Consider the following 57,671-nt stretch of genomic DNA (forward strand, 5'->3'; position numbering starts at 1 on the left):
TAGATGAGAATAAGATTACAGGCATCCCTGCAATGAAACCATCACGAATCGCTCGCAAATATTTGTTTCGAGAAATCTTTTCAAAGAAAGGTTTCCCTTTTTCAATCAGTTCAATCAGTTTATTCATTATTTCGCTCCTCTTTTATATAGTTCAATCAGATGGTGAATCACGTCTTTTAATAGGATCGTTGTCATGAGATGGTCTTGACCATGCATCATGGTAATGCTATAGGGGATTTCTTCTCCTGCTGCTTCATGCGCTAGCATGGTCGTTTGAGATTTGTGAGCCTCAGCGATACAGGACCCTGCTTCTTCTACTAAGGATTCTGCTTTAGCAAAATCACCATTTTCAGCAGCTTTTAAGGCTTCCACTAATTTTGATCGAGCGTCACCGGCATAAGCGACAATTTCAAAGCCAAGTAATTGGACTTCTTCTTTATTCATGTTGGTTCCTCCTTATGATACCTTTTGAAAATTTTTATAATAGACGTTGAATATGAAGGGCTAAATAGACTTTTTCATTAGGAGATATTTTGGCTCCTGTCTGTTCAGCGATGGTTTGGTAGATTTGATGACTAATCTCATAAGCCTTTGGATAACTTAGCTGAATCAGTTGTTCCATCTCGCTCAAACCTTCTGGATCTTCTCTTCCCTTATCTAGCGAATCTAGGAAATAATTGAGATGGATCATAAAGCGATCATAGAAATGACTGTTTTCTTCTTTCCGTTTCAAGCCATTTTGAGCTAGTTTTTCTTCTACAGCTTTCAAAATAACTTGTCGGTCCTGGACATCTGGATCTTGCTCATGAATCATTTCCCCTTGTGCATTAATGAAATGATAAGCGATACGATTCACTTCATCGTCAGGAAGTTGATCCAAGAGCCGCTTTCGAAAGATCTCAATCGCTTCTTTTGCGATTTTATAGGGAATCGGGTGCATAGCAGACGCATCAGGAAGGTCACTGTGTTTGTATCTTCCCTGTTGAACTGCCTGGTAAGAACAAAAGATGTGATCTGTTAATGTCACATAGATATATTCTTGAACAGGATAGGCATATTTCTTAGACAAGGTATCAATCACTTCATAAGTGGTTGTAATGAAATCAAGAGGAACATCCTTTAGAAGGGCCATAAAGTTTTCTCTTGACTCATCCGTGTTTAAACGAAATACTTTTTCGACCTTATCATCAGCTACTAGATCATTTTTCTTTTTCCCAAAAGCAATCCCACTCCCAATAACAATCAACTCTTGTTGTAGTTCATTTTGAACCAAAGCAACATTATTGTTCATTGGATGGATAATACGATACATGAGGCTCTCCTTTGTAAAATTTGTTAAAAGCAAATAAAAATGACCACGAAGCAACTGAAAAAACTAGCCTACACTAATTGTTCAGTCTACTTGTGGTCACGCCTAATCTAACTTAGTAACGCTCACTGCTATTCAACTTATAAACTTATTCTATCATAAGTTTTTTGTTTTGTAAACCCTTACAGCAAAAATTTTTAAACATTTTTTTATAAAAAATAAACAAGACCTTAAAATAATGAAGAGGCTGGGATATAAGTCCTAGCCTCTCAATCATCTTTGGATTGTCGAGCAAGACGCAGTGGTTGAGGGGCTCTATTACGCTGATTTCATCAGCTTTTACAGCCATACTCAACTGTGCGGAGGCGGGACAAAGAAATCGAATTCTAACGAATGACCGATTTCTGTCCCACTCTCTAACTGTTGCTTTAGGAGGCAATCATCATTTGAATCTTATACGCGTTCTGTCCAAGGTGTTGCTACTTTAGCCAAGACTGCGTTCAATTCTTCAATATTTTGTCGACCTTCTTTACGAAGCCATTCACGAGCAGCTGCTTCTCCATCTTTGATGTAAGCTTCTACTGAACCTGCCCATGTTGCACGTCCACAAAGAACACCGTTGAAGTTTGCACCAGATGCATGAGCAAATTCCAAGGTTTCTTGGAAGAGCTTAGCTGATACACCTGCACTGAGGTAGATGTATGGAAGGTTGGTTGCTTCTTCTTGTTCTTTGAAGAAAGCAGCTGCTTCTTCACGACTATAGACAACTTCTCCTTCTCCAAATCCTTCCACGAAGTTCACATTAACTGGAACTTCCACTTTCAAGACATCGATATTGAAACGAGGATCTGAGAAGACTTTCATAGCCTCAATCACCTTACGAGGTTTCACTTTCGCATATTCAGCAGAGGTTGCATCTGCAATTCCTTCATCATAAGCCAAGATTTCAAGGAAGAATGGAATATCTTCAGCAGCGCATTCAGAACCGATGCGTTCGATATAAGCTTGTTTTTCTTGGTTGAGTTCATCTGCACTGTCTACATCATAGTAGAGCAAGAATTTCACAGCATCTGCGCCTTGTTCTTTGATGCGTTTTGCTGACCAAAGGTTCAAGCAGTCTGGCAAGCGCTTGGTGCTTGATGTATCGTAACCTGTTTTTTCATAGGCAAGTAAGAGACCAGCATCTTTGTCCAAGGCTTTTGTAGCAGGTAGACCATATTCTGGGTCCAATAACATAGATGAAGCATATTTTGTCAATTCATCAGCTACAAGGACTTTTAATTCTTCCATTTGTGCTACTGTTGGTTCTGTGTCTTGGTATTTGGCCATCAAGCGTTTCAAAGCCCCACGTTGGTCGAAAGCCAAAGCTGAAATGACACCGTCTTTTGTACTAAGACGTTCCAAATAGTTGCGTTTTTGTTCTGTTAATACCATTTTATACCTCTTTTACGATTAATTGTTGATACAAGGCATCATAGTGCCCCATGTTGACATGTCCTGTTTGTGCTTCTTGCGCATTTAACATTCCAAGAACATTTGCTTTCTTGAGCAAGTCTGCGTCACTCTCATGATGATAGAGACCAGATGCAATCCCTGCAACAGTCGAATCACCAGATCCGACTGGATTGACGACATCGATCTTAGGAATATCTACCTTATAGAAGACATCCCCATGCTTAGCGAAAGCGCCATTTGCACCAAGGGAGACAATCACCCATTCGATGCCATCAAAGAGAGAATCCTGAAGAACTTCTTTTAAATCTTCCACATTCTTACTCACTTCTTTTCCTAACAACTGTGATAATTCTTCATTGTTTGGTTTAATGACCGTAGGCTTGACAGCTGCTTGAATGGCAGCTTCTAAAGAAGCTCCCGAGCAATCAAGTACGACTGGTTTCCCAGCTTCCCTTGCAATCTTGACAAGGCTAGCATAGTAGTCCACTGGTAAACCAGCAGGAAGACTTCCAGAGATGGCAACAACCTCTACTTGTTCAACCAAGTGACGATAATGGTCGAGAAAGTCTTGGCCTTCTTTCTCAGAAATGGTTGGACCTTTTTCTAAGATTTCTGTTTGCTTGCCTTCGTGAAGGATGGCGATACAATTACGTGTATCACCAGCAATTTCAAAGAAACGTTCCTCTATCCCTTCTCCTAAATGATCGAGAATGAATTGCCCCGTCCGACCACCAAGTAGGCCAGTCGCTGCCACTGGATCCTTTATCTCAGAAAGTACACGGGTAACATTGAGACCTTTTCCACCAGCTGTCTTACTCACCTCAGCTACACGATTGACTGTATCCAACTGGAGTACATCCAAAGGATAAGAAATATCAATCGAAGGGTTCATCGTGACCGTTAATATCATACGTCACCTCTTAGTCGTGGTATTCACCACGGTCCCATTTTTCAAGGAATTCTGTAAAGAAATCAGCATCCGCTTGATGAGCATTATGGGTTTCCACATGTTGGATCTTAGCGATCAATTTTTTATTTTCTTCAGTTGGTTTGTATTCAGCGTGGATGAATGCTTCAATGATATCACACATGAGCAATTCACCCGTAATTTTACCACCAAACCCGATGACATTCGCGTTCAATTCTTCTTTTGCATAAAGAGCAGTTGTCATATCGCGTACTAAGGCAGAACGGATACCAGGTACTTTGTTAACAGCATTGTTAATCCCAACACCAGTACCACAGATACAAACACCAAGATCTGCTTGGCCACTTGCTACGGCTTCACCGACTTTCTTACCAAAGATTGGATAGTGGGTACGTGTATGGTCATAAGTCCCAAAGTCGAGCACTTCGTATCCTTTTGATTTCAAAAAATCAGAAACAGCCATTTTTTCATTTGTCACAATGTGATCACAACCAATTGCAATTCTCATTTGAATTCTCCTCTCATTAGCACATCTTATTCAACATATCAACACGGATTTGGTGACGGCCGCCGTCGTATTTACCATTGACGAAGCCTTTGGCAATGTTTTTCGCCAATTCATCCCCAACAATTTCAGCTCCCATGGTAATCATTCGAGAATTGTTGTGTCCACGTGTCATATAAGCAGAACGTTCATCTGAAACTTCTGCTGCCACCATTCCTTTGATTTTAGTCGCAACCATAAATGGACCAGCTCCATAAGCATCAATCACGATTCCAAGATTTTGATCGTTTTTGTTCACTTCGCTCGCAACTGCAAGTGTCACATCTACAAAATCTTGACCTTCAGCGGTTACATCTACAACATCGAAGTTTTCTTTTACAAGAAACTCTTTCACGAGATCTTTTAATCTTAATCCTGCAGCATCTGCACCAATTACAATAGACATGTCCTGTCCTCCTTTTGTTTGTTTCAGCAAATATTCCTGTTGTTAATTTTTCACAAAGAAACATTTTCTTACTTTTGATATTATATTACACCTATTTCGAACGAAAGTCAACATTAAATTGTTTATTTTCGAACATTTTTTAAAAATAAAAACACCATATCTAGAAAAGATATGGTGTCAGTTTTCAAACTACATGGAACGATTATTTTGCATTTGCAGCATATTCTTCGTTACGTTTGATCATTTGTTTTCTGTACCAAGCGAAGATTCCGATATAGAATGCCAAGAAGACAACTACACCAAGGATAGCTTTGATATCACCAGTTGTTGCGTTACCGATTGTCCAACCGAGCAATTTTTCAACTGGTCCTTCAAGAGTTGAGTGAGTGATCAATTGAGTAGAAGCTACCCCTTTAGGGAAGGCATCAACACTCTTAGCCAATTGAGTAGCAAATGGTGCAATCAATGTACCTGAAAGAAGGAAGAGTGGCAAGAGAAGGCTTCCGAAGATGATCATACGGATCAATTTACCGCGTGTTACAACCAACAAGGCTGGAGTTACACCCATAGCGATGATACCTGCAAGTGGCAAGATACCATTTCCGACTTTAGAAAGAAGCACTGCTTCGATCAACATGATTGGCGCAAGTACGTTGGCACAAGCCCAGATTTCAGCACGACCAGCGATAAATGGCCAGTCCAAACCGATGTTGAATTTACGTCCTTGAAGACGTTTAGTAGCAACGTTTGTAATACCTTGTGACAATGGTTCTACTGCTGCGATGAACCAAGAACCGATCAATGAGAACAATTCCAAGCAGACACCGGCAGTCAAACCAAGGCTCAACCAACCTTTAATAACCAATTCCCATTTGTCAGCATCTTGTACACCAGCAACTGGATGTGGAGTACCCATGATACCGATGACGATTCCAAGAAGGAAACCGATAAAGAATTTAGATCCCCAGAAACCGATCTTCTTGTTCAATTTAGCAGCGTCGAAGTCGTATTTATCAAGACCTGGGAAGAATTTGTCAAAGATTTTATCCAAGACCATGATGATTGGGTTCATCATGTAGTTCATGTGAGTTGAAGTCATAGGTGATGAACTTGGTGCATTCAAAAGATCATCAAATGTTGGTTTCATCAAGTCTGAGTTGATGATTTTCATAATCCCTACAAGGACAACTGCAAGAGTTGCCAAGAAGAGTGATAAACCTTGGCTGACACCGTTGTTGTCCGCATACCATTTGATCAAAAGACCAGTGATAGACAAGTGCCAGATATCGAAGATATCGACGTCAAGTGTATCTGTTTTCTTGATCGCAAGCATGATAACGTTGACAATCAACATAATCAACAAGAAGTAAAGTGTCCAGGCAGACCCCCAAGTGATGGTCGCAAGAGGTGCCCAACCAACGTCAGTGATATTCAATTGAATACCTGTGTTCTCAACGAATTTTGCAAGAGACGCTGAGAAAGCTCCATTCAACATACCGATGATGGCACCGATACCAGTAAGGGCGATGGCAAGTTTAATACCACCTTCAAGGGCTTTAGAGAATTTCACTCCAAACAAGAGAGCCAATAAAGTCAAGACGATCAACATGATGATCGGAGCACCCATATCTAGGATGGGTTTGAAAAATTTATTGGCAAAATCAATAATGCCATTCATAATAAATCCTCCCGATTTATAATTTTTTTGTAATTTACGGCATAAAGTGTTCCCAATTTTTTATTGGATAACGCTTACAAACTGTTTTAAAAAAATATTAACTTAATCCATGTTCTTTAATGGCAGCTTCAATGTTATCAAAGACTGGCGCACTCATTGCTGGAATACGGAATAAAATTGGACCAGCTTCAATTACTGGAATACCAGGATCAAATCCTAAATCAGTTGCAGCAATTGGAGTAAAGATATCATAACCTGAAATCAAGTCTTCATTCACGTCTTTGACCATGACAGCGTCACAACGCACATCATAACCGCGGTTTGACAACTCTTCTTCTACCGCACTCTTAATTTGGTGGCTAGAGTTAACACCTGCACCACAGGCAGCTAAAATTTTAATCATTTGGATGTCCTCCATTATAAATATTTACGAATGTTTTAGGAAATAGTTTCCGTTATGTATTGATAAAGCTTATCTTCACTATCTAATTTTGATAGAGCTTCGAGATTTCCATTGGATGTAAAGAAATCCATCAGCTGGGCCAAAATATTGGTTTGGCTTGCGCTTGAATTGTTGATAATGAAGAATAAAAGTGAAACTTGAACTTCCTTATCTGGAGCTATCATATTATGGAAGGTTACTGGTTGATCCAAACGAACCACGACCACATTCTCAGTGAGATTATGGACAATGTCTGTGTGCGGAATCGCCACATTTGGTAAGTCCTTACCAAGAAATTCCATGTCTAATCCAGTCGGGAAAGACTTTTCACGCTCAATCAAAGCGGAACGATAGGTTGGTGTCACAATCTGTCGCTCTTCAAGTAAGCTTGCTACCTGCTCAAAGAGATCTGTTTGATCCTTGGCATGTAGGCAAAACACAAGATCTTTGTTAAAGAGTTGATTTAATCCCATTGTTGCCACCTCCTTATCTAACTATTTATTTTATGGTTAGAGTATATCACTATATTGATTGAATGTCAATCATTTTTTGTCGTATTTTGTTTATTTTTGTTTATATTCCTCTTTAAAGCGCTTCCTAACCGTCATTTTCTAACATTATTAAAAAAGTAAAAAGAGAGTGGGACAGAAATCGGTAATTCGTTAGTATTCGATTTCGTTGTCCCACCTCCGCACAGTTGAGTAAGGCTGTAAAAGCTGATGAAATCAGCGTAGTATATCCCACTCAACCACTGCGTCTTGCTCGACAGTCCAAAAACAATCGAGAGGCTAGGACTTTTGTCCCAGCCTCTTGATCTTAAATAATTTTCGTATAAAAGCCATATTTGTCTTTGATCTTCTTTGGGATGCTATCATCGGTAATAATGGCATTTAGATCTTCCACACGATAGAAACTGTAGAAGGAATAACTATCAAACTTGCTGTTATCAGCTACCACATATTTCTCTATCGCATTGTTCAGAATAATGGCATTGCCATTTCCTTCTTCTTCATTAGCTGTGGAGACACTATGGCCATCGATTCCATTCACCCCGATGAAGGCTTTAGAAACCTTGATTTCTTTCAAGAGTTTATTGGCAAATTGACCGACAAAGGTTTGTGTCTTTACCCGGTAGCGACCACCAACTAAGATCAGATCATAATTTGGAAAATCCTTGAGCTTCTCAAAAATAGGGAGGGAGTTGGTGACGATGCTAATTTCTTTCCCTTCCAAATAATCTCCGATAAAGTCTGTTGTTGTACCAGAGCCAATAAAAACGGTATCCCCATTTTCGATCAAGTCTGCACATTTTTTGGCAATGCTTCGTTTCTCATCAATATTGATCAGATTTTTTTCACTGTGAGAAGCTTCTAATAAGCTATCTTTGACTTTTTTGTGGGCCCCACCATGTACACGAACTAAAAGACCTTGTTTTTCAAGATCGATCAGATCGCGACGAATGGTCATGTCTGTCACCCCAAAAAGTTCCTTGAGCTCTTTGACCGATACCACACTTTTTCGATCCAGTTCCTGAAGAATTTCAACATGTCTGCTATCTTTCATGGTACTACTTCCATTCCTACTATATTTGTCTCTATTATACTACATTTTTCAAAAAACACAAATTCAAACATTATATTAACAAGAGTAAACATGATATTTTTAAATAAATAAAAGAAAAAAAGCCTTCCGTTAATCCGGAAAGCTTTGATTTATGCTATTTCTAGCTTCCTCACCTTAATATTTCAAGGCTCGGGATAAAAAGGTTCACTGAACCTTTTTATTTTGCGATTGGGTAAACAGAAACTTGTTTTTTATCGCGACCTTTACGTTCGAAGCGTACTACGCCTTCAACTTTTGCGAACAAAGTATCGTCTCCACCACGTCCAACGTTCACACCTGGGTAGATGTGTGTACCGCGTTGACGGTAAAGGATAGATCCACCTGTTACAGTTTGTCCATCAGCTGCTTTAGCTCCAAGACGTTTTGCTTGTGAATCACGTCCGTTTGATGTAGAACCTCCACCTTTTTTGTGGGCGAAAAGTTGCAAGTTAGCAAGATTCAATTTCAACATAATTGTTTTCCTCCATGTTAGTTTTCTGTGATAACTCTTGTTTGGACGAACTCCGAAGAGTTCTCCGATAAGTTTGCCATCCCTAAGAAAAATGATTCAAAGAATAGTTGGGTCATTTCTCTTTGATGTGGTGGAATATCTGTCGGGATTGTCACCCGAAGGAAGCCACCTTCTTCTTCGTTTAATTCTAGATCCGGTTCGTAGCCTGCAAACTTCTCAACAGAGTTGACGAAGTTAATGGCTAGCGTAGAAACCGATGCACACACGACATCAAAGCCGTATTCACCGCTTCCAGCGTGCCCAGTGATTTCTGCACTCCTCAGCTCGCCATCTTCGGCTCGTTCAAAGACTGCTTGTATCATGTGTTCTCCTAAAAATTAAGCGTTGATTGCGTTGATGACAACTTTAGTGTAAGGTTGACGGTGACCTTGTTTACGGTGGCTACCTTTTTTAGGTTTGTACTTGTAAGTAACAACTTTCTTTTGTTTTCCTTGTTTTTCAACAGTTCCAACAACAGTAGCTCCTGAAACAAGTGGAGTTCCGACAACAGTGTTTTCACCACCAACAAGAACAACTTCGTTAAATGTAACTTCTTGACCAGCTTCAACGTTCAATTTTTCAACGTAGACTGCTTGACCAACTTCAACTTTAACTTGTTTTCCGCCAGTTTTAATGATTGCGTATGTGCTCATTATGCACCTCCTATGTATTTTTGGGTTTCCCCGTATTTTTGTGAAGACTCGCCTAGCATCGTGGGACGAACCACTTATTCTCATGAAAATGAGCAACGATGATCGAGCGGTTGCACAGGCATGTGCATAGTCAACTCTCTTAGTATATCACTTCTATCAGACAAAGACAAGTATTTTTGCGCTTTGAAAACGAATTTTCTTTTGAAAAATAAATTTTTATCTTTTATTTTAAGAACTCTTTCAAAGCTGACTCTTCATCTACTTATTCTTAAATTGAAAGTCACTGATGGTCAATTTAGCCTTAGACGAATCGTTCAAGCTCTTCATTTTTTCTTCTGTTTCCTTGGTGATTTTGATAGGAATGGCTGCAGCCATATTCGTTTTTAAAACACCCGATTCACTGATTTGATAGTCAACCGTCACATTTTCAAGAAGGGGTTCCCCATCATATTCTAAGTTCAAAACGAAGGAACCATCGCGATCAATTGTTGTAGTGGTGCGATTCACCAGATAGAGCAAGGCGAAACGGTTCTCCTCATCTCCAAAGGTATAGCCTGGTAAAAATGCAAACAATCTTCCTGGAGTTCCAATCGTTGGATGGTCTTTGATAAATTTTTCAGCAAGCTCTAGGATTTCATTGTCCTGATTTTTGTACTGATCAGCTCTGACAAATGTGAGCGGTTCTTTTTTGCTGCTGGTTGACTGGCTGGTCTTTTCTTCTTTTTTCGGGCCAGTAAATGATACTTTGACACAGCCTGTCAACAGAAACAAACTTGTCATTAAAACGATAACTTTTTTCATCTTGTCTCCTTTAAGTTGGTAAGAAAAAGAGGCTGGATACTCCCAGTCTCTCCTATAGCAAATCCTCAATCAGGTCATCGACCTCATCTTTTTCTGCTTTTGGTGTGATTTCCGTTACGACGATGCCTGACACAGCACGCTCGACCAAAGCTTCCACATCCAACCGTTGCTCATACTGCTCCGCATTTTTGAGTTTCGGATTAGTCTTTGGACGATCTGGTGCAAAGATGGTACAACAGTCTTCAAACGGTTGGATGGAGATTTCAAAGGTATCAATGGCTTGGGCAATATCGATGATTTCCAACTTGTCCATGGTTACCACTGGACGGATAACTGGCGTATTGGTTACCGCATTGATGGCCTGCATACTCTCTAAGGTTTGGCTAGCCACTTGTCCCAAGCTTTCACCATTGATAATGACCAAACCACCACGAACCTCGCGAATGCGGTCTGTAATGCGCATCATAAAGCGGCGGGTCAGGGGCATGAGGTAAGCTTCTGGCGCTTTTGCCTTGATTTCCTCTTGGATCTCTGTGAAGGGCACCTCGATAAATTGGATATTCCCCCCAAACTTGGTCAACTTCCGTGTTAAGTCATGGGCTTTTTTCAAGGCACCTGGGCTGGTATAAGGTGGGCTCGCAAAGTGGACCGCTTCGATATCCACACCACGCTTCAAGGCTAGGTAACCAGCTACTGGTGAGTCGATCCCACCAGAAAGCATGAGCATACCCTTGCCAGACGTACCAACAGGAAGGCCACCTGCTCCTTTAATGGTTTCATAAGAAATATAGGCTGCTTCTTCTCGAATTTCAACTTGCAAGTTGATATCTGGTTTTTTCATCTGAGCTTGGATGGTTGGGATCGCTTCAAAGACCGCACCTCCCAAGGTTTGGTTGAGCTCGCGACTATCGAGTTCAAAGGTATGGTCACTGCGTTTACTTGAGATTTTAAAGGTCAAGCCTTCCTTGTAAATCTCCTTCATAATCTCTTGCACTGCCGCTTTTAAGGCTGGTACTGATTTTTCAATCTTGTAAACGGGTGAAAAATTTTGGATTCCAAAAACCTGCTTGAGGGATTCGGCTACCGGTTCATAATCCGTCCCATGCAGATAAGCATGCGCTCGATCGCGGTCCGCTGTCACTTTGACAGCTGGATAGATAGATAAAACATCTTGGATATTATTGCGAAGTTTATTGATGAAACGCATGCGGTTCTTTCCTTTAGTAGAAAGCTCTCCATAGCGAATCATAATTTCTGAATAGGTTAAGGTCATGTTGATTTCCTTCTAAAATTAACGTACTTTTCGTGTTTGCTCGTAAATCAGTTTGAACTTGGTCAAGAATTGCTCGACTTGGCTCATGTCATTTTCAAGGTCTAGACTCAAGCGAACAGCTGTCTGTGCGATACTCTTGTCCACTCCCATGGCAATCAAGGTACCAGCTGGCTTACCAGCTTTGGACGAGCAGGCACTGGTTGTCGAAATGTAAATATCAAACTCTTCAAAGGCATGGACCACTACTTCACCACGAACTCCCTTGATCCCGAAAGTCAAGATGTGAGGCGCAAAATGATCCCCACCAGAAAAGACAGTGACATCTGGATAGTTGGCCAATTCTTTGCGGATCACTTCTTTCATCTGCTGGGTCTTGCTTGCAAAAGCTTCTTGGTTTTCCATAGCTAAGCGTAGGGCTTTTGCGGTTGCTGCGATACCTGCCACGTTCTCAGTTGTCGAGCGCATTTCTTTTTCTTGACCTCCACCCGTTAAGAGGGGTGTGATCTTTTTGCCTTCTTTGATGTAGACAAAGCCAACTCCACGAAGGCCATGGAATTTGTGACTAGAGAAGGTCGCAAAGTCCACGCGCTCTGGCAGATAAACTTCTGTTGCTACCTTGGCTAAAGCTTGAACAGCATCGACATGGAAACTAATCGTTGGGCGATCTTCTAGGAGAGCCACAATTTCATGGATGGGCTGGATGGAGCCAATCTCATTGTTGACGGCCATGACAGAGACCAAGGTCGTATCTGGACGGAGTAGACTAGCCAAGGCATCCACTTTGACAAAGCCACGCGCATCCACTGGAGCATAATCAACTTCGAATCCCTGCGTCTTTAACCAAGCAGCGGACTCCTTGATAGCGGGATGCTCGATGTCAGAGACAATGATATGCTTGCCATAAGGAGCTTTCTCAAAAGCGACACCCTTGAGGATCCAGTTGTCCCCTTCGGTCCCACCAGACGTGAAGTAAATTTCCTCAGCTTTCTTGCCAATTAGCTCCGCAATCTGTTTTCTAGAAGCTTCCAAAATACGAGTAGCTTGACTACCTAGATTGTGCAAACTAGAAGGGTTGCCCCAGATCCGAGTCGCTACTTCTGTATAAGTCGCAAGGGCTTCTGGATAGGGTTTAGTCGTTGCTGAATTGTCAAAATAGATCATGTCCTACGCATCCATCACTTTCTTTTTACGTAACTTCTATTTTATCATTTCTAACCGCTTGGGACAAGGATTTGATAAAGAGAGATCCAGCAAAATCACTCTATAAAATTCAGTTCTTTTTAGACATTTTTCAGAAAATGACTTATAATAGGAAAGTGTTAAAAAAACAATTTTTGATAGAAAGAGAATGAACATGTCACAATATTCAAGAAGTAACAAAAACCAAAAACCTGAGGAAAAAGTAGATTCAAGACCATCTCGCGGTGAGAAAGTCAAACAAGGTTTGTCCGTATTTCAAACGGTTGTAGCTACGATTGCCAGTCTCTTAGGGATTATCGTCACTTCCTTTACCATTATGAGCCTGCTCAATAAAGACAATCAAAAGACAGAAGATAAACCCTCTAGTAGCACCAGTGTCGTCGTGGTTCATGAAAAGGGCTCTGACTCAAGCGCTACCAATACAGATACTAACACCAATACACAAACCAATTCAAGCAATACAGAAACAAGTTCACAAAAAGAAACCGATAGCTCATCTGCTACAGAAACCAGTTCATCTGCTGCACAAGACCAAGGCTCCACAGCAACAGACAGTGGCGCAGATACAGCCACATCTGGATCCAACTAAAAAAACAGTAAGGACAACCTTACTGATTTTTTTATCTTTCGATTCCAGCTTTTTCTGATTTTTATAGAAAGCATCTATCTCACTGTCATACTCCCATTTGAGCTTTGAACGCTCTTCCTGGATTTGATCCAATTACTCAAGTATTCTACCCTCTATGTCAATGTCAGATCCTATATACATCTCATCTAGATTCAATGTATTGTCCTCATTAATTGGGATATCTACTCCCCAACCCGATTCTTCAATATTATTTATACGTCCATAAACATTCATATAATATTCGGGAGTTGTAAGCCCACCATCACTCCATTGTGTCTGATCCCAATCAATCTGAACGGATTCGACTTTTGAATTTTGTGCTTTGACTAAATCAATAACCTTCTGTTCGTGTTCTTTTAGGTAGTCCAGTTGTTCTTTTTTTATGTCTCCTTCTGGTTTTTGTACGACTTTCTTTGGAGATGAGGTCGTTATCTTCTGTTCGGGTCTTTTGGTCAGTGGCATGATTTTTCCTCCAAGAAAAACCAGTCCTAGTATCGGTAACAAAATAATCAAAAATAGTTCCATTTGTCTCTTCATTCAATTCCCACCAATCTACACACTTTTAATTGATCTATCAACTTATTTATTCGAAAATTCTTCCACCTATCCTTAAATATTGGCCCAAAGACATCGTCTTTAAATTAATTTTTCCATCTTCCACCACCACATCAACTCGCCAACTCGATTCAGGATTTTGATTAAACCCACCAAAAATGAGAATCATTTCGTCACCACCTTGTGGCGTCCCATTTCCTGCTACTCCCCACTGAGTTTCATCCCAATATATTTGAACGGATTCGATTTTCGGACTTTGGGCTTTCATAAAATCAACAATTTCTTTTTCATGTTCTTTGAGGTAAGCGAGCTGCTTTTGTTTAATGGCTTCTTTGTCTTCTTTGATTGATGAAGCAGCAATCGTTTTTCCTTGTTTTGTATCATCTTTATGCTTCACGCTACATCCTCCTATACTTAGGAGAGCTACAATTGAAGCAACCATCATGATTTTTCACCTTTTCATAAGTCCTCCTACCATTCTGTACAAATTATTCTCTAAAATTTCCACCTATCATTTCTAGATCTATTATGGACTCATAGCTCAAATTCTTTCCTCTTAATGGATAGAATGATCTGTTGATTTTATTAAGGAAAATTCGAACCAGAGATTGAATCAATTGAAATTGGATTCTCAACATTTGGTTTTGGGACAATAAAGAATGAATAGCCATTTAGTTCCTTATCATTATCTCCATAGACCTTTAAACGGATGTCAAACCCAGATTCCGTAAAAGCACCACTATCTTCTACTTTCACACTATCCCAGTCATACTTGACTCGAACAACTTCTGGATCATTCGACTTTATGTAGTTCGTAATTTCGGACTCGTGTTTTTTTAAAAAGTTTACTTGCTTTTGTTTGAGCACTTCTGTATCTCCTTTGGTGGAGGAAGAAACATTCACTTTATCTTGTTTCATCTGTTCTTTTGGTTTTACAGTGCAGCCTCCAATGCTTGTGAAAATAAGCATTAAAGCTAATAACTTAAGTGTACGTTTCATTTTAATTTTCTTGTTTCCTCATAACACTTTTACTTCTATTTACTTAAGAAAAAATTTTCCAGCCACCATTTTCCTCGATATAAATATCATTTAGCATCCCCATTTTTTTGATAGTTGGTATGCTATTTTGATCTTCTAGGTAAAAATCAACGGAGAATTTTGTGTTTTTTAATTGATTAATTTGACCAGAAATAGATAAATTGTATCCACCACCCTGAGGTGTTCCATTCCCAGACTCTTCAATTTGCATACTGTTCCAATCAATCTGAACGGATTCGACTTTCGGACTTTGAGCCTTTACAAAATCGACGATTTCTTGCTCGTGTTCCTTGAGAAAAGCGATTTGTTCTTTTTTTATTTCTTCTTCTGATTTTTGTACGACTTTCTTTGAAAAAGTGGTTGTTATCTTCTGTTCGGGTCTTTTGGTCAGGGTCATGATTTTTCCTCCAAGAAAAACCAGTCCTAGGATCGGTAACAAAATAATCAAAAATAGTTCCATTTGTCTCTTCATTTAATTCTCTCCAATCGTTCCTTTCATGACTGAATGGGCCAGTCACTTTCCTTACTATTATAGCATCTTTCATTTGAATCTCAATCTAACTCACTAGTTAGAGACTTTATGCAGCAATCATAAAAGAACTTGTGGGGTTCTGCTAGAATATAGGTAATCCTTTTTTACAAATAACAACCTAAGTGATGCTAAAAATTCAAATGTTGCATTTTTGTAGAGTATCTAAATATAAAATGAAACTTTCCGCTGTGAGAAAAGTGATAGAAACATCATTGTTTCTAGCACTCGGGAGTTTTGGAACCTTAGGTCCAAAACTAAGTCATGGAACTTCCTGGATTGCTGAAATCATCCACTGGATAATTTCACTTAACGTCCGTACTCACTTAAGGAAAGTTTCTAAGAGGAGTTTATCTTCAATCAAAGAGGAACCCGAAGGTTCCTTTTTGTTATTTTCGATACATCTTGACCTGAAGGTAAAGATCGTTATAGACTCCAAGCAACTTCTTGCCTAATTGTTGATAGACTTCCAAATGGTCCAGTGTTTCATCGCTTGGATAGAAGGATTGGTCATCTTGGATTTCTTTTGGCAACATGGCTTTGGCTTTTTTATTTGGCGTTGAGTAGCCGACATAAAGAGCATTTTTCAAAGCATTTTTAGGACGAAGCATGAAGTTAATAAAGGCATATGCTGCTTCTTTATTTTTCACGGTTTTTGGAATGACAATGTTATCAAACCAAAGGTTGCTGGCTTCAGTTGGGACGACATAGCGAAGATCCTTATTGGCTTCGAGCATTTGGCTGGCTTCTCCTGAGAAGGTAACCCCAATAGCCGCATTGTTTTGGATCATATAGCCTTTCATCTCATCAGCAACCAAAGCTTTGATGTTTGGCGTCAAGGTGTAGAGTTTATCTACTGCCTCTTGCAATTTCTTTGGATCCTTTTCATTGAGGCTATAGCCCAAGGTATTGAGACCAATTCCCATGACCTCACGCGCACCATCGTACATCATGATGTCATTTCTGTACTCTTCACGCCAGAGATCTGACCAATGTTCAGGAGCATTTTTGACCATCTTGGTATTGTAGATAATCCCCAAGGTACCCCAGAAGTAAGGGACTGAATATTGGTTGCCCGGATCAAACGATTGGTTCAAGAGTTTTGGATCGATATTTTCCATCCCTTTGATCTTGGATTGGTCCAACTTTTCAACCAGATGCTCATCCATCATCTTAGCAATCATGTATTCACTAGGTATAGCAATATCGTAGGTGGTTCCCCCTTGCTTGATCTTGGTGTACATGGCTTCGTTGGAATCAAAGGTATCATATTGCACCTGAATTCCGGTTTCTTTTGTGAATTCCTTGAGCAAGTCTGGATCGATATAATCTCCCCAGTTGTAGATGACCAACTTGTCGCTATTCTTGGTATTCATGCTCGCTTCGATCTGGTGGCTAATTCCCCAGAGGACCAGAATGACAAGGACAATCCCAGTTAGGAATGAATAAAGTTTTTTCATACTGCTTCCTCCTTTTCACGGGTAATGAAGTAATAACCGATGACCAAGAGCACACTAAAGAGAAAGACAAGGGCGGACAAGGCATTGATACTGAGGGAAATTCCTTGACGCGCACGGGAGTAGATCTCTACAGACAAGGTTGTAAAGCCATTTCCGGTTACAAAGAAGGTCACGGCAAAGTCATCAAGCGAATAGGTAAAAGCCATAAAGTAGCCCGCGATAATGGCTGGTGTCAGATACGGCAACATGATCTCTTTGAGCATTTGCACTTGAGTAGCTCCCAAGTCATAGGCAGCATTGACCATATCCCGGTTCATTTCCTTGAGTCGTGGCAAGACCATCAAGACCACAATGGGAATCGAGAAGGCCACGTGGCTAGCCAGAACAGATAGGAAACCTAGCTGGTACTTCACCGTCGTAAAGAGAATCAAGAAGCTGGCCCCGATCATAACGTCAGGCGCTACCATGAGAATGTTGTTAATGGAGAGCAAAGGCCCTTCTAACTTCTTCTTCGATTGGTAGATATAAATGGCTCCAAAGGTCCCAATCACTGTCGCAATCAAGGCTGACAAGAAGGCCAAGAGGAAGGTCTCTGATAAGATCAGCATCAGGCGACTATCTGCGAACAATTCATTGAAATGCTCAAGCGTGAAGCCTGTGAAGGCATTCATATCTCCCCCTTTATTGAAGGCATAAAAGATCAAATAGAAGATGGGAAGATAGAGGATCAGAAAGACGAAGCCTAGATAGAAATGAGATACTTTTTTCATCGTTCTCTCCTTTCTCTCGTTGCCCACATGGTAAGGAGCATAGCAAGGATCAGAACAACTCCGATGGTAGAACCCATTCCCCAGTTTTGTGTTGTCAGGAAGTGCTGTTCAATCGCAGTCCCTAAGGTAATGACTCGGTTTCCACCGATCATCCGTGTCAACATGAAGAGGCTCAGACTAGGAATAAAGACAGACTGCACACCTGAGCGGACTCCATTCATGGACAAGGGGAAGACCACATGACGGAAGGTATCCCAACGATTGGCTCCCAAATCATAGCTGGCATTGATCAAGTTTGGATCTAAGTCATCTAAGACATTAAAGATCGGCAAGATCATAAAAGGCAACTCGATGTAGCTGGCTACAAAGATAAAGGAGAAATCAGTAAAGAGGATCTGCTGGGGAGCGACTCCGAGAAAGCTTAAAAAGCTATTGATGGAGCCGTTTTGCCCAAAGATTCCGATAAATGCATAGGCCTTGAGCAAGAGATTGACCCAGGTTGGCAAGACAATCAACATCAACCACAACTGCCGGTGTTTGAGAAGCGTCAAAAAGTAAGCAGTCGGGTAGGAGATCAAGAGCGTCACCAGGGTGACAATTCCAGCATAAAGAACCGAATTAAAGCTCATCTTTAAATAGGTCAAATTTTGCGAAGTAAAGAACTCTTTGTAGTTTTCAAGTGAAAACTGCCCTTCAACGTTGAAAAACGATTGAAAGATGATCATGACTACAGGAGCTAGGACAAAGAGAAAAATCCACAAGAAATAGGGGAGGATAAATAGATTAGAGGTTGTTTTCTTCATCTCTTTCCTCCTCAATGGCATTAATCAAACCAGCTTCTTGCTCTTCCACTTCAACGTACTCTTCGATCCGCGCATCGAATTCTTCTTCGGTTTCGTTGAGACGCATAACGTGGATATCTTCTGGTTCAAAGTCTAGCCCGATAACTTCTCCCACGATGGCCTTCCGAGTGGAGTGAATCATCCACTCATTTCCCAAATCATCATAGGCGATGATCTCATAATGCACACCACGGAAGAGCTGGGTGTCCACCTTCACTTGGAGCTTGCCTTCTTCAGGAAGAGTGATTTGCAAGTCTTCAGGACGAATGACGACTTCAACTGGTTCATTTGGACGCATCCCCCCATCGACGGCTTCAAAGCGTTTGCCATTGAACTCAACCAAGTAGTCCTCGATCATGCGACCATCTAGAATGTTGGACTCTCCGATAAAGGTGGCTACAAAGTGGTTGATCGGCTCATCATAGATATCCACAGGAGTACCAGATTGGACGATCTCTCCTTCGTTCATGACAAAGATCCAGTCACTCATGGCAAGGGCTTCTTCTTGGTCATGGGTAACAAAGACAAAGGTAATCCCCAAACGTTGTTGCAATTCCCGCAACTCATACTGCATGTCTGTCCGCAACTTCAAGTCAAGTGCAGACAAGGGCTCATCTAAAAGGACCACTCGTGGTTCATTGATAATAGCCCGGGCAATAGCTACCCGCTGGCGTTGACCACCAGATAATTTTTGGATCGAGCGTTTTTCAAATCCAGCTAACTGGACCATTTTCAAGACTTCTGAAACCCGACGTTCGATCTCAGCCTTGTCCACCTTTTTCAAACGAAGGGGAAAAGCCACATTTTCAAAGACCGTCATATGTGGAAACAGGGCATAGGACTGAAAGACGGTGTGGACGTCCCGTTTGTTGGTAGGGACATCATTGATCCGTTCCCCATCAAGGTAGACATCTCCAGTCGTCGCGTCCAAAAGACCGGCAATGATATTAAGGATAGTCGATTTCCCTGATCCAGATGCACCGAGCAGGGTATAGAACTTCCCTTCTTCCAATTCAAAATTGATATCCTTTAGGACAACGGTTCCGCTATCTTCAAAGACCTTTGAAACATTTTTAAACTCAATAATTGGTTTTTTCAATTCACATAAATTCCTTCTTTACTGCGATTAGCAAACTGCTTTTCAAACGAAAATGCAGCGGCTGACAGGAAAACCTGTCAGACCACCAATACCTCTCGGGGACTTACTAGACTGCCCCACCTATTTACGGTATCGATAGGCACTCACCCCCTCTCCGACTGATGCTATCGATGGTTCAATATCAATTGTTCTTCAATACTAAATCTCTTAGGCTTGGCCGATAATACGAACTTCTGGTTCTAAACGGACGCCTGAATGAGCTTCTACTGCCTCAATGACATGGGCGATCAAATCTTCGTAGTCCTTAGCTGTTCCATTATCGACATTGACCATAAAGCCGGCATGCTTTTCAGAAACTTCCACACCACCGATTCGATAGCCTTTTAGACCTGCTTCGCTGATCAATTGACCTGCAAAATGGCCAACAGGACGCTTAAAGACGGATCCACAAGAAGGGTATTCAAGGGGTTGTTTCAACTGACGAAGATGGGTCAACCGATCCATCTCCTGTTTGATTTGCTCGTGATTGCCTGGTGACAAAGCAAATTTGGCAGAGATGACGATAGAACCTGTCTCTTGAATCTTAGAATGGCGGTAGCCAAAAGCTAGTTCACTCGCTGACAGAGTTTCGATCTCCCCATCTTTGGTCAAGACCTTACAGGATACTAGGACATGCGCGATCTCTCCTCCATAGGCTCCCGCATTCATAAAGACTGCGCCACCGACACTGCCTGGAATGCCACTAGCAAACTCGAAGCCTTTCAAACTATGATGCAAGGCCACATGGGTGGTGTCGATGAGTTTAGCTCCTGCCTCTGCTTCGATCACATAACCATCCACACTGATGTCACGCAAGCGATCAAACATAATGACAAATCCCGGAATGCCCCCATCTCGGACAATGATATTGGACGCATTGCCCAGGACCATCCATGGGATTTGCTCTTGGTTGGCAAATTGGACGATGCGTTTTAATTCGTATTGGTTGCGAGGGAAGGCTAAAAATTCAGCATTCCCACCGACCTTTGTGAAGGTATAATGTTTTAAAGGTTCTTGAAAACGGATATCAATCCCTTTAAGAATTTGATTTATTTTTTCATTCATCTTTCTGTCTGTTCTCTCTCTATAAAATACAAACTATTATACCAAATTTTTGACTATTTTTCGACCCTAAAAAACAAAAGAAGGCCTATAATATTCAGGCCTTCCTTTTAATCATTATTATGCAATTTTACGTGCGATAGCACGATTCTTTTGTCCATCCAGAGCTGATTTGACCGAAATCCAAGCACCACCAAGAGTAAAGACAGCTAAGAGTGCTAGATTCAAGTAAAATTTATCAGGGACATCCCCTGAGAATGTCGCTTCATTGAGAAGCGTCCAGGACATATCAAATGGCAAATCCAGTTCACTCATAAGCGCCAAAGTATAATCTAATTGGTTGACCAAAAAAACGGTCAAGACCATCAAAATAGCTGAAACTACCACACCTTTTTTTGTCAATTTCTTACCAAGGATCTCATATCCTTTGATAGTACAATAACCGAGGGCTGCACCTGCTAAAACAGATACATAGCCAAGACGCGCTACTAAGAGGGCAACTGCTCCACCGATGATCACACCGATCACAGCCCCTACAATCCCTAAGAGGAAGTTTTCTTCCCGCGCTTCATAAGCCTCAACTGTATCTTGCACTTCGGCTTGGTAGGCTCTAAAGGTTGCATCGTCGATTAAAAAGATCGCATCTCCAATTTGATACAGACCGATTGGTCCTTCCTCACCCGTTTCCGCATTCACTTGCACAAATTGGTGGTTGAGCAAGAAATCAACAATATCTTGGATAGCTGTCCATAAGGTTTCGACAGCCTTCCCTTTGGTCATTCCACCTTTGACAACGATCGAGGTCAAGTAACCATCAGAAGAGATAGCATTAATGGCTTTTGATTGTTCTTTTAATTCATTCCAAAGAATTTCACTATCTTCGATCAAGTCTCCTTCGGAACCTTGTTTCACACTGAGTGAAATGGTAAATACATTCTTGGTTTGAGCGCCTTCAATGACTAACAAGAAGCCTTCACGCTCTCCATACATCACACGGGCTTCGCCATCAAATTGCAGCCCAAGATCGGTAGCAATACTATATAAATATTCTGGTTTCATGTTTCCCCCTAGATTTTCGAGAAAGCTTGAGCTTTCCCCATACAATTCCCATTCTACCATAGAAGAAGCAAAAAGGACATATACATTCGTATACATCCTTCTTTCATTTGTGTTACATTGAGGTTTATTTCTCAACACGAACGCCAAATGTGTCAATTTTAAGTTGGAAAATCTGACCATCTAGCCCGAGTTTTTCGAGAGCTGCGACAAAGGCTGCTGTATGCTCTGGCGCTAAGAGGTTCATGATCGTTGGGCCTGCTCCCGACAGATAGGTGGCGTAAGCCCCATGAGCATGTGCTACTTCTTTGACCTGAGGGAACTCTTTGACAAGAGATTGACGGTAGCGTTCGTGGAAATGATCTGACTCGATGGAGCGACCAGCCGTCAGCAAATCTCCCTTGAGGAGAGCTGCGATAGCGACATTGGCTACGCTACTAGCTGCAACTGCTTCCTTATAAGACCATTCTTTCGGTAGGACATTTCGACTATCACTGGTCTTCAATTGGTAGCTCGGTACAAAGGCCACAAGGTCACAGCTTGGGAAGTCAGCCGTGACATATTGGACATCTTCACCGATGTAGCTCGCAATGACCATATTTCCAAAGATAGCTGGAGCTACATTATCCGGATGACCTTCGATCTCGGTCGCGATGCGTAATTTCTCAGCGTCTGATAGCTGGAGGTTGGCTAATTGGTTGGCTAATTCAATCCCTGCGACAATGACCGAGCTAGAAGATCCAAGACCACGCGCCAAAGGCACTTGACTGGTCATCTTGATTCGATGGGGCTGCATATCAGTTGAGATAGAAAGAGCTGTTGAGAGCAAGAGGTTTTTCTCATCTGTCGGAATCCCTGCTCCTAGATCATGCTCAATAAACCAAGCATCAGCTGGTTCAAGGACTTCAATGGTCAAATAGCGAGTCACGGCAATCCCAACAGAATCAAATCCTGGCCCTACATTGGCACTGGTTGCTGGAACAATAATTCTCATGCTTATTCTCCCAAGACTTTAAAGGTATTCAAAAGTTCGAAATTCGCCTCTGAATCCAATTTTTCAACCAAGTTCTTGAATTGTGTTTGGTTGACTTGGTGGGTAATGATGACGACACTTGCAAATTGACCATCTGAGTCTTCTTGGAGGATTTGCTTGAAGGAAGCTCCTTCTGCATTAAAGATTTCCGCAAGACGCAAGATTTGACCAGTCGCATCTGGTGCCTTGATTGAGAAATAATAGTTATTTTTCACGTCTTCTGGCTTAGCCAATTGAAGAGGGCGGCTGTATTCATTGAAGGCTTTACCGATCGTTCCTTCTTTTAGACGACGGACAATGCGCACAATATCAGCTACGACACTTGTCGCTGTTGGTTTTTGGCCAGCACCTGGTCCGTAGTACATAGACTCACCAATACCGATGGATTCCACATAGACCGCATTCATAACGTCGTTCACGCCAGCAAGTGGGTGTTGTTTTGGAAGGAAGGTTGGTGTCACTTCTGCTGCAATCCCTGACTCTGTTTCAACAATGGATCCGACAAGCTTGATGACATATCCAAGGCTTTGAGCGACTGAGACATCTTGAGGAGTGATCTGGCTGATCCCTTTGTGACCCACTTGATCAAATTGGATGTTCATCCCAAAGGCAAATTGGCTCAAGATCACCATCTTGTAGGCAGCATCGATCCCTTCGACGTCATTGGTTGGATCACTTTCAGCGTAACCTAAGCGTTGCGCTTCTGCTAAAGCATCTTCATAAGTCCAGCCTTCTTCGACCATTTTGGTCATCATGAAGTTAGATGTTCCATTGACCACACCAAGAACCTTGGTCACCTTGTCAGAAGCAAGGGAATTGACCAAGGTCCGAAGGATTGGGATCCCACCAGCTACGGCAGCTTCATAATAAAGGGCCACTTTGTGTTTTTGAGCAATCTCTAGCAACTCGCTTCCATGAACGGCAAGAAGGTCTTTGTTAGCAGAAACCACATGCTTACCAGCTTCAAGAGCACGGGTGATAAAGGTCTTAGCTGGCTCGATACGACCCATCAATTCAACCACGATGGCAATGTCCTTGTCTTCAATGATCTCATCGACATTGGTCACAAAGTTGTAGTCATGACCAGCAGCTTGTAATTTTTCCTTCTCAGCATCATCTCGAACCAAGACCTTGGCGATCTCGATTTCATCTTGAGCTGCCTGGGTGATTTTTTCATGGTTTTCTTTTAATAAAAATGGTACGCCACTTGCAACAGTACCAAATCCTAGTAAGGCAATCTTAACAGACATCCTATTGACTCCTTGAATTTTATATAGTAGCTCCATTATAACAAAAACTTGAGCGTTTGACAGCCAATTGCCTTAAAAATTCTGAATTTTCATGACAAGATCTGCCTGTAGCAAGTTCTGGAAAAGAACATAGAATTTGTGGTACAATAAAGAAAATAATGAAAGCGGTGACACTATGAGTAAACGAAGAGTACCTAAAAAAATCAAAGTCCTACTTGGAATCAATGCACTCCTCTTGGTCTGTATCTTTATTTGTAGCTTTCTTCTAATCAAGCGGATCACTCAGCCGAGTGATGGAAATACCAGCGGCACTGCCATGACGCGCTCGCTAGATGAACACAGTTCCTCTATCGAGTGGACCCGAGTGAAAAAACCGGTCAAACTGCCCATCCTCATGTACCACTCCGTGCACAATATGGCCGAGTCTGAAGCTGCCAATGCCAATCTGATTGTCGATCCAGAAACCTTTGAAAGCCAACTAAAGGCCCTGAAAAATGCGGGTTACTACACATTGACGCCAGAGGAAGCCTATCGCATCCTCGCTAAAAATGAAGTCCCCAAAGGAAAGAAATATGTCTGGCTGACCTTTGATGATGGTGTCGAGGATTTCTATACCATCGTCTATCCGCTTCTTAAGAAATACAAGATGACCGCCACTAACAATATCATCACGGACTTTACCCAAAAGGAAAAAGAAAATGTCCTGACCTTTGACCAAATCAAAGAGATGAAAAAAGCTGGCTTGACCTTTGAAAGCCATACGGTCAATCATCCAGACCTAGCCAATTCCAGTCTTGAGACCCAAAAGAATGAGCTGGTCGCTTCTAAACGCCTGCTGGATAAGGTGCTGGATCAAAATACTAGCGTTATCGTCTACCCATCTGGTCGCTACAGCCAGGTCACGATCGACCAAGCCAAGAAAGCTGACTACAAACTTGGCCTCACCACTAAAAATGGACTAGCCAGCTCCGCTGATGGACTCTATTCCCTCAAACGAGTCCGGATCCTTCCAACCACTACAGGAGAGGACCTCCTAGCCATGATCCAAGAATAAAGAAAGCCCCCTGTCTGAGATCATCGTTTTCAGACAGGGGCTTTTTGTTAGAGTTCCTTATAAAAAATTTTTTAATCGTTGATTCATAAACTGTAATAGGATTCAAAAATTCTTAAAAGAGCTTCATTATTGATTCGCTATAGCCTTCGACTTTCTTTTATAAATGCTCAAAACAATTGCAAATGACAACAACTGCCAAAGAATAATTCTCACTATCTGCAAGCTATCTGATTCAGAATTTGAGACAACATGAACCAGATTTGAAGCAAGATTGTTGAAAAGATGATCTCCTAGTCCTAGCCACAAGGAACCTGTCATTTTGTAAAGTAAAGACCATTTGATACTCATCATTCCCGCTAGGATAACATAGCCAATTCCCATAACAATAAGATTTAAGAGTGACGATTCTTCTTGAAGATAATCTCTTAAGGGCATTGCCAAATGCCATATTCCAAATAGGAAGGCTATAAAGAATAGACTCTTGCGGTAAGAAATCCCTTCAAGAATTTTTGTGAAAAGGCCACGAAAAACTCCTTCTTCCATCCACACGTTTATCAGGTTAAATAAGACACTTAACAAGATAAACAAAATACCTGCTTGTGTTCCTTTTTCATCAGTTAAAGAGAAACCACTCGCATAAAATGATAAGTGAACATTGCCATGAAGAAACAAGAGAACAATACACTCAACTGTATATGCAAAGATGGAGCATACTAAGCCAAAAAGCAGGCCATTTCCTATACCTCTTACAATTCCATTAGGTGTAAAACCAATATCCATCCATCTTAATTTGCTAATTGAAAGAATTCCCCACAAAAAAAGTATTCCAAAAATCTTGTGTAGAAAATTCTCCGATAAAAAAGTTTCATCTGTCCTCATATAGAAGTATTCGAATAGCCTTGCTACTGAACAGATAACAAATATAATTGAACAACTTAAAATAGGGCTTTTCAATAGTCTATTTAGCATATCTTCCTTTCAAATGAGTCTTTTATAAAAATTAATTTCAATATTTTACTCAGTCCAATTATCTATTTTCCAGATTTCGAGAGAACGAATGACCCTATTTTTTTGACGACGGCTATTACAACTAAGACCATCGCATACAATAAAAACGGAGGAATTAACAGTAAAGCGATTTTCCAGCCTTTGAAAAAAGCGAGTCCTTTTGTGGATTTAGTTGATTTAGCTGGTTTGACTTCTACCAGCTTCATTCGCAATAATTTCAAAGTGACTTCTTCTTGTCTTGCATCAAGCGAAACACTCTTTTCTCCTGAGTTTTCACTATCTAGATAGGCCTGAGCCATTCGGACCAGATACAATCTCTCATCTTCTTTCGCAATGGTACGAAATAGCTCCATTGCCTTATTTCTATTCCCTTTGAGATATTCATTGACTGCCTTCAGATACATAGATTCCAATTGAGAGAACTTGTTGTTTGTCACTTCCTTTAGAACAGCATCATTGGGCTCTTTTTTGACCAGTAGATCATAGCGAGCTCTGTATGCCATCTTGAGTGGTTCATAATCTGCTAAATAGTCAGAGAGCAATTCCTCGAACTCATCTTCCTTCAAATCAGGTCTAGAAAATAAGTTTGCATTCAATAGAATTTCGTTTAATTTTACTTGTTCAACATCTGTAAACTTTTGATTCTTTTTGAGTTCGTCTACAACTGCTTCAATGGATCCAAAGTCACCAATCCTATAGAAATAGAAAATAGTGGTAATCTGTACACGCGCTTTAATAGTTTTGATACTCTTTCCTTTTTGGTTCAGAATATAGCTTGCCATCAAGTCAAGATTGATATCCTCGTAGATAAGACTATTCAACTTTTTGACTAAAAGAGTATCTTTAATGATAACTAGAATCAGCTCCATCAGTAAGTAAATCATAAAACAAATGGTCGCGATCCTTTTACTTTGGGTCACTTGCACGATATATAAAAACGGTAAGGCTAGAATGACCAATAGGACTATCACTGGAATATTATAGCGTCTTCTTAGTTCTTTATAATCTTTAACCATAAATCTCCTTCGTTATTATTAATTATTAGATATGATGAGTCTCCTATCAACCTCATTTGATTTTGCTTTGATAAGAACTTTGACTTACAATCGTCCAAATCAGCAACAAAGTTACTAGTACTAGTGTTACTAGAACACTTTTTCTTTTCAAATTGTTTCTAACCCTTTCTAGTCTGGATGATTAGAAGACCAAGCCTGCAATTCATCGTAGGATTTTATTTGTGTTTTCTCACCAGTATTTGGATCCGTCGCATAGACCTCTAACACATCCTGCCCCTTTGGTGCAAACCAATGAAGAACTCTATCAAACCACTCTTTGGTTGAGTACTGTTTAGGTCTCATATATAAACGAGCTAAATTCTTTATATCCTTAGCCATTTCCGGATAGTCTTGTGCAAAATTTGTATTGGAAATATCTATCTTTTCACGATCTTCTTTTGAAAGTAAGGTATCAATATAACCAGCTGTGAATTTCAAATGGTACTTCTCTTTCATAGCTTGTCGAATGTTATTATATACATTCCCCTTTGACAATTCCTGCTCAGCGGCAGAAAAAGTTGATTTTCCATAATCCTCAAAATTTTCAAGATCTTCAATTTTTTGATTCGTAATATCAACTATGATTTTTCTACTATCATTATTTCCAACTTTATACAAAGTTACCGGTATGTAATCCTTGTTATCTGCATAATACTGACTGATATCGTACGCGCCTCGATACTCTTTTTTCCCTAATAATTGATATACTTCCGTCTTTTTACCTGGAAAGCCAGACGCATTCAAATCATAAGAAATAATATTAAAATACTCATCTTTTGCAATTTTAGGTGAACCATTTTTCTCTCTATCAATCATACTTTGATTGATCTCTTTTTGATGGACATCCAAGACCGAAATATAATCTTGACCGAATGCTATCCCACCTATCCCATCTTTTTGAGCAACAAATACAAATTTATTATCATCAAAAAGATGAATTGTAGGTTTCTCAGTTTTCGCATCAATATATTTCTGCTTGGTTTCTTGCTGACTCGTTTTTCCATGCTTTTGAACTTGCTTCAACAAGTAGAAAGATCCTATACTTACTAAAAGGACTAGCAATCCTACTACTTTCTTTTTCACTCGTTTCATTTCAACCTCCACGCTCGTAGTCAACTCCTACCATGATACCGAAATTTTTCGACTGGGGCAACTTCCTCACTAGTTGGAAATAGTTGCAAGAAAAAAACCACCTCTCGGTGGTGATTACTTCTTCTTTTGTGGAAAGAGGGGGAGCCCTAGGGTCGCGATCTTCTCAGCGGGGATCTTCATGCCATCCTTAATCCATTTGGAGATGACAGAGACAATGGCTGAGCTCCAGAAGGAATTGAGGTAGCTACCAGCGCCATTCGAGGAGCTGCCATTTCGTTTTTCTAAAAAGTCATAGACTGCCTTGGTCAAGAGCCGTTCGAAATTGTAATCAATGGCTAGACTAATTATCTTGGCTTCCTTCTTGACTTCCTTAAAGAGGTAGACCCAGACTTGGTAGAGGTCTGTCTTAAGGTTATAGCCATCTAAAGACTTGGTAATCTTTGCGATACTAGATTGAAAGATGGACTCTAGAATCTCTTCCTTGGAGTCATAATTTCGGTAAAAGGCCGCGCGAGAGACACCGGCACGCTGAACCAGCTCAGAGATAGTGATCTTTTTTAGATCTTTTTTCTCCAGCAATTGCAGGAGAGAGATTTCGATGGATTCTCGTGTAATCGCATTGTTTTCTCGGTTAAATCGTTTGAGATTTTCCAAGGATTTCTCGGATATTTTTCTTTCTGCCATAACATTTACTTTCTATCTGTCTCACCTGATGATATCTGCTTGGATAGCATTGTACTTCATGATATAATTGTAAAAGAAGACATACTACTTGTCAATGTACATTTTTATACAATTATGAGGTATGAACTGATGAAATGGAAAATTATTGCGGATTCAGGCTGTGACTACCGCTCTTTGGACAATCTGGCACCGGATACGGAGTTTGTCAGTGTCCCATTGACCATCCAAGTGGGAGAGACTATCTACACAGATGACGCCCAACTCAATATAGATCAGATGATGGAGAAGATGTATGCGACTACGACAGCTTCTAAGTCTGCCTGTCCGAGTCCTGATGACTACATGAAGTCTTTTGAAGGGGCTGAAAATATTGTCGTTGTGACCATCACTGGAACCCTTTCAGGTAGCTACAATAGTGCTGAGGTGGCCAAGAAGATTTATCTAGAAGAGCATCCGAATACCAATATCCACGTCATTAATAGCTTGTCAGCTGGGGGTGAGGTGGACCTGATCGTTCGCAAGCTCAATCAGTTGGTCGCTGAAGGCCTCGATTTTGATCAAGTGGTCGATGTGATCACGACCTACCAGTCTAAGACGAAGTTGCTCTTTGTTTTGGCCAAGGTTGATAATCTGGTCAAAAATGGGCGTCTCAGCAAATTGATCGGGACAGTTGTCGGGCTCCTCAATATCCGTATGGTTGGGGAAGCTAGTAAGACGGGTACTCTTGAGCTACTCCAAAAAGCACGGGGCCAAAAGAAAGCGATCAAGGCTGCTTTTGATGAATTAATCAAGGCAGGCTATAATGGTGGACATATCACCATCGCCCACCGCAACAATGAAAAGTTTATCGAGCAATTCTCTGAATTGGTCCGTGAAAAATTTGCCCGTGCAATGATTGAAGTCCTTCCTACTTCTGGACTTTGTAGTTTCTACGCCGAAGAAGGCGGCCTCCTCATGGGCTATGAAATTTAAGTTACCACTAAAAAGAGGCTAGGACAAAAGTCCTAGCCTCTTTATTGTTTTTGGATTGTCGAGCAAGACGCAGTGGTTGAGTGGGCTCTACTACGCTGATTTCATCAGCTTTTACAGCCCTACTCAACTGTGCGGAGGCGGGACAAAGAAATCGAATTCTAATGAATGACCGATTTCTGTCCCACTCTCTCTTTTTATTCTCCGATCTCTTGGTAGAGAGTGCGGATTTTTTTGCGGTAGATGGTATAACTGATCCCAGCTCCGATTAACAGGATGACACTATAAAGGATCACAGCCAGCAGGGTGCTGACGGAATGATAGGTCCAAATGAAGCTGACAATAATCAAGAGAAACATCACAAAGAGAAAGACAATCAAGAGAATAGACTGAAGAACTGCATTCCCACGATGACGGGTCATCAACTCCGTGATATTGGTCCAATTGGTGCTAAAGTTCTGAAAATCTTTGACATAGTCTCGAATACAGATCGGAATGGTGGTTACGATCCAGATCAGCAACATGGCTAGGATAGCCAAGGGATGGACGCCAAAATAGAAACAAACGCCAACTAGAAGAATGACAGGAAGGATGGATTGCACCAGATAGAGCAACCAAAACTTCATGAAAAGATAGCGTTTGAAATCAATAGGGAGCGATCTCAAGTACTCAAAGTTTTCGCGCTCTAGCGAAATACCGATACTGGTCAAGCCTCCAAAACTATTGAAAACACCAATCAAGATGGCAACAAGGGTCAGTGGCACCAGATACTGGGGCGTCAAGTAAGAACTGAGTCCTCCTAAATTTTTTGATGCTCCTGCTGCTCCACTGAGGAGGAAAATATAAGGCAGAATACTCATCATCAAGAGGACTTGCACCATAAGGGTTCCATCGCTCAAGAGTCTGCGATGATACTGAATGACAAATCGTCTAAAGGAGTCTTTCTGACCAACATGGAGCACTTTCACGCGCTCTTTAACAGTTTGGTTGGTCGCAACTGCAAGGGCTGCATCATAGAACTGCGGGATCACAATTTTTCGAACCAGGCCGATCAAGACCAGAAGGACCAGGATCCAGCCCAGAAGGCCAAGGATCGCTTCTCCATCAAAAGGATGGAGGATGAACTGATGAAAGGCCATAAAAGGTGGAAATAGAATGGGAATATCTGCGCCCCCTGTCACTTCTAACCGATGGGTCTGGACTAGATTCAGATAGAGATAAGCTCCTAGACTCAGAAGAGAACCAATTCCGACCATGATGTTGGAGACCAGGGTCGTGTGTTTTTTGAAAAAGAGGGTCTTAGTGATCAGATGGGATAGGATGATCGTCGCTAAAAAGAGAACGCCTAAGAGAATTAAGGCACAAAAGAGGCCTAACAGGATCCCTAACGGATTGAAGCCGCCTGCTTGGACAGGCAGGATCAGAAAATAGCTGACCAAGGGAAGGATAGCCATGAGAAGGGTCAGGATGACCGAGATACTCTTTCCAGCAATGACTTCCGCATCTGAGAAGGCATAGGGCCGGTAAAACTGGAGGTCCTTGCTTTCATAAAAGACATTGTAAAAGCTCATAAATCCTTGGGAAATGGTCATCAAGGAAAAGAGGGCCACCATATTGACAAAGAAGGCTGGTTGGTTCACAAAATCATAGATACTAAAGAGCAAGCCAAATATGACGAAATAGACCAATCCTAAAAAGAGGTAGTTGAGCACCGATTTGCGGGCGACATTGAGTTTGACGTCCGGTTTTTTGGCCTGTTTGGCACGTAATTTTGCGATCTGAGTAGGCTGACTGGCATAGATGATATTAACATTGACCAGTTGCCGGATGATCTTAAGACGCATGATCGCCACCTTCTTCCTTCCGACCCGCTAGACTGAGATAGATACTTTCCAAACTTTGTTCGGGATGTTGACCCTTCAATTCCTCGATCGTCCCATAGAAAATAAGGTTTCCCTTTTTGAGAATGGCGATTTTATCACAGAGTTGTTCGGCCACTTCTAAGACGTGGGTAGAGAAAATAACCGTCTTGCCACGATCCGCATGCTGGCGCATCATTTGTTTTAAATCGTAAGAAGCCTGTGGGTCCAAACCGGTCATTGGTTCGTCCAAGACCCAGATATCTGGATCTGACAAGAGGGCTGCAATAACGAAGACCTTCTGGCGCATCCCGTGTGAAAAGGATTCAATCACTTCATAGCGGTGGCTCTGAAAATCAAAGATCCTAAGAAGCTCCTCTAATCGTTGATCGCAGTCTTTCTGACTCATATCATAAGAGGTCGCAACCAACTCCCAGAATTCATTGGCTGTGAGACGCAAGAAAAGATCTGGCGAATCTGCCACATAACCGATCTTCTTTTTGATTGCCAGTCGATGGCTATAGAGGTCCTGACCATCCACTTCAATGGATCCAGTGGTTGGGGTGATGACACTGACCAGGCTCTTAATCGTCGTTGACTTTCCAGCTCCGTTATGGCCAATCAAGCCGACAATTTGCCCGTCTTCGATGGTCAGATCCAAGTGGTTAAGGGCAATATGCCCATCGTAATCTTTGGTAACTCCGTGAAATGTAATCATGTTAACTCCCTAATGGGTCCTTATTGGGACCGTTTTTTCTTATTCTGTTGATAAGCGATCATCGAAATGGTAGAGCAATTCTAGCAGATAGTTTGGAATAGTCTCCAAGAAGTCTTCTTTGTAGACCCGCTCTCCTCGCTTATGCAATTCTTTACCCCAAGGGCCTAGATTGACCGCTGGAATATGAATTTGGGCAATTTTTTCCAGATCCAGATCATAGACCTGGGCTGGTGTGGCTAGGCTATCTAGGACGACTTGATAAGAAGCCACATCCTTTTCCAAGGCACAATAACTGGTGTCGTTAATCCCCATAAAGTATTCTTCGACTTTTAAGAGGTAACCTCTTGTGTCCAGATACTCGCGGTAATCAGTGATGAGGGACACGATATTGAAATCGGTATTGTCTAAAAAGCGGCAGTTCATGGAAGGATAATATGGGGGCGCAAAACCGATGACCACCATAGGATCCTTATCTCCGAGAAACTCAAGGAGTCGCTGGATTTGCTGAATAGCAAGGCTCTGGTAGCTGATCCCATTACGAAAATCTTGCTCCGCTTTTTTATTAGAAGCTTCTCTAAAGTCTTGGTAGCCCTCTAAGGCTTGGCAACGTTCCTCTAGTTCTTGATAAGTGATGACTCTTGGCCTTGCAATAATATGTTCTTGGCCAGCCTGATCCTGCAAGTGCTCATACTTCTTGTAAAAGGCGTCCAAGGCCTCCTGACTAAGCTCATAGATACGTTGCAAGAGCTCTTGGGGTGTTTTCTTCAAATGCAACACACTGAAATAACCAGCCGCATAAAGCACGGTCGATACATCGTACTGCTCCTTCAAATCTCGGAGATAGGACCAAGAAGGAAGGGGAGACGTTTCTCCCAACGCCTGATCTGCCAGATCGGGATGAAGATCCAGCTGGCTTGCAATGGCTACTAGGAGCGACAAGGCATTAATCCCTTTAAGGGGCTCCTTCATATGAGACAAGACGCCTTGCGCCACAACGACTGGCATGAGTTTGCCGACTGTGCCAATGTGAAGGACCTTTTCTTTTCCTACTTCCGATTCAAAGGGCTCTGAATCCACTGCTAATACATAATTCAGATCAAAATTTTCCTGCAAATCTGTAAGGAGACCCAAGGCTCCACGCATCCCACGTGAATAGGATTCCTCGTCTCCAACAGAGAGATAGAGCAAATTGACCTGACCTTCTGAGGGGTCTGCTGCATAGGCTTCCAGAACCCCCAATTGAAGGGCTAGGGCTGCTTTCATATCACAAGATCCTCTGCCAAATTTCCAATCCCCAGAAGCTAAATCTTCCTGCATATCTGGACGTCTATCCAGTGTTTTCAAGGCTTCTGCTACTTTATCAGAATCGAGTGCGATTTCCGACAAGTTTCCATAGTCTTCTAAATCGACTGTATCATGGTGGTGGAAAAGGATCACTGTTTTTTTCTTGCCCTTATCAACCAAGGCCCAATTGACCGACCGATGCAAGTGATCCTGTGGCACCTGGTAGCGCCCAAAATGGTCCGGATGTTCCTTGAAATAAGGGATCTGGGCAATCCGTTGATCCAGGTAGGCTTCGATCCCTTGCTCGGTCTCAGTGTTGGTAAAGCTCGGGATTGCCAAGGCTTCAGTAAAAATCGTTTCGATGCTCTCTCTATTGGTGGTTTTCACTTTCAAACCAATCCTCCTTTGATATGATCAAACTATAAAATGAATAGAAATAAATGTACCAGACTGATATTTCTACGTAAATAAAATGCTACTTTTTATATTCTCACTTCATTTCTTTCATGTATGCGATTTCTTTTCTAGAAAGGGCTTGCTTCCAGCGCAAACGTTTGTCCCATCCAACTATTTTTGGTAAAATAGGGACATTCACATGAAAGAAGAAATAAAAATGGAAAATCAAACCTTAATGCAATATTTTGAGTGGTCTTTGCCCGCTGATGGGAACCACTGGACGCGTCTTGCTGAAGATGCGCAACACTTAGCAGACTTGGGTATTCGTAAAGTCTGGATGCCACCTGCCTTTAAAGCTACATCTAACAATGACGTTGGGTACGGAGTCTATGACCTCTTTGATTTGGGCGAGTTCGATCAAAAAGGAACGGTTCGTACCAAATACGGTTTCAAAGACGATTATCTTCAAGCCATTCAAGCCCTCAAAGATGCAGGGATTCAACCAATGGCCGATGTCGTTCTTAACCACAAAGCTGCTGCAGATGGCTTAGAAGAATTCGAGGTCGTTGAGGTCGATCCGATGGATCGAAACAAGATCCTTACCGAACCTTTCACCATTCAAGGATGGACCAAATTCACCTTTGATGGCCGAAATGGCGCCTATAATGACTTCCACTGGCATTGGTACCACTTCACCGGTACGGACTACGATGCTTCACGTAATAAAAGTGGGATCTACCAAATCCAAGGGGACAACAAAGGTTGGGCCCATGGAGATCTGGTTGACAAGGAAAACGGAAACTACGATTACCTCATGTACGCCGATATCGATTTCAAACATCCCGAGGTTGTAGAAAATCTCGACCAATGGGCTGAATGGTTTATCGAAACAACAGGGGTTGAGGGCTTCCGTCTGGATGCAGTCAAACACATTGACTCCTTCTTTATGAAGAATTTCATCCACAATATCACCAAAAAATATGGTGAAGATTTCTACGTCTTTGGTGAATTTTGGAATGGGGACACAGAAACCAACGATGAGTACTTGGAAAGCATTGACTACTTATACGACTTGATTGATGTGGCCCTCCACCAAAATCTCTTCCGAGCTAGTCAAGAAGGTGAAAATTTCGACCTTCGAACTATTTTTGACGGAACACTAGCGCTCAATCATCCTGAACAGGCCGTAACCTTTGTGGACAACCATGATACCCAACGAGGGCAAGCCTTGGAATCTACCATCCAAGAATGGTTTAAGCCTGCAGCCTATGCCTTGATCTTACTTCGTGAAGCTGGTTTGCCTTGTGTCTTCTATGGAGACTACTACGGTATCGAGGGCCAATTTGCGCAAGAAAGTTTCCAAGGGGTCCTCGATCGACTCTTATGGGTTCGTAAAGATCTGGCCTATGGGGAAGAAACGGACTACTTCGATGATCCTAATTGCATCGGTTGGACACGTTCAGGTTCAGAAGAATCAGCACCAATCGCCTGCTTGATTTCCAATAACCAAGCTGCTACAAAAGTCATGGAGATCGGCTCATCCTACGCAGGCCTCACCTACTATGATGTACTAGAAAATTGTAGCGAAACCGTCCAAGTCCAAGAAGACGGTACTGCTGAATTCCCAGTGGCAGAGCGCTCCGTCAGTGTCTGGGTAGCCCAAGATAAAGAGGGGCAATAACCTTTATATGTAATTTTCTCCTAGGATCTACACCTTCCTAGGAGAATTTTTTCCTGTAAAAATTTTATAGGAAATACAGCTTCATTTTAGCATTATAAGAAAGCGCTGTCAATGGGTATCGCGTCTATTTGAAAGAAATAAAGAGCATCAAAAAAACTCGTTTTCCGGTTTGGAAAACGAGTCTTCTTTTTAGCTCAATTCTGCAATGATTTCTTTCAATTGGGCTTTCGTATGAACTCCAGCCACTTGTTTGACAACTTGTCCATCTTTTTTAAAGAGAAGAGTTGGAATCGACATGATACCGAATTGACGCGCTGTATTTGGATTTTCATCGACATCCATCTTACAGATTTTCAAATCATCTTCATGTACTTCTTCTGCCAACTGATCCAAGATTGGAGCTTGCATGCGGCATGGACCGCACCAAGTTGCCCAAAAGTCAATCAAGACAAGGCCTTGGCTGGTTTCTTGTTCAAAAGTTGCATCTGTGATTATGTGTGCCATATTTCCTCCTTTTTCAGTAGTGACTACTGATTCTGCATTTCTACTTTTATTTTACACTAAAAGATGTCATTTTAGAAATATTTGCTACGGGGAGTCCTTAGACATCTTCTCTCTTTTTGCGCCAAAAGATGAGACTAGAAGCTGTAAGGCTGATCACCCCTAAGAGACCCAGAGAATGGTCTTTGCTCCCTGTTTGAGGAAGCGTATGATCTGCTTTCTCTCCTCCCACTACAAGAGTTGCAGCTTGAGGATCTTCTGCCAATCCTTGTGAAACAAATTGAGGTCCATAAGATACAGCTAGTGTATGAAGAGAGAGCTCTTGTCTTGCTGATCCTATTTGCATCTGCTCTGCTTTTTCAGGAAGAGTTTGGCTTGGTTGGACAAGGTGTTCTGGAGTTGGAAGCGTATATTCTTCCTTGTAGTGCACTTCTGGAGCGACTAGAGCAGCTCCTTCTATTTCTGGCAATTTCGCATAGTCAGTATCTGTTGCACTTGGTACATAGGCTGCCTTTTGAGCGCGGGTCTTTTCGACAATTGGAATCGCCGCCTGGATAGAGTCTGTCTTGAAGGTCACTTCATATGGATGCTCCACCGTTAAATCTGATGGGTCATAGGTGTTGAAAACAAGCGCTAACTTGTGACCTTTCTTAACCGTATAGAGATTTGGTTGGAGATAAACCGTGTAATCGTGGTATTCTCCCACTTTAGGCTCGATGCTAGCTCGTGAGCTTGCTGAATCGTAGCCAGACTCAGGATTCGCAAGGTTGATCCAACCTTTCGCAATCACCTTGTACTTGGTCTTGATGGTTTCGTATTCGGCAACAGATAGGTTACTTAAATTGCTTCCCATCCAGAAACCGTCTGCTGTTTTATCTTGCTTGACGCTACCATTTCCTACCACGTCAAAGTCCGCATCTGCCACGTCTACCAAGAGGGCGTTGATTTGGAAATTCTTTCCTTGACCTTTGGCAAGAGCTGCCTTGAAATGAACGGGGATGTGGCCCTTGATCGTAGTGTCCTCAGTAACATCAGAAACAAAGGTCAGATTGGCCTTAGAGGAGGCTTTGCTGACTGTTTCATTACGGTTAGCGATCTCAACACCTGCAGCCGCATAATCACTAGAAATGGTTTCTTCTAGCCGTTTCGAGCTTGCATTCAAGAAGAGACGTTGACTGCTCTTCCAGTTATCATAGCTGGTCCACTTGCTTGGATCATAGTTGTTTTGAGCTAGAACCGCTGGCAAACTTTCGACGTGATTGTCCACACCGTAGAGGTAATGGGTCAGCCAGGTATTGAGCAGGTCATAAAAGTCCTGACCATTGGCGGTGATGCCGTATCCTCGTGACATAGCCGCTGGATAGACGTGATCTCCTTGGTGGAGATAGAGCTTGACATCTTGTCCTGCTTTCTTGAGGGCATCGTACATGAGTTCAAAGTGTTTGGTCTTGACATTGTCATCATTCAAGCCATGGACGATCAGGGCGCTGGTCTTGAGATTTTCTGGATGAAGGGTATAATCCCGCTCCTTCCAGACATCGCTGTAGTTACGATCATGGGCGTACTGGTCCTTGTTCAGTTGGTTGATGTAGTTAGAATAGTTTTGCCAAATACCTGCCCAGTCGTCTTGGTCCAGCATCCGTGTGCTAACGTAAAGGGAGAGCCATGAAAGGTCACTATAAGGGGCGTTACCAAACTGGGTACCTTGGCTATTGAAATAATCATACCATGAGGCAATCCCTGCTGCTGGAACGATGGTCTTTAGGCCTTCTACGCCTGTCGCTGCCACACCAAAGGTCGTGGTTCCAGCCCAGGAGAGACCTGTCATAGCGACATTGCCTGTTGCCCAGTCTGCCTTGATTTCAACATTGCTAGTCTTATCGGTGTAGGCCTTGCGTTTGCCATTAACCCATTCGATGATATTCTTAAAGGCATTGATTTCGAGATCGGATCCCGTCGTGTTAAATCCTTCTGATCCCTTGGTACCAAGTCCAGCGCTGGAGATAAAGGCATAGCCCCTGACCAAGAAATAGTCGTACCAGTTCAGATCTTCGTAGTCATAGATATACTCGTAGGGACTGTAGTAATACCAATCCGATGCCTTGGCTTTTTTGGCTGCTTCTACTGTTGTTTCACTGCTTACTGGCTGTCTCTTTGCAGGTTGGCTGTGCAGTTTCTTCATGTCATAGCTACCGTCCGTTGGAAGCCCCAAACTTTCAAGGGTCACGTAGTTTTCATCGAGCGTCCCCGCTACGTAAGGGCGCGCTTCGAGAATAGTGGCTGCCTTAAAATCGCCTTGTGCTACGGCTTTTGGTAATTGAACAATGGCTTTGACTAAGTCAGGCTTGCCATCTGCATCGGTATCGTAGTCCGTTTCGACATAGACTGGGAAGCGTACAATTTGGCTGTCTTCATATTTGTAGTCTTGGTCTTCTTTTTCTCCCGTTGTATAAGGGAAAATCGGCTGGGCCCGACCATTTAAAAAGAGCGGACGTTTCTTTTCAGCACGATAGGCATCGTAGAGTTTCTTAGCTGTTTCATACATCTTGGCCAATTCTGGCTGACTAACCTTACGGCTTAGATCTTCTGACTTTTCAATCAAGCCTAAACTCTTGGCAAAGCGTTCGCGATCTGCTTGGCTTTGACCCAATTGGCTAGGATCCGTTGCTGCCCATTGAAGCAAGCCATTAACAGCATCTTGGACCGTCAACTCTTTAGAGGCCTGATCCGCTGCAAGGGTGCTACCTGTAACCTTTGCCAAATCCTGAGCTGTTACCGGAGCTTCTGAAGGAGGAGCAGATTGAGGGGCTGCTTCCCTGTTTGTTACTGCTGGAGTTGCCACTGGGACCGTAGGCTCACTTTGTCTTGTGTGTTCTTCTGTAGCAGGGTTTGCTTGATTGGCAACTGCTGTCCGATCCAGCGATCCCTCATTTGAACTTGCAGCTTCTTCACTAGTGACAGTGCTTGCGTCACTTGTTGTCGGTCTTGCTTCAGTAGATGGAGCATGGACCACTTCTGTCGATGGGGCTAGCTCTTCCGTTTGCTCATCTGCTGATGCTACTTGATGCAAGACCATCGGTGCGATCAATAAACTTGATGCGACAATGGAAACCATTGTTTTCTTTTTCATGTCAATCTCCTCACTTTTTGTAATCAACACTCCTATTATACTATGTAAGCGCTTTTAGATCAAACAGATGTTCATCTGATCCAAAAAAAACCGAGGCATCAGCCTCGGTTATCGATCCTTATTTGACGTGTTTCTTAAGATCTTCTTGTGCTTTCTTGTTTGACTCTGCTTGTTCTTTTTGCCATTTTTCAAGGGCTTTGTTGTAGTCAGCAGTTGTCACAGCTTTATCTTGGAGTTTCATTCCTTTGTAGATCACGTGGTCTTTTCCTTTACCACCAGTCCATGCAAATGGAGCTGAGAATGGTTCGATACGTGTCAAGAATGGACGTCCAGTTGATGAAGAAGTTGGCATCACAAGGGCACTATCTGTCAACCAAGCTTGCGCTGCCGCATATTTTTCATAGCGTTTGTTGACGTCTTGTGTTTCTGCACCAGCATCTTTGATCATCTTTTCAAAGTCGTACAGACCAACTTTTTTAGCTGCTTCATTGTTTTCACTTGGGTCAAATCCAAGGAAAGTCTTAGTATTTTCACCAGATGAAGCTTTCAAGATATCCATGTAAGTTGATGGGTCTTGGTAGTCAGGGCTCCATCCAACATTATCAGAGAGATCCCAGTCTTCGCCAGCCGCATTTGGCGCAAAGAGGGTCACATTTTGAAGGTCTTCTTTCGAAAGCATTTGGATATCGATGACGATATTTTCTTTACCAAGTGCTTCTTCAACAGATTGTTTGAAGGATTGTACCCGTTGAACTCTTGATGGTGTGGTTTGGTCTACAGGCATATCGATGTGAATTGGGAATTTCACACCTTCTGCTTCCAAGGCAGTCTTCGCTTTTGCAAACTCTTCCTTCGCTTTCTTAGCATCGAAGAGACCATTTTGACCATCGTCTAGTTTAGTAGATTTCCACTCATCTCCGTAGGTATCCAATTGAGTTTTCACCATTTCACCAAAGGTCTTGCCATTAGCTTGGACAAATGTTGGTGGAATGTAGAGGTTACGGATGATCTTGCTTGCTCCGTCTTTTCCGTTCAATTGAGCAGCATACGCTTCACGGTTGAAGGCAAAGCTGATCGCTTGACGGAAGTCCTTGTTCAAGAGAGCTTTCTTAGTAGATTGTTTTTCTTCATCGGTCTTCTTAGCTGTGTGTTTGTAAGATTGACGGTCAATGTTGGTACCAATGACATAAGAAGCAGCATCTTGAGGAGTGTAGGTGATTTCGTCTTTGAATTCTTTGGCTTGCTCTGAGTAACCAGATCCAGTTGGGAAGAGTTTGGCCAAGCTAAGAGCATTTTCACCGAATGATTTGGCCAATTTACTTTGGTCTTGTCCATCGTAGAATTCCAATTTCACATCTGAGATGTAGACCTTGTCTTTATCCCAGTAATTTTCATTCTTGGTCATTTCGATAGAAGATTTTGAAGTAAAGCTCTTCAAGATGTAAGGGCCATTGTAAAGAAGGGAGCTGGTGTCACTTGCTTGGGCGAATTTATCTCCTTTTGATTTCACGAATTTTTCGTTGACAGGGAAAGTGATCCCAAGAGTCAATTTAGAGTTCCAGTAAGATTCTGGTTGGTTCAAAGTAATTTGAAGGGTATGATCATCAACTGCTTTTACTCCTACAGCTGAGAAATCTTTATTTTTACCACTGACGTAGTCATTCAAGCCTTTGATAGAATCTTGGATGATGTAGAGCATTTCTGATTTGTTATCAGCCGCATATTTGATCCCTGTGACGAAATCTTTAGCTGTTACATCCGCATACTCTTCGCCTTCTGAATCATACCATTTGGCATCATCACGAAGTTTATAAGTATAAGTCAAGCCATCTTGCGAAACTGTCCAGTCTTTTGCAAGAGATGGAATCAAGTTCCCGTATTTATCATTTTCAAACAAACCATCAATCAAGTTTCCAGTGATATCGTGGGTTGCTGCTTTACCAGATGTGATATAGTTTAGGTTTTCTGGCTCAGTCTCATAGACATATGAGAATTTTTGACCGTTGCTTGAGCTAGATGATTTAGAACCACCCGAACAAGCTGCTAGGATACCTGCTGAAAGGAGGGCAACTCCCGCAAGTGCAATGACATTTCTTTTTTTCATGTAAATCTCCTCAAGAAATTTTAAGTTTATTTTAAGATTATACCACAAAGGTTTTCAGAAGAAAAGGAATTTTCAGAAAATTTTTGTATTATGAAAAAAAACTACTCCGGAGAGTAGTTGTTACTTTAAGCTTAAAACTTATTTGAGACTTTCCTTAGGTGAGTACGGACGTCAGCGAACTTCTTCGAAGTTCCATGACTTAGTTTTGAACCTAAAGTTTCAAAACTCCCGAGTGCTTGAAATGATTCTATTTCAAGCACTTTTCTCACGGCGGAAAGTCTCAGTTTTGATTTGAAAAACTATAAGAACTGGATATTTTATAAAAAGAATTCTTATATTATTTTCTAAGAAAAAATATTTTTTTTCTTTCTAAAACTAGTTCACAAAAGTAGTTCCAATTTTACTCTACCAAGTCGCTCTTGAGGTAGGCATCGACCATGCGCTCTGTTGCGACTACAGAATCCAAGTGAGTCCGCTCATATGAGTGGCTAGATTCGATACCTGCTCCGAGGAGGGCATGTTTGACTTCTGCTCCTGCGCTCATGGCTGCAGAGGCATCTGATCCATAGAAAGGATAGATATCCAACTTATAAGGGATTTCTTGAGCTTTTGCCAAGGCTACCAAATGCTGACGGAATTCGTAGTGATACGGTCCTGAAGCATCTTTGACACAGATGGATACCGTGTATTCATCCGTCGCTTGGTCATCTCCCATAGCCCCCATATCCACTGCCAAGTACTCTACCACTTCAGACGGGATACTAGAATTAGCTCCATGCCCCACTTCTTCAAAGACTGAAAAGGCAAAGGTAGTCGTTACTGGCAATTGAATATTCTCTTCCTTGTAGACGCGCAGAAGATTCAAGAGAATCGCTGCACTCACCTTGTCATCTAAGTGACGAGATTTGATAAAGCCGGTGTCTGTCACAATGGTCCGGGGATCAAAGCTGACAAAATCACCTACTTCAATACCAAGAGCACGGGTTTCTTTTTCGTTAGTTACTTTTTCATCCAGACGGACTTCCATATTATCCTGGGTCCGCTCGACAGTCCCTGCATCCTTGTAAACATGGCAAGAAGTCTGATGGACCAAAATCGTACCAGAATGGGTCTTTCCTGTATTAGCCACATGGACTGTACAGTTTTCCCCTTCAATCATATTCCAAGGGAAACCACCGATACGGTCTAGCTTGAGCCGACCATCTGCTTTCACAGCGCGGACAATAGCCCCCAAGGTGTCCACATGGGCTGTGACGTAGCGTTGCTTGTCTGTGATCACACCAGGAACGGTCACATTCACGCCTCCCTTAGCAGTCCGAGTTACCTCATACCCAAAGCCTTCAATGGTTTTGACCAAATAGTCTGCGATCTCCCGTGTAAAACCGGTCGGGGAAGGAATGGCTGTCAATTCCTGCAAATAAGTCACTGTCTGATTCATAATGCCTCCAAATGTGTTTTTCTTTATTCTAGCATGAAATAGGTGGAATAGCTAGAGGAGAGGTTACAAGGTGGAGTTTTTTAACTCCTCCCGCACTTGCTTTAAGAGAAGGCCTAACTTGTTCTTCCCAGAGCCATCTCCCTCATCAGCCCAGTAAGCGTCGTTTCGCGTATTTTCGATGATGATGGCATCTCCTGTCGCCAGCAATTCTTTGGCGATTTCGGGATTCTGGCTAAATTTCATTCGAAGGGCCTGAAGCATCACCTCATCTTTAATCTCTTCCCAATCTGGTCTCAAGGGATTTTGTCGATTGCGTCCCTCCAAAGCAGCATCTATTGGAGATGCTATCTGACGAATTTTCTCTTGAATTTGGGGTACTAATACAGTATCTGATGACAAAATGCTGGCTTTATCTTCTCCTTGTTTATCCTCTACAAGTTTAGCTGCGGCCAATTCAATCTCTTTGCGACTTTGTTTAGCAGTAGAATGTTGACCAGCAGTATATCCCATCATGAGAATAAAGCTAGTTGCAGCTACTGTTCCAACACTAATTAAGACTTTAGTTTTGACTTTATTTAACATCTTAGACCTTCTTTCTATAAAAACTAAGTCAAGAATACCAGAAAAAGCTTGAAAAAAGTATCACAGAAGTAAAAATGCCACCCGAAGGTGGCCAATATAACTTACAAAATTAGTAATCCGTCTGATAAATTTTTTTATACAAACCATTTTTCAGATATCATAGACATAATGATTTCCTCCTTAATTACTAATAGATTATCAAATTTACTGTTTATTAGAATGAGTAATATGTGCAATTTTTGTAAATAAATTAAAAAAGCTACATCTTCTGCAGCTTTCTAATCTGGTGGAAAATAACCCAACTGCTCAGCGATATGAATCGCCTCCTGCCTGTTAGTCACTCCCAATTTTGAAAAGATATTGGCCAAATGATTGGAAACTGTACGTTTACTCACATAGACCTTGTCACAGACATCATCAATGGTCAAGCCATTTCTAACCAGTTCTAGTATCTCGATTTCTCGTGGTGTTAGCACCTCTACCATCACTTCATCTGAAAAAACCTTACCACCTATATAAATCTTTTCCAGTTTTTTCACCAACTCATCTGGGTCCATACTTTTGTCCAGAAAGCCATAAGCCCCCATAACTTTAGCTCGGTGTTCATACATTTTTTTACTGTAACCTGTCAAAATCACAACCTTACTAGAACAACCATTATCGATAATCTCTTGTGCCAAGGTCAGCCCATCATCTTGATACAGACTCGTCAGGTTGATGTCAATCAAAATAATGTCGTAGTCATTAAAAGCAATCTCCGAAATAGTCGAAAAATTATCCACTAACTGGACCTTTTTAATGTTTTCCGATAACTCTAAAATCATCTTGATACTTTGGCTAAATAATTTATGATCATCAATTAACAAAATTTTCATAACACAACTCCTTATCAATCGGGAGAGTAATTTCTACACGAAATCTCTTATTATTTTCAAAAATCTGCATTTGACCACCTAAAACACTAATTCTATTAGACATATTTTTCAATCCATAACCTAAGGATTTTTCTGTTTGAAGGCAGTCATTTTCAGAAATGATAAAAATAGCGTCATCATGCACATCAATCTTCAAAGAAATCCTTCCACCACTAGCGTACTTAACGGCATTGGTCGCCAACTCCTCAACCAGACGATAGGCAATTTTATCGTAAGGAGATAAAAGCCTAAAGTGGGCAGGAAACTGTGTGACTACTTCATTTTCTGCGTGATAGCGTTTGACAATCCTATTAATCAGCCCTTGATACTGGATGTCTAACTGCTCGTCTGTTTCTACCATTGGCTGATAATAATCCATCCGCTCACGAATCCGTTGAACCAACTCCTCTGTTACCAGATTGATCTGTTCACCAAAAACTTGATTACTACTATATTTATTGAAATTCTTTATTGCCATAACATTTTGCAGGATTTCATTGTGAAGAAATTCGGAGAACTGTTGTTCTGTATATTCATTTGCCAGCAGATTTTTCACCATACGGTTACGCTTTAAAAAGAGAACTTTTAAATAATCCCTAGAATCTAGCATTTCAGCAGAATGAAAGAGGCGAATTAATTCTTCCGAACAAATCCCGAACAATAGTAACATGATATTCAAGACCAAAAAGCTCGTGTTTAAATCTAGACGAAAGATGATGAAAATGCCTACTAACAAAAACATAACCAGTAAAAACAAGCGTGAAAAAGCTTTTATATAGGACAATTTTAACTCTGATACCTTTTTTTGAAGAGAGCTGATAATTGTTTTGAAGTGTAAAAAAGCTAAAATGCCAACAATTTCCAGATACCAGACTAGGTTCATCACTCCTGAGCCCGTCGTATTGATATACAAAAAGAAATAAGAAAGAGGCAATATCAAAGCTAATATCCACAAATTTCGTCTCTGATACTTGAGTTTACTTTTCAACTCTTCATGATATAAAATCAGTAAAATCAAGGGAACAAGGTTTAAAAAGAAAGACGCAAACAAGGACAGAAATAGAAAAATTGAAGGACTTAACAGATATGAACTAATGGTGATTAGTGTCAACACAAAGGACACACTCAACAGTTCTTCTCCTATTTTCTCTCCCAGAAAGATAATAGACAGAGAACTATACAGCAATAAAAAAGAGTTGAGCGGATGAAGAATATCAAAAAAGTGCAACAGGGTGCTCGCAACTCCTTGATTAAATATGGATTGCCAGCTAATGAGAAACATCATCAGGAGCAACCAAAGTTTCAACTCACTATACCGAAAGGTCACAATATTACAAATATAGCTAAATACAATTAAAGCAATAATCAGCAATAAAACCATCTGCAAGGAAAAATCTGTCGAAAAGTCCAGAGGGATCCTATAATAAATATAAATCATTAAAGCTAGATGATTCAAAATCGTCAACCACCACAATAAAAGTGAGTTTTTCGAGAGCAATTTGACAAACTGTTTCATATGTATCTACTTCCTGAACTACTTTAATATTATTATAACACAATACCAGAATTGCAGGATAGGCAACTCTGGTATTTGACTTAATTTTCAATAATTTGCCAACTTACTCTGTAAGTCACTAGCAAGTAAAGGACGAAGAGTAAAACCGCTACTCCCAGATAGGTGATATCAATAGAAATGCTGGTATTAGCGAAATTCTCAAAATAGCCCAAAAGAGCGGTACTCAAGGCAAATGCTAGCGGACCTGCGATGACCAGCGGAACCAAGAAATAACTTAGAATCTGTTGCAAAAGAATAGAGCGATTTTGCTTCCTCTTATTCCCAAGAAGATATAAGATTTGATAATCATTGACACTATCCAAAGCACTTGTAGAAGTTTGAAGGGACAAGATACTGAGGGAAATAATGATAAAAATAACACTGACAAAAATCATGACAAAGACAATGACGCCCATAAATCCAAGATAAATCTCAAAAATTCTTCCTTTGGTTTGATAGGTGAACGGATTCAACTCTGCTCCATCACGAGTGAAGTAGTATTTTTCTATCCACTGACTTAAGAATGTTTCTACTTTCCGTTTGTCGATATTTTCTTTTAAATTGGCAACATAGGTCGTGTGGTCTTCCGTCAATCCAACTACTACCGTATCTGGTACAATTAAGGTTCCTGTGTCATTTGTACCCACTGACGATAAAAAGTAAACTGTTTCAAGTGGCTTTGAAGACGCAAGATTAAGAGAATAACCGTTAATCATGAGGGTTTTTGTCGTTAATAGAAAGTCCTGAATCTGCTTGGCAGTTCCTTTATAGTTAGCATTGACCAGAAATTGGTTATCTGCCAAGTCAACCTCTCTTTCACCTTGCAGTTTGCGGAGATGATTGTAGGCAGAAATTCCTAAAATCGGTACTTTTGATTCAGGAAGTTCCTTATCATGCGCCCAGAGATTGCTAGTATCAATCAAATCTTTATAGATTAAATCACTAGAATAGATAGGATAGCTGTACTCCTCTTTGATGAGGTTAAAGTCAAATCCATCTGCTTTCAATCTGTCTTTGACAGATTCCTGAGAAAACTGGAACTCTTGACCACGATAAAGATTGACAGATACGTCATAAGGTGAGTATTTGTTCAGCTCTCGGTTCATAGTCGTATAGGCACTACCACTAAAAACTAGTAAGCTGAGAGCCAGGGTCAAGGTCAAGGATAAGACAGCCAACGTGACCGAATTACTATCAGCTTGTTTTGAAAATTGACGAATTTTAAAACTGTTTAGTTTGTTATAGTAGGTTTGAGGCAGTTTTCTAAGGGAAACCAAGATAAAATGGCTCAAGGTATTGTAAAATAAAATCACAAAAATCACGAAGACAGATACCAGCAAGATACCCCAACTTTTCAAGAGTGATAGATGGTGATAGTCTGAAAAATAGAGAGCACCAAAACCGATAACAGCTGTCGAAAGAATAAAGAGAAGTGCTTGAAGAACTGGCTTGCCTTTTGCCAAGACAGATTTCTTGACCCCATTTTCTTGAATGAGTGCAATGATATTTTGCTTTCTAAAGGTAAGAATGTCCATGACACCAACAATAAAACTGGTTACCAAATAGGAATAAACTAGTAAGATGACAGACTTGCTATCAAAAAAAAGCAGACTACCAAAGTAATTGGCCATAAAAAACTCAGATGCAACCTTAGATAGAATGACCAGTAAAATCAAGCCAAGCAAGAAACCTAGAATCAAGGAAAAGATATTGACCAGCATGGTTTCAAAGAACAGGGTACGGATAATCTGCTTCTTCTTCATTCCCAGCGTTGCATAAAGTCCCAGCTCTTTCTTACGCCGTCCCAGGACAAAGTTTGTGGAATAAACGACGAGAAAGGCAATCGCCGATAGAATCAGATAGGAAAGCAAGCCCATGTACTGACTCATCACCGTCGTCAACATTTCCTTTGCCCCTGATAAACTTTGCATCACTGGATGGCTTGGTAAAGCATTAAAAGCATAGAGCAAGCTATAAATCAAGGTTAGACTGAAAAAGTAGATGGTGTAAGTCTGTAAATTTCGAAATACATTTCGTAAAATTAATTTTGGATACATACTCTCTTCCTCCTATCTGGTACGGCTGTAAATCTCTTGCAAATACTGTTCATTAGATAAGCTGTTACGTTCCAAATCATCCATAATCTTTCCATCGCTAAGTAGCACCATCCGTGAGGAATACTTTGCTGCAGCAGGGTCATGCGTAACCAGTAAAATGGTAATACCAAAACTTTTATTGATTTCCTGCAAAAGCGCCATCAGTTTTTCAGAATTGGCAGAGTCCAAGGCTCCTGTCGGCTCATCTGCGATAATCAGTTTAGAATCATCAATCAAGGCTCTAGCAGTTGCCACACGTTGTCGCTGACCACCTGATAACTGATTAGGAAACTTATCTTTTAAGTTTTGGATGGCCAACTTATCCATAATTTCCACAATCTTATCCTGATGTTTTTTGATATTTTTCCCCTGAATTTGAAGAGGTAGAACGATATTTTCATAGACCGTCAAGGTTTCCACCAAGTTGTAGGCTTGGAAAATATAGGAAATGTTTTTAGCACGATAGTCAGCTAGTTCATTTTCCTTGGCATGGATGATATCAAAATCTTCAAATCGAATCTCACCTGATGTTGGTTTATCAATCGTTGAAATACAGTTGAGGAGTGTTGTTTTTCCACTACCACTAGCCCCCATAATTGCCAGAAATTCACCTTTTTCAACGGACAAGTTCACATCTAATAAAGCATGAACGATATTATCTCCTTGACCAAATGTTTTCGTTAATCCTGTCACAATAAGCTGTTTCATCATTTCATTCCTCCGTTTCTTTATTACTCTCTCATTATACGGTTTCTTTCAAGGTTTTCCATGAGTATTTTGTGCAATATATTCAAGTTATAAAAAACCGATGCCTTTTTCAGGTATCGGTCGATGTTGATTATTTGCGATCGTTTCTTTTTTTCATAAAGTAAACAATCCCTATGACAATAACTCCTAAGACCAGTACAGGTGCATAGAATTCTAGTGTTCCAATAATTCCTTCCATTTTATCCTCCTGTCAAAAAATAGAGAGTTTTATCCACAGCGCACGTTTGGCGAAATACATTCATAAGAATATGTAAATCACCAACCACATCGCCCCTGTGCTGTTAATCTAACAGCCGTACGCCACCCAGCAGCAGATTTTCCATCCAATTCTTGGATATTAATTTCCATAATCCGAAGAATCAATCTCAAAGTTATCTTGTTTTATTTGTATTTCTCCCGTCAATATAACACTAAATCAAAGTGTTGTCAAAGTTTTGTAATAAAATACTAGAATTTTCCTTTTGTTTTATCTAACAACGAACATTATTTATCGTACACTCATAGGAACAGGTGAAACACAATCCACAGCGACCTGCTAGTGTCATTTTAAAAGCTGTGTACCACCAGCTCCTGATTTCCCGGAAAGTTCTTGGTTTTCAACCTCGAAACTTAGAGAATCAATCTCTGGACGACTTGTATTTTTAGCCATAAGGTTGCCTCCTTCCTTCTTTTAGATGATCATCTTTACAGTAACTAGTATAAACTCTATTATTGGCTAAGTAATGAGTAAATCGTGCAAGTTTCTTATTTTCGAGAAAAATTTTTATAGTGCCCAATTAAAAAGTAGGTCAAGCATACCGGATAAAGCTTGGAGCTTTTATCACAAGAAAAAGACTCCGAAGAGTCTTCGCATTACTTATGCAATTCTTTATTACTCAATGTATGAAAAATCCCCCACAGAAGAATATTTACAATGATAAACAGCAATATTTCCACTAAATTAAAGTCTATCAAATTCCGTGACCGCATTGCCACCATAGCTTGGGAGTAGGGATAGATTAAAGATAATTTATCTGATACAAAAATCATCATAAATCCTACGAAAGTACCAATAGCACCAATTCCCACAGATTTACTGAAAACACGAGTTTTAGCTGTCACAAAAAACTGTACTGCCATCATACTAATTGTTCCAAAAATCCCCAATAAATCCCACTTGAGGTAGGTGAACAAATTAGAAATTACTAAATGAGCTAGGTGAGCACTGACATAAAAAATACCAAACAAGAACAACTGTAAAACAGTAATAAACAAGATAATTACTATTTCTTTTGCCAACAATAATTTCCCAAGACTGACATTATTAGCTCTGAGAAATTCAATATTTTTTCTATCAAACTCTTTTCCTAACATCATGGCTACATAAAGGCTGACCAAAATCGGAAAGAAAAGCTGGCTATAATAGAAGGTCAATTGTCCCCATAAAACAGGCACCTTTTCACTTCCTGCAACCATAGAATAAGCTGAACCAAAGTAAATCCCAAGACCAATCAGGCTACAAAAACCTAAGAACCAAATACCAATCATCAACATGGAAAATTTTTTGGTTTTCCGCCATTCTACTGATAGATAAGACATCATAGCTTGCCTCCTTTCTTTTCAACCAGATAGAGAGATAAAAAGAGATAGATTAGGGCTATTGGCAAATATGTAAAGAGTTTAAATCCTAGGTTTGTCACCAAAACATAACTCACTTTACTGGCGACTTGCTGGTAATCCACCAGAGACAGATATCCTATACCACCAAAAGGAAAAATCAGCTGTAGAAAAGCTGGTGCATGACCAAATCCAACTCCAAGAAATCCTCCGAAAATCCCTAATGCCAGTATCAATGCCTGCTTTTTCAGTAAAAACTGCAAAGTCAAAAACAGACAGGTCAAGACAAAAGAGGCTAGCAAGAAAATGACGATTTGCCAGAGAATTAGGCTAACAGGCATTTCTAGACCAGATAAGATTGCAATCAACTGGACTACTACTCCCTCCAAAAAAGCGAGAAAGATCAAAACGAACGTAGTCAGGCCAAGCTTACTCAGAAAGATATGCCGTACATTTTCACCATTTGCCAAAAGCAGTTTGAAAGTGTTACCCTCCTTCTCGTTCTTGACAATCCGCGATACAAAGAGAGCAATCACAATAGGGAGAATCAAGCCATTTACTTCTTTTATCATATAGAAAATTAGGCTAATCTGGTGCATGTCTGGATTACTTAGGTAGCGTGTAGCGGCTGCAATTGCCCAAGCAAATCCGACTCCCATAACTAGTATGCTAATGAGGAAGGATTTGGTTCGTTTTGCCTTGAGCAATTCAATAGACAAATTATTCAACATAAGACTCACTCCTTGGTTAAGTTAAGGAAGATAGATTCCAAGGTTTCTTGTTCTTGCTTCACTTCATAAATTGGAACTTTCTCGACTATTAAATCTCGTAACAAACTAGAAATCTGCTGATCGGCAAGGTTAGTCAGTTTGAGTTTATCCTCTTGTATCTCTAACATCTTGCACGGATAACCAAATAACACTTGGCTAATGACTTCACGTCGATCTCTAAAATCCCCACGCACTTCCAGCCATTTATTGGACTGAATTTTACGAATTTCTCCCTCGTAAACCAGTTGACCATGATTGATAATCCCCACACGGTCAGCGATATGCTCTACTTCAGAAAGGATATGGGTAGAGATGAAGACAGTAATGCCCTGTTCTTTTGCCAACTTGATAATCAGTTCCCGAATTTCATGAATCCCTGCTGGGTCTAGCCCGTTTGTTGGCTCATCCAGTATCAACAAACGTGGTTTCTTGACTAAGGCAAAGGCTAAAGCCAAACGCTGTTTCATACCCAGAGAATAATCTTTAACCAATTTTTTCTTGTTTTTAGGTTGATCTAACCCCACAATTTTCAAGGTTTCCTGAATATTTTTCTTATCAAATCCAAGGATCTTTTGGAAGACCATGAGATTTTCATAGCCTGTCAAATTAGGATAATAAGACGGTTCTTCAATCATAGAGCCAATCTGATTAAGATACTGCTTGTCCGTATCTATGGGTTGACCGAACACTTCAATCTCCCCAGCTGTACGAGAAATCAAAGACAAAATCATCTTCATGGTGGTTGTTTTCCCAGCTCCATTTGGACCTAGAAAACCATAAATCTCACCTTGTTGAACTGATAAGGAACTGAGGTTAACTACCTGAGTGTCCTTAAATCCCTTTTGTAAGTTTTTTATCTGTAAAACATTACTAATCATTATGAACTTTCTCCTTTAAACCAAATAATTTTCTATAATTTTGATTTCTATAAATCAAATTATCATGAGTATCTTTGATAACATCTCCACTACTCTTATCAACAAAAATGATAGAATCAACATAATTCACAATATCTAATTGGTGATCACTATTACCATTGTTTTGTCTGAATAAAATTGATTACTTAAAACAATGGTTTGGATTGCTCCACCACCAGCACCAAGAACGTTATCAAGTTCTTGAAGAGAATTCATTGCTTCAATCTCAATGAGATTCATTTGTTGTTTAGCCATTTGGAAATACCTCACTGATTAAAATATATTTGAGAAGTATCTCTATCTAGGTTATGTCTTTATTATAGACATGCTAGATTAATTTTAAACTAAGCTAACCTTAATTTTACATTAAGATTAAAGTGTTTTACCTTTTTTCACTCTTTTAAATGGTATAATATAGATAAGTGAGGTAAGATTATGAATTTCGAACAACAACTCCTGAATAAGCACATCCTTGTCATTGATGACGATAAAATTTTAAATTCTTCCATAAGAGATACTCTCACTGCCTACGGGTTTTCCAATCTAACATCAGCCTATGATATAGAATCTAGTTTGGACATGATTGAAACAGAGCAGTTCGACCTTTTCCTTTTGGACATTATGCTCCCCGATGGTGATGGCTACACATTAGCAAAACATATCCGAAAAAAAGGCGATACACCTATCCTCTTTCTGACTGCCAAAAATAATCCTGAAGATGAGGTAGCTGGTTTCAATGCTGGTGGTGATGATTATGTCATGAAACCCTTCATTCCAAAAAATCTTATCTATCGTATTATGGCTCTGCTCCGGAGAAGCTATAAATCAGAACAGGAAGCAATACAGATTGGACAGACTTTGGTGAATTTTCGGAATGCAACCGTACAAAAAAATGGAGCAGAAATTTCTATTACGCCAATTGAAATTCAGATTTTGAAAAAACTTTACGATAATAAAAATTACATCGTTTCAACCGAATCTCTCTGTGATACGATTTGGGGAGTGGATAGCTTTGGTTATGAAAACACTTTGACTGTACATATTCGGAAAATTCGAGAAAAAATAGAAGAAAATCCTTCAAAACCTCAATATTTAAAGACAGCTAAAGGGCTGGGATATAAATTGTTATCATGATTATGAACCAAACCAAAATTTTAAGGTATTCACTAAAGAAATTTATCTTTTTTTCCATCATTATCTTTATTACCAATATTCTTCTAATTGCCAGTTTTGTTTTCTACATTAAGGAAAAGCAAACTGCTACTGAGACTGTGAAAATAATTTCTGAACACATTACCATCACAAAAAATAACGTCCACATACCTAAAAATGATATTTCTAGTCTAAAAAAACAAAAGTTATGGCTCATGGTATTGGATAAGCAGACTGGAAAACAAGTGTACGAACAGTATAAACCTACAGAAGTTCCTTCGCAATTTGACTATGGGGACATTTTACAGTTTTCTCGCTATTATCTTTCAGATTATCCTGTTTTTAGTCAGATAAAAGGTGGCTACATCATTGTTGTTGGTTTTCCAAAAGATAAAATTGCTCGTTATAGTTATAATTACTTAGATATAGATAGTATTCGCTTGATTCCACTAGTAGCATTTGGAGTATTGCTTTTCAACTGCCTTTATTTCGCTTTTCTTTACTACTATGGTGTGACGCATATCAATCGTAAAATTGCGCCTCTTGTAACTGCTATTCAGAATCTCCCGGATGGTCTGAAAAATCCAATAAATTCTATATCAGAACTAGAATATCTTACAACTGCAATTAATCAAACCGATACTCTACTCAAAGAGAATGAAGTCTTTAAAGAGCAATGGATTTCAGGTATTGCACACGATATCAAAACACCTCTTTCTGTCATCATTTCTAACGCGTCCTTGTTAAATGATTCTGAACTAGATACACAGTCTAAAAAACATATCCCCCCAATATTGACGGAATCCTATTACATCCAAAATATTTTAAATGATCTAAATATAGTAGCTCGCCTTTCATCCGGTCATCTTCAATTAAATCAGACTGAAACAAAAATTATCCCCTTCTTCAAAGACATTCTCATCCATATTTTAAATCAAGAAATCTGGAATGATTTTGAATTTGAATTTGATTACGATTATTCACTTGTCAATCAATCTATCATGATTGAGCAGTTTTTAATCACAAGAGTTATCCATAATATCATCTACAACTCTGTTTTACATAACGAAAAGGGTTGCACAATAAGAATCCACTTATTCAAAAAAGATACAAATGTAATTGTCGAAATCAAAGATAATGGACAGGGAACTTCACCAGAAAAAATTGCTGAACTTAATGAATTATCTTTTAAAAACATTGATATTTCTAAAATTAGAACGACTGGAATTGGGCTAAAAATTTCAAAACAAATTGTTGATTTGCATCAGGGCTCTATTTCGTTTGCTAGTGTCCAAAATGAATTCTTTGAAAGTATCATTTTACTTCCGATTTTCAACATTACCAATTAGATAAAAAAAAGGAGAAGAACCATTAGAGTTTTCTCCATTTTTTTCATCTTATCTTCCACTTATACCCTGCCCAGTCTGCCAAGACAAGCAAAGCAAGGTTAAAGATTATAAAGAAAGTCGTAAAACCAAATAATCCATTCTGTGCCAAATCTTCCGTGTTGGAATTCTGTCAATATTTTGGACACATTTTGGGAGGAAAATTTGAAGGCTAGCGCCCTTCGGTTGCTGGACCCCTTCTACGACCAATTCTCTGTACTCTACAGGGGACTAGTCATTCAATTTTTGTTGAATTCTAGTTTCATTATAAAATATGATGTAATTTTTGACAATATCTGTTAGACTATCTTCAGTTATGTTTCTCCACTTATGGAGATAGAAGGTTTCAGACTTGAGAACAGAGTGAAACCATTCGATACAGCCATTATCTGCTATTTCGCCTCTTTTCTGAGAATTCTTACACTCCTGTTTCCAGCGATAAAGGTGGAGCGTTTGACGCCGAAACATTCTAAAATAATCGATACAGGGCACGTTTTCTTATACTCTTCTACTAGCTTGATAAGACTTACTTTGTCGATTCTCTTATCAAGTTCTGATACTTTTTTAGTAATTCTACCTGCAAACGTAACTGTTCCACTTCAGATAACTGTTTCATCCCATTACCATAAGTATATTGTTTCCCCACGGGTTGTTGGAAACGGTACAATTCATCATTCTGATACCATCGCTACCAGGTCTTGGCCTGACTAGCATTTTTGATGCTGAGGGTATCCATGATAACTTTATTTGATTTGCCTGCCTTCTTCATTTCGATACAGGCTAGCTTAGTTTCTACCGAATATGCTTTTTGACCATAACAAAACACCCCTGTTTCTAGTTTACCAGAATTCAACAGGAGTGTTTTCTTGTGTCTCATTTTATGGGTGCAGTGCCGACCTTAGGGATTCTTTCGTTCTCATATATACGTCATTAGTATAGGCCAATTTGATTTAAATTCCAAGAGAAATAACATTTTACATAAAAATCAGTGGGTATTTTACAATTTTTGCATATAATAGAGCTAAAAAGCAACTGGTTTTAAGAATTCGTATCTAAAACATTCGGAAATTCCCCTTAACCGTAGCGGAAAGTTGTTTTCTTCTCCTATTTATAATAGACTATCACTAACATTAGATGAAAAGGTGACTCTATGACTATAAATCAACTGCTTCAAAAGCTGGAGCCTACTAGCCCTATCCTTCAAGCTAACTTTGGAATTGAACGCGAAAGTCTTCGTGTCGATAGACAGGGAAAATTAGCACATACGCCTCACCCTTCCTGCCTAGGAGCTCGAAGTTTCCACCCTTATATTCAAACAGATTTTTGTGAGTTTCAGATGGAACTCATCACACCAGTTGCTAAATCTACCACTGAGGCTCGTCGATTTCTTGGAGCCATTACCGATGTAGCTGGACGTTCCATCAGTAAAGATGAACTTCTCTGGCCCTTGTCCATGCCTCCTCGTATCAACGCCCAAGAAATCCAAGTTGCCCAACTGGAAAATGAATTTGAACGCCATTATCGTAACTACCTGGCCGAAAAATACGGAACTAAACTACAAGCTATCTCAGGTATCCACTATAATATGGAACTAGGGAAAGATTTGGTTGAAGCCCTATTCCAAGAAAGTGACCAGATTGATATAATCGCTTTCAAAAACGCCCTCTATCTTAAGCTGGCTCAAAACTACTTGCGCTACCGTTGGGTGATTACCTATCTTTTTGGGGCTGCACCTATTGCTGAGCAAGGATTCTTCGACCAAGAAGTTCCAGAACCTGTGCGTTCCTTCCGTAACAGTGACCACGGCTATGTCAATAAGGAAGAAATACAAGTATCTTTTGCAAGCCTAGAAGACTATGTCTCTGCCATCGAAAACTATATCGAACAAGGTGATTTGATTGCGGAAAAGGAATTTTACTCGGCTGTTCGTTTCCGTGGACAAAAGGTTAATCGCTCCTTCCTTGACAAGGGAATCACCTACCTAGAATTCCGTAACTTCGACCTCAACCCCTTTGAGCGTATCGGTATTAGCCAAACTACCATGGATACCGTACACCTACTCCTTCTAGCCTTCCTCTGGCTGGATGCCCCTGAAAATGTTGATCAGGCTCTGGCTCAAGGTCACGCGCTGAATGAAAAAATTGCCCTCTCTCATCCTTTAGAACCTCTACCTTCTGAAGCTGAAACTCAGAACATTACGACAGCTCTAGACCAACTGGTGCAACATTTTGGGCTTGGTGACTATCATCAAGGGCTGGTCAAACAAGTTAAAGATGCTTTTGCAGATTCCAGTCAGACACTAGCTGCTCAACTTCTTCCTCATATAAAAGACAAGTCCCTTTCTGACTTTGCCCTTGACAAGGCGCTTGCCTATCATGATTACGACTGGACTGCCCACTATGCCCTTAAGGGTTATGAGGAGATGGAACTTTCTACCCAGATGCTGCTCTTTGATGCCATTCAAAAAGGGCTTCATTTTGAAATCCTAGATGAGCAGGATCAATTCCTTAAACTCTGGCATAAAGATCATGTTGAGTACGTCAAAAATGGTAACATGACCTCAAAAGACAACTATGTAGTTCCTCTTGCCATGGCTAATAAAACCGTGACCAAAAAAATCCTGGCTGATGCTGGCTTCCCTGTCCCTGCCGGCGACGAATTTACCAGTCTAGAACAAGGTCTAGCCTACTATCCTCTTATCAAGGGCAAGCAAATTGTGGTTAAACCAAAATCAACCAACTTCGGTCTGGGCATTTCCATTTTCCAAGAGCCTGCCAGCCTTGATAACTATAAGAAAGCT

The 57,671-nt window shown here is 40.7% G+C and carries 56 protein-coding genes, 2 pseudogenes and 1 other annotated feature (1 of these 59 only partly in view); of the genes and pseudogenes, 7 read left to right on the forward strand and 51 right to left on the reverse strand.

What is annotated here, in order from left to right:
- Positions 1–126: 126 nt before the first annotated feature.
- The 16 genes from HMPREF2832_RS07625 to HMPREF2832_RS07705 all read right to left on the reverse strand — a co-directional run bounded on the left by HMPREF2832_RS07625 (position 127) and on the right by HMPREF2832_RS07705 (position 12,763).
- A complete protein-coding gene (locus HMPREF2832_RS07625; protein WP_003007713.1) occupies positions 127–444 on the reverse strand; it encodes a PTS lactose/cellobiose transporter subunit IIA in 318 nt (105 codons plus the stop codon).
- A gap of 34 nt (positions 445–478) precedes the next feature.
- Positions 479–1,312, reverse strand: coding sequence for a PRD domain-containing protein (locus HMPREF2832_RS07630; protein WP_070506210.1), 834 nt, complete (start codon positions 1,310–1,312; stop codon positions 479–481).
- Positions 1,313–1,762: 450 nt separating this feature from the next.
- Positions 1,763–2,743 carry a tagatose-bisphosphate aldolase gene (gene lacD, locus HMPREF2832_RS07640; protein ID WP_070506214.1) on the reverse strand — a complete coding sequence of 327 codons (981 nt, stop codon included), beginning with the start codon at positions 2,741–2,743 and terminating at the stop codon, positions 1,763–1,765.
- A 1-nt stretch (position 2,744) separates the two neighbouring features.
- Positions 2,745–3,674 carry a tagatose-6-phosphate kinase gene (locus HMPREF2832_RS07645; RefSeq protein WP_061455172.1) on the reverse strand — a complete coding sequence of 310 codons (930 nt, stop codon included), beginning with the start codon at positions 3,672–3,674 and terminating at the stop codon, positions 2,745–2,747.
- Between the two features lie 10 nt (positions 3,675–3,684).
- Complete coding sequence (gene lacB, locus HMPREF2832_RS07650; protein ID WP_003002763.1) at positions 3,685–4,200, reverse strand: galactose-6-phosphate isomerase subunit LacB; 516 nt, start codon at positions 4,198–4,200, stop codon at positions 3,685–3,687.
- A 16-nt stretch (positions 4,201–4,216) separates the two neighbouring features.
- Positions 4,217–4,642 carry a galactose-6-phosphate isomerase subunit LacA gene (lacA, locus tag HMPREF2832_RS07655; RefSeq protein ID WP_003007724.1) on the reverse strand — a complete coding sequence of 142 codons (426 nt, stop codon included), beginning with the start codon at positions 4,640–4,642 and terminating at the stop codon, positions 4,217–4,219.
- Between the two features lie 202 nt (positions 4,643–4,844).
- Positions 4,845–6,320, reverse strand: a complete 1,476-nt coding sequence (locus HMPREF2832_RS07660) for a PTS transporter subunit IIC (RefSeq protein ID WP_045759559.1) — start codon at positions 6,318–6,320, stop codon at positions 4,845–4,847.
- Between the two features lie 97 nt (positions 6,321–6,417).
- Positions 6,418–6,723: a PTS sugar transporter subunit IIB gene (locus tag HMPREF2832_RS07665; RefSeq protein WP_049485465.1), complete on the reverse strand. Its 306-nt coding sequence runs from the start codon at positions 6,721–6,723 to the stop codon at positions 6,418–6,420.
- Between the two features lie 35 nt (positions 6,724–6,758).
- A complete protein-coding gene (locus tag HMPREF2832_RS07670; RefSeq protein ID WP_070506218.1) occupies positions 6,759–7,235 on the reverse strand; it encodes a PTS sugar transporter subunit IIA in 477 nt (158 codons plus the stop codon).
- 343 nt (positions 7,236–7,578) lie between these two features.
- Entirely contained in the window at positions 7,579–8,325 is a 747-nt protein-coding gene (locus tag HMPREF2832_RS07675; RefSeq protein WP_061455169.1) for a DeoR/GlpR family DNA-binding transcription regulator, read from the reverse strand.
- A 217-nt stretch (positions 8,326–8,542) separates the two neighbouring features.
- Positions 8,543–8,836, reverse strand: a complete 294-nt coding sequence (gene rpmA, locus HMPREF2832_RS07680; protein WP_003002805.1) for a 50S ribosomal protein L27 — start codon at positions 8,834–8,836, stop codon at positions 8,543–8,545.
- A gap of 17 nt (positions 8,837–8,853) precedes the next feature.
- Positions 8,854–9,198: a ribosomal-processing cysteine protease Prp gene (locus HMPREF2832_RS07685; RefSeq protein ID WP_003002581.1), complete on the reverse strand. Its 345-nt coding sequence runs from the start codon at positions 9,196–9,198 to the stop codon at positions 8,854–8,856.
- A gap of 15 nt (positions 9,199–9,213) precedes the next feature.
- Entirely contained in the window at positions 9,214–9,528 is a 315-nt protein-coding gene (rplU, locus tag HMPREF2832_RS07690; protein WP_003007734.1) for a 50S ribosomal protein L21, read from the reverse strand.
- Positions 9,529–9,562: 34 nt separating this feature from the next.
- Positions 9,563–9,650, reverse strand: a sequence feature (ribosomal protein L21 leader region).
- A gap of 136 nt (positions 9,651–9,786) precedes the next feature.
- Positions 9,787–10,329, reverse strand: coding sequence for a hypothetical protein (locus tag HMPREF2832_RS07695; protein ID WP_070506221.1), 543 nt, complete (start codon positions 10,327–10,329; stop codon positions 9,787–9,789).
- 52 nt (positions 10,330–10,381) lie between these two features.
- A complete protein-coding gene (gene thiI / locus HMPREF2832_RS07700) occupies positions 10,382–11,602 on the reverse strand; it encodes a tRNA uracil 4-sulfurtransferase ThiI (RefSeq protein ID WP_070506224.1) in 1,221 nt (406 codons plus the stop codon).
- Positions 11,603–11,620: 18 nt separating this feature from the next.
- Positions 11,621–12,763: a cysteine desulfurase family protein gene (locus HMPREF2832_RS07705; RefSeq protein WP_070506226.1), complete on the reverse strand. Its 1,143-nt coding sequence runs from the start codon at positions 12,761–12,763 to the stop codon at positions 11,621–11,623.
- Positions 12,764–12,956: 193 nt separating this feature from the next.
- On the opposite strand from HMPREF2832_RS07705, the gene HMPREF2832_RS07710 reads away from it, so the two are divergent.
- Positions 12,957–13,391: a DUF6556 family protein gene (locus HMPREF2832_RS07710; RefSeq protein WP_070506230.1), complete on the forward strand. Its 435-nt coding sequence runs from the start codon at positions 12,957–12,959 to the stop codon at positions 13,389–13,391.
- A 132-nt stretch (positions 13,392–13,523) separates the two neighbouring features.
- Here the strand turns inward: HMPREF2832_RS07710 and HMPREF2832_RS07715 are convergent, their stop codons facing one another.
- From HMPREF2832_RS07715 to HMPREF2832_RS07770, 12 genes are all read right to left on the reverse strand, one after another.
- Positions 13,524–13,967: a hypothetical protein gene (locus HMPREF2832_RS07715; protein ID WP_070506231.1), complete on the reverse strand. Its 444-nt coding sequence runs from the start codon at positions 13,965–13,967 to the stop codon at positions 13,524–13,526.
- A 46-nt stretch (positions 13,968–14,013) separates the two neighbouring features.
- The gene (locus tag HMPREF2832_RS07720) at positions 14,014–14,430 is read right to left on the reverse strand and encodes a lipoprotein BUG3 (RefSeq protein WP_186823072.1); all 417 of its coding nucleotides are present in this window, start codon (positions 14,428–14,430) and stop codon (positions 14,014–14,016) included.
- Between the two features lie 140 nt (positions 14,431–14,570).
- Positions 14,571–14,984 (reverse strand): hypothetical protein, encoded by a 414-nt coding sequence (locus HMPREF2832_RS07725; RefSeq protein WP_070506232.1) that lies wholly within the window; start codon positions 14,982–14,984, stop codon positions 14,571–14,573.
- A gap of 43 nt (positions 14,985–15,027) precedes the next feature.
- Positions 15,028–15,420 carry a hypothetical protein gene (locus HMPREF2832_RS07730; protein ID WP_261674227.1) on the reverse strand — a complete coding sequence of 131 codons (393 nt, stop codon included), beginning with the start codon at positions 15,418–15,420 and terminating at the stop codon, positions 15,028–15,030.
- A 521-nt stretch (positions 15,421–15,941) separates the two neighbouring features.
- Positions 15,942–17,012, reverse strand: coding sequence for an ABC transporter substrate-binding protein (locus tag HMPREF2832_RS07735; RefSeq protein WP_070506233.1), 1,071 nt, complete (start codon positions 17,010–17,012; stop codon positions 15,942–15,944).
- Positions 17,009–17,782, reverse strand: coding sequence for an ABC transporter permease (locus HMPREF2832_RS07740; protein ID WP_031573560.1), 774 nt, complete (start codon positions 17,780–17,782; stop codon positions 17,009–17,011). The genes HMPREF2832_RS07735 and HMPREF2832_RS07740 overlap by 4 nt, the downstream gene beginning before the upstream one ends.
- The gene (locus tag HMPREF2832_RS07745; RefSeq protein ID WP_049475040.1) at positions 17,779–18,585 is read right to left on the reverse strand and encodes an ABC transporter permease; all 807 of its coding nucleotides are present in this window, start codon (positions 18,583–18,585) and stop codon (positions 17,779–17,781) included. Before HMPREF2832_RS07745 ends, HMPREF2832_RS07740 begins: the two co-directional genes overlap by 4 nt.
- On the reverse strand, positions 18,566–19,723 hold the full coding sequence (locus tag HMPREF2832_RS07750; RefSeq protein WP_003002881.1) for an ABC transporter ATP-binding protein: 1,158 nt from the start codon (positions 19,721–19,723) through the stop codon (positions 18,566–18,568). Before HMPREF2832_RS07750 ends, HMPREF2832_RS07745 begins: the two co-directional genes overlap by 20 nt.
- A 207-nt stretch (positions 19,724–19,930) precedes the next feature.
- The gene (murB, locus tag HMPREF2832_RS07755) at positions 19,931–20,827 is read right to left on the reverse strand and encodes a UDP-N-acetylmuramate dehydrogenase (protein WP_070506234.1); all 897 of its coding nucleotides are present in this window, start codon (positions 20,825–20,827) and stop codon (positions 19,931–19,933) included.
- A 117-nt stretch (positions 20,828–20,944) separates the two neighbouring features.
- Positions 20,945–21,883, reverse strand: a complete 939-nt coding sequence (locus tag HMPREF2832_RS07760; RefSeq protein WP_021153411.1) for a hypothetical protein — start codon at positions 21,881–21,883, stop codon at positions 20,945–20,947.
- Positions 21,884–22,007: 124 nt separating this feature from the next.
- Entirely contained in the window at positions 22,008–22,874 is an 867-nt protein-coding gene (thrB, locus tag HMPREF2832_RS07765; protein ID WP_070506235.1) for a homoserine kinase, read from the reverse strand.
- A 2-nt stretch (positions 22,875–22,876) separates the two neighbouring features.
- A complete protein-coding gene (locus tag HMPREF2832_RS07770) occupies positions 22,877–24,163 on the reverse strand; it encodes a homoserine dehydrogenase (protein WP_070506236.1) in 1,287 nt (428 codons plus the stop codon).
- A gap of 175 nt (positions 24,164–24,338) precedes the next feature.
- Between HMPREF2832_RS07770 and HMPREF2832_RS07775 the strand changes: the two genes are divergently transcribed.
- The gene (locus HMPREF2832_RS07775; RefSeq protein WP_070506972.1) at positions 24,339–25,217 is read left to right on the forward strand and encodes a polysaccharide deacetylase family protein; all 879 of its coding nucleotides are present in this window, start codon (positions 24,339–24,341) and stop codon (positions 25,215–25,217) included.
- Positions 25,218–25,343: 126 nt separating this feature from the next.
- Here HMPREF2832_RS07775 and HMPREF2832_RS07780 read toward each other — a convergent pair whose 3' ends face one another.
- The 4 genes from HMPREF2832_RS07780 to HMPREF2832_RS07795 form a co-directional block, all read right to left on the reverse strand.
- Positions 25,344–25,997, reverse strand: a complete 654-nt coding sequence (locus HMPREF2832_RS07780) for a CPBP family intramembrane glutamic endopeptidase (protein WP_229101014.1) — start codon at positions 25,995–25,997, stop codon at positions 25,344–25,346.
- 251 nt (positions 25,998–26,248) lie between these two features.
- Positions 26,249–27,241, reverse strand: coding sequence for a hypothetical protein (locus tag HMPREF2832_RS07785; protein WP_070506241.1), 993 nt, complete (start codon positions 27,239–27,241; stop codon positions 26,249–26,251).
- Positions 27,242–27,409: 168 nt separating this feature from the next.
- The gene (locus HMPREF2832_RS07790; protein ID WP_070506246.1) at positions 27,410–28,372 is read right to left on the reverse strand and encodes a hypothetical protein; all 963 of its coding nucleotides are present in this window, start codon (positions 28,370–28,372) and stop codon (positions 27,410–27,412) included.
- Positions 28,373–28,486: 114 nt separating this feature from the next.
- Positions 28,487–29,056 (reverse strand): TetR/AcrR family transcriptional regulator, encoded by a 570-nt coding sequence (locus HMPREF2832_RS07795; RefSeq protein ID WP_003010925.1) that lies wholly within the window; start codon positions 29,054–29,056, stop codon positions 28,487–28,489.
- Between the two features lie 129 nt (positions 29,057–29,185).
- On the opposite strand from HMPREF2832_RS07795, the gene HMPREF2832_RS07800 reads away from it, so the two are divergent.
- On the forward strand, positions 29,186–30,028 hold the full coding sequence (locus HMPREF2832_RS07800; RefSeq protein WP_049472566.1) for a DegV family protein: 843 nt from the start codon (positions 29,186–29,188) through the stop codon (positions 30,026–30,028).
- Between the two features lie 194 nt (positions 30,029–30,222).
- On the opposite strand, the gene HMPREF2832_RS07805 is transcribed toward HMPREF2832_RS07800, so the two are convergent.
- The 3 genes from HMPREF2832_RS07805 to HMPREF2832_RS07815 are packed head-to-tail and all read right to left on the reverse strand — an operon-like array spanning position 30,223 to position 34,273.
- Positions 30,223–31,869 (reverse strand): hypothetical protein, encoded by a 1,647-nt coding sequence (locus HMPREF2832_RS07805; protein ID WP_049472567.1) that lies wholly within the window; start codon positions 31,867–31,869, stop codon positions 30,223–30,225.
- On the reverse strand, positions 31,859–32,602 hold the full coding sequence (locus HMPREF2832_RS07810) for an ABC transporter ATP-binding protein (RefSeq protein ID WP_003010968.1): 744 nt from the start codon (positions 32,600–32,602) through the stop codon (positions 31,859–31,861). Before HMPREF2832_RS07810 ends, HMPREF2832_RS07805 begins: the two co-directional genes overlap by 11 nt.
- A gap of 39 nt (positions 32,603–32,641) precedes the next feature.
- Positions 32,642–34,273, reverse strand: coding sequence for a M20/M25/M40 family metallo-hydrolase (locus HMPREF2832_RS07815; RefSeq protein ID WP_070506975.1), 1,632 nt, complete (start codon positions 34,271–34,273; stop codon positions 32,642–32,644).
- A 208-nt stretch (positions 34,274–34,481) separates the two neighbouring features.
- Between HMPREF2832_RS07815 and HMPREF2832_RS07820 the strand changes: the two genes are divergently transcribed.
- A complete protein-coding gene (locus HMPREF2832_RS07820) occupies positions 34,482–35,963 on the forward strand; it encodes an alpha-amylase (protein WP_080976944.1) in 1,482 nt (493 codons plus the stop codon).
- A gap of 189 nt (positions 35,964–36,152) precedes the next feature.
- Here the strand turns inward: HMPREF2832_RS07820 and trxA are convergent, their stop codons facing one another.
- The 13 genes and pseudogenes from trxA to HMPREF2832_RS07890 all read right to left on the reverse strand — a co-directional run bounded on the left by trxA (position 36,153) and on the right by HMPREF2832_RS07890 (position 52,589).
- Positions 36,153–36,467 (reverse strand): thioredoxin, encoded by a 315-nt coding sequence (trxA, locus tag HMPREF2832_RS07825; protein ID WP_049483759.1) that lies wholly within the window; start codon positions 36,465–36,467, stop codon positions 36,153–36,155.
- Positions 36,468–36,564: 97 nt separating this feature from the next.
- The gene (locus tag HMPREF2832_RS07830; protein WP_070506249.1) at positions 36,565–39,594 is read right to left on the reverse strand and encodes a CocE/NonD family hydrolase; all 3,030 of its coding nucleotides are present in this window, start codon (positions 39,592–39,594) and stop codon (positions 36,565–36,567) included.
- 118 nt (positions 39,595–39,712) lie between these two features.
- Positions 39,713–41,698 (reverse strand): peptide ABC transporter substrate-binding protein, encoded by a 1,986-nt coding sequence (locus tag HMPREF2832_RS07835; RefSeq protein WP_023918412.1) that lies wholly within the window; start codon positions 41,696–41,698, stop codon positions 39,713–39,715.
- Between the two features lie 400 nt (positions 41,699–42,098).
- Complete coding sequence (locus HMPREF2832_RS07840; protein WP_070506252.1) at positions 42,099–43,136, reverse strand: M42 family metallopeptidase; 1,038 nt, start codon at positions 43,134–43,136, stop codon at positions 42,099–42,101.
- A gap of 90 nt (positions 43,137–43,226) precedes the next feature.
- Positions 43,227–43,718 (reverse strand): annotated as a pseudogene (locus HMPREF2832_RS10565) (NADAR family protein); the annotation flags it as partial.
- 278 nt (positions 43,719–43,996) lie between these two features.
- A complete protein-coding gene (locus tag HMPREF2832_RS07850) occupies positions 43,997–44,593 on the reverse strand; it encodes a response regulator transcription factor (RefSeq protein ID WP_000698197.1) in 597 nt (198 codons plus the stop codon).
- On the reverse strand, positions 44,574–46,148 hold the full coding sequence (locus HMPREF2832_RS07855) for a sensor histidine kinase (RefSeq protein ID WP_070506256.1): 1,575 nt from the start codon (positions 46,146–46,148) through the stop codon (positions 44,574–44,576). Before HMPREF2832_RS07855 ends, HMPREF2832_RS07850 begins: the two co-directional genes overlap by 20 nt.
- Before the next feature lie 80 nt (positions 46,149–46,228).
- On the reverse strand, positions 46,229–48,244 hold the full coding sequence (locus tag HMPREF2832_RS07860; RefSeq protein WP_070506260.1) for an FtsX-like permease family protein: 2,016 nt from the start codon (positions 48,242–48,244) through the stop codon (positions 46,229–46,231).
- Positions 48,245–48,256: 12 nt separating this feature from the next.
- Positions 48,257–48,991, reverse strand: coding sequence for an ABC transporter ATP-binding protein (locus tag HMPREF2832_RS07865; protein ID WP_049498219.1), 735 nt, complete (start codon positions 48,989–48,991; stop codon positions 48,257–48,259).
- A 912-nt stretch (positions 48,992–49,903) separates the two neighbouring features.
- Positions 49,904–50,632, reverse strand: coding sequence for an ABC transporter permease (locus HMPREF2832_RS07875; protein ID WP_070506265.1), 729 nt, complete (start codon positions 50,630–50,632; stop codon positions 49,904–49,906).
- Complete coding sequence (locus HMPREF2832_RS07880; protein WP_070506269.1) at positions 50,629–51,378, reverse strand: ABC transporter permease; 750 nt, start codon at positions 51,376–51,378, stop codon at positions 50,629–50,631. Before HMPREF2832_RS07880 ends, HMPREF2832_RS07875 begins: the two co-directional genes overlap by 4 nt.
- 5 nt (positions 51,379–51,383) lie before the next feature.
- The gene (locus HMPREF2832_RS07885) at positions 51,384–52,295 is read right to left on the reverse strand and encodes an ABC transporter ATP-binding protein (protein WP_083306337.1); all 912 of its coding nucleotides are present in this window, start codon (positions 52,293–52,295) and stop codon (positions 51,384–51,386) included.
- A gap of 135 nt (positions 52,296–52,430) precedes the next feature.
- On the reverse strand, positions 52,431–52,589 hold the full coding sequence (locus HMPREF2832_RS07890; RefSeq protein ID WP_155198851.1) for a type A2 lanthipeptide: 159 nt from the start codon (positions 52,587–52,589) through the stop codon (positions 52,431–52,433).
- A 180-nt stretch (positions 52,590–52,769) separates the two neighbouring features.
- Here HMPREF2832_RS07890 and HMPREF2832_RS07895 point away from each other — a divergent pair, with 180 nt between their 5' ends.
- Together HMPREF2832_RS07895 and HMPREF2832_RS07900 are read left to right on the forward strand one after the other, a co-directional pair.
- On the forward strand, positions 52,770–53,468 hold the full coding sequence (locus HMPREF2832_RS07895; RefSeq protein WP_070506272.1) for a response regulator transcription factor: 699 nt from the start codon (positions 52,770–52,772) through the stop codon (positions 53,466–53,468).
- Entirely contained in the window at positions 53,465–54,835 is a 1,371-nt protein-coding gene (locus HMPREF2832_RS07900; RefSeq protein ID WP_070506276.1) for a sensor histidine kinase, read from the forward strand. The genes HMPREF2832_RS07895 and HMPREF2832_RS07900 overlap by 4 nt, the downstream gene beginning before the upstream one ends.
- 43 nt (positions 54,836–54,878) lie before the next feature.
- Here HMPREF2832_RS07900 and HMPREF2832_RS10595 read toward each other — a convergent pair whose 3' ends face one another.
- The 3 genes and pseudogenes from HMPREF2832_RS10595 to HMPREF2832_RS10550 form a co-directional block, all read right to left on the reverse strand.
- Positions 54,879–54,983: a hypothetical protein gene (locus HMPREF2832_RS10595; RefSeq protein WP_222566245.1), complete on the reverse strand. Its 105-nt coding sequence runs from the start codon at positions 54,981–54,983 to the stop codon at positions 54,879–54,881.
- Positions 54,984–55,102: 119 nt separating this feature from the next.
- Positions 55,103–55,339 carry an IS3 family transposase gene (locus HMPREF2832_RS10600; protein WP_070506279.1) on the reverse strand — a complete coding sequence of 79 codons (237 nt, stop codon included), beginning with the start codon at positions 55,337–55,339 and terminating at the stop codon, positions 55,103–55,105.
- Between the two features lie 94 nt (positions 55,340–55,433).
- Positions 55,434–55,640: pseudogene (locus tag HMPREF2832_RS10550) on the reverse strand (IS3 family transposase); the annotation flags it as partial.
- 381 nt (positions 55,641–56,021) lie between these two features.
- Between HMPREF2832_RS10550 and gshAB the strand changes: the two are divergent.
- A protein-coding gene (gene gshAB, locus HMPREF2832_RS07915; RefSeq protein WP_031573805.1) for a bifunctional glutamate--cysteine ligase GshA/glutathione synthetase GshB crosses the window boundary here: on the forward strand, positions 56,022–57,671 show its 5' portion. It continues 615 nt past the right edge of the window; the window shows 1,650 of its 2,265 coding nt (coding positions 1–1,650); its start codon is at positions 56,022–56,024; its stop codon lies beyond the right edge, outside the window.

This window comes from Streptococcus sp. HMSC073D05, from assembly GCF_001812015.1.
Classification (GTDB): domain Bacteria; phylum Bacillota; class Bacilli; order Lactobacillales; family Streptococcaceae; genus Streptococcus; species Streptococcus parasanguinis_D.

Excerpts from the sequence above, each read along its gene's own strand:
- HMPREF2832_RS07685 (WP_003002581.1), bottom strand. The coding sequence starts at position 9,198 with ATGATACAAGCAGTCTTTGAACGAGCCGAAGATGGCGAGCTGAGGAGT.
- HMPREF2832_RS07800 (WP_049472566.1), top strand. The coding sequence starts at position 29,186 with ATGAAATGGAAAATTATTGCGGATTCAGGCTGTGACTACCGCTCTTTG.
- HMPREF2832_RS07775 (WP_070506972.1), top strand. The coding sequence starts at position 24,339 with ATGAGTAAACGAAGAGTACCTAAAAAAATCAAAGTCCTACTTGGAATC.
- HMPREF2832_RS07675 (WP_061455169.1), bottom strand. The coding sequence starts at position 8,325 with ATGAAAGATAGCAGACATGTTGAAATTCTTCAGGAACTGGATCGAAAA.
- HMPREF2832_RS07780 (WP_229101014.1), bottom strand. The coding sequence starts at position 25,997 with ATGGATATTGGTTTTACACCTAATGGAATTGTAAGAGGTATAGGAAAT.
- thrB (WP_070506235.1), bottom strand. The coding sequence starts at position 22,874 with ATGAGAATTATTGTTCCAGCAACCAGTGCCAATGTAGGGCCAGGATTT.
- HMPREF2832_RS07740 (WP_031573560.1), bottom strand. The coding sequence starts at position 17,782 with ATGAAAAAAGTATCTCATTTCTATCTAGGCTTCGTCTTTCTGATCCTC.
- HMPREF2832_RS07665 (WP_049485465.1), bottom strand. The coding sequence starts at position 6,723 with ATGATTAAAATTTTAGCTGCCTGTGGTGCAGGTGTTAACTCTAGCCAC.
- HMPREF2832_RS07760 (WP_021153411.1), bottom strand. The coding sequence starts at position 21,883 with ATGAAACCAGAATATTTATATAGTATTGCTACCGATCTTGGGCTGCAA.
- HMPREF2832_RS07730 (WP_261674227.1), bottom strand. The coding sequence starts at position 15,420 with ATGACCCTGACCAAAAGACCCGAACAGAAGATAACAACCACTTTTTCA.
- HMPREF2832_RS07890 (WP_155198851.1), bottom strand. The coding sequence starts at position 52,589 with ATGGCTAAACAACAAATGAATCTCATTGAGATTGAAGCAATGAATTCT.
- HMPREF2832_RS07785 (WP_070506241.1), bottom strand. The coding sequence starts at position 27,241 with ATGGTTAAAGATTATAAAGAACTAAGAAGACGCTATAATATTCCAGTG.
- HMPREF2832_RS07725 (WP_070506232.1), bottom strand. The coding sequence starts at position 14,984 with ATGAAACGTACACTTAAGTTATTAGCTTTAATGCTTATTTTCACAAGC.
- HMPREF2832_RS07875 (WP_070506265.1), bottom strand. The coding sequence starts at position 50,632 with ATGATGTCTTATCTATCAGTAGAATGGCGGAAAACCAAAAAATTTTCC.
- HMPREF2832_RS07705 (WP_070506226.1), bottom strand. The coding sequence starts at position 12,763 with ATGATCTATTTTGACAATTCAGCAACGACTAAACCCTATCCAGAAGCC.
- HMPREF2832_RS07710 (WP_070506230.1), top strand. The coding sequence starts at position 12,957 with ATGTCACAATATTCAAGAAGTAACAAAAACCAAAAACCTGAGGAAAAA.
- HMPREF2832_RS07835 (WP_023918412.1), bottom strand. The coding sequence starts at position 41,698 with ATGAAAAAAAGAAATGTCATTGCACTTGCGGGAGTTGCCCTCCTTTCA.
- murB (WP_070506234.1), bottom strand. The coding sequence starts at position 20,827 with ATGAATGAAAAAATAAATCAAATTCTTAAAGGGATTGATATCCGTTTT.
- HMPREF2832_RS07850 (WP_000698197.1), bottom strand. The coding sequence starts at position 44,593 with ATGAAAATTTTGTTAATTGATGATCATAAATTATTTAGCCAAAGTATC.
- HMPREF2832_RS07805 (WP_049472567.1), bottom strand. The coding sequence starts at position 31,869 with ATGCGTCTTAAGATCATCCGGCAACTGGTCAATGTTAATATCATCTAT.
- rpmA (WP_003002805.1), bottom strand. The coding sequence starts at position 8,836 with ATGTTGAAATTGAATCTTGCTAACTTGCAACTTTTCGCCCACAAAAAA.
- HMPREF2832_RS07820 (WP_080976944.1), top strand. The coding sequence starts at position 34,482 with ATGAAAGAAGAAATAAAAATGGAAAATCAAACCTTAATGCAATATTTT.
- rplU (WP_003007734.1), bottom strand. The coding sequence starts at position 9,528 with ATGAGCACATACGCAATCATTAAAACTGGCGGAAAACAAGTTAAAGTT.
- HMPREF2832_RS07810 (WP_003010968.1), bottom strand. The coding sequence starts at position 32,602 with ATGATTACATTTCACGGAGTTACCAAAGATTACGATGGGCATATTGCC.
- HMPREF2832_RS07790 (WP_070506246.1), bottom strand. The coding sequence starts at position 28,372 with ATGAAACGAGTGAAAAAGAAAGTAGTAGGATTGCTAGTCCTTTTAGTA.
- trxA (WP_049483759.1), bottom strand. The coding sequence starts at position 36,467 with ATGGCACACATAATCACAGATGCAACTTTTGAACAAGAAACCAGCCAA.
- HMPREF2832_RS07860 (WP_070506260.1), bottom strand. The coding sequence starts at position 48,244 with ATGTATCCAAAATTAATTTTACGAAATGTATTTCGAAATTTACAGACT.
- HMPREF2832_RS07840 (WP_070506252.1), bottom strand. The coding sequence starts at position 43,136 with ATGAATCAGACAGTGACTTATTTGCAGGAATTGACAGCCATTCCTTCC.
- HMPREF2832_RS07720 (WP_186823072.1), bottom strand. The coding sequence starts at position 14,430 with ATGATGGTTGCTTCAATTGTAGCTCTCCTAAGTATAGGAGGATGTAGC.
- HMPREF2832_RS07630 (WP_070506210.1), bottom strand. The coding sequence starts at position 1,312 with ATGTATCGTATTATCCATCCAATGAACAATAATGTTGCTTTGGTTCAA.
- HMPREF2832_RS07880 (WP_070506269.1), bottom strand. The coding sequence starts at position 51,378 with ATGTTGAATAATTTGTCTATTGAATTGCTCAAGGCAAAACGAACCAAA.
- HMPREF2832_RS07745 (WP_049475040.1), bottom strand. The coding sequence starts at position 18,585 with ATGAAGAAAACAACCTCTAATCTATTTATCCTCCCCTATTTCTTGTGG.
- HMPREF2832_RS07855 (WP_070506256.1), bottom strand. The coding sequence starts at position 46,148 with ATGAAACAGTTTGTCAAATTGCTCTCGAAAAACTCACTTTTATTGTGG.
- thiI (WP_070506224.1), bottom strand. The coding sequence starts at position 11,602 with ATGACCTTAACCTATTCAGAAATTATGATTCGCTATGGAGAGCTTTCT.
- HMPREF2832_RS07865 (WP_049498219.1), bottom strand. The coding sequence starts at position 48,991 with ATGAAACAGCTTATTGTGACAGGATTAACGAAAACATTTGGTCAAGGA.
- HMPREF2832_RS07670 (WP_070506218.1), bottom strand. The coding sequence starts at position 7,235 with ATGGGATTAAATCAACTCTTTAACAAAGATCTTGTGTTTTGCCTACAT.
- HMPREF2832_RS10600 (WP_070506279.1), bottom strand. The coding sequence starts at position 55,339 with ATGTTTCGGCGTCAAACGCTCCACCTTTATCGCTGGAAACAGGAGTGT.
- HMPREF2832_RS07885 (WP_083306337.1), bottom strand. The coding sequence starts at position 52,295 with ATGATTAGTAATGTTTTACAGATAAAAAACTTACAAAAGGGATTTAAG.
- HMPREF2832_RS07660 (WP_045759559.1), bottom strand. The coding sequence starts at position 6,320 with ATGAATGGCATTATTGATTTTGCCAATAAATTTTTCAAACCCATCCTA.
- lacD (WP_070506214.1), bottom strand. The coding sequence starts at position 2,743 with ATGGTATTAACAGAACAAAAACGCAACTATTTGGAACGTCTTAGTACA.
- lacA (WP_003007724.1), bottom strand. The coding sequence starts at position 4,642 with ATGTCTATTGTAATTGGTGCAGATGCTGCAGGATTAAGATTAAAAGAT.
- HMPREF2832_RS07900 (WP_070506276.1), top strand. The coding sequence starts at position 53,465 with ATGATTATGAACCAAACCAAAATTTTAAGGTATTCACTAAAGAAATTT.
- HMPREF2832_RS07830 (WP_070506249.1), bottom strand. The coding sequence starts at position 39,594 with ATGAAAAAGAAAACAATGGTTTCCATTGTCGCATCAAGTTTATTGATC.
- HMPREF2832_RS07895 (WP_070506272.1), top strand. The coding sequence starts at position 52,770 with ATGAATTTCGAACAACAACTCCTGAATAAGCACATCCTTGTCATTGAT.
- HMPREF2832_RS07625 (WP_003007713.1), bottom strand. The coding sequence starts at position 444 with ATGAATAAAGAAGAAGTCCAATTACTTGGCTTTGAAATTGTCGCTTAT.
- HMPREF2832_RS07795 (WP_003010925.1), bottom strand. The coding sequence starts at position 29,056 with ATGGCAGAAAGAAAAATATCCGAGAAATCCTTGGAAAATCTCAAACGA.
- HMPREF2832_RS07645 (WP_061455172.1), bottom strand. The coding sequence starts at position 3,674 with ATGATATTAACGGTCACGATGAACCCTTCGATTGATATTTCTTATCCT.
- HMPREF2832_RS07715 (WP_070506231.1), bottom strand. The coding sequence starts at position 13,967 with ATGAAGAGACAAATGGAACTATTTTTGATTATTTTGTTACCGATACTA.
- HMPREF2832_RS07695 (WP_070506221.1), bottom strand. The coding sequence starts at position 10,329 with ATGAAAAAAGTTATCGTTTTAATGACAAGTTTGTTTCTGTTGACAGGC.
- lacB (WP_003002763.1), bottom strand. The coding sequence starts at position 4,200 with ATGAGAATTGCAATTGGTTGTGATCACATTGTGACAAATGAAAAAATG.
- HMPREF2832_RS07770 (WP_070506236.1), bottom strand. The coding sequence starts at position 24,163 with ATGTCTGTTAAGATTGCCTTACTAGGATTTGGTACTGTTGCAAGTGGC.
- HMPREF2832_RS07735 (WP_070506233.1), bottom strand. The coding sequence starts at position 17,012 with ATGAAAAAACTTTATTCATTCCTAACTGGGATTGTCCTTGTCATTCTG.